The 55410-nt window shown below is 65.9% G+C and carries 55 protein-coding genes, 1 tRNA gene and 1 riboswitch (2 of these 57 cut by a window edge); of the genes, 27 read left to right on the top strand and 29 right to left on the bottom strand.

Annotation, left to right across the window (positions count from 1 at the left end):
- The 3 genes in view from lnt to AC07WS_RS02635 are tightly spaced (at most 20 nt apart) and all read right to left on the bottom strand, a layout consistent with a single transcriptional unit that may run on beyond the window.
- Positions 1 to 1897 carry the 5' portion of an apolipoprotein N-acyltransferase gene (gene lnt, locus AC07WS_RS02645; protein ID WP_494727585.1) on the bottom strand. It extends 560 nt beyond the left edge of the window, so 1897 of the gene's 2457 nt are visible here — the first part of the coding sequence; it begins with the start codon at positions 1895 to 1897; the stop codon falls past the left edge of the window.
- Positions 1898 to 1902: 5 nt separating this feature from the next.
- Positions 1903 to 2580, bottom strand: a complete 678-nt coding sequence (locus tag AC07WS_RS02640) for a hypothetical protein (protein WP_494727584.1) — start codon at positions 2578 to 2580, stop codon at positions 1903 to 1905.
- Positions 2581 to 2600: 20 nt separating this feature from the next.
- Positions 2601 to 3695 carry an SGNH/GDSL hydrolase family protein gene (locus tag AC07WS_RS02635; RefSeq protein ID WP_494727583.1) on the bottom strand — a complete coding sequence of 365 codons (1095 nt, stop codon included), beginning with the start codon at positions 3693 to 3695 and terminating at the stop codon, positions 2601 to 2603.
- 304 nt (positions 3696 to 3999) lie between these two features.
- Positions 4000 to 4209, top strand: a riboswitch (cobalamin riboswitch).
- A 116-nt stretch (positions 4210 to 4325) separates the two neighbouring features.
- Here AC07WS_RS02635 and AC07WS_RS02630 point away from each other — a divergent pair.
- Genes AC07WS_RS02630 through cobA form a run of 15 tightly spaced genes read left to right on the top strand, consistent with a single transcriptional unit; the run spans position 4326 to position 15811 of the window.
- Positions 4326 to 5009 (top strand): energy-coupling factor ABC transporter permease, encoded by a 684-nt coding sequence (locus AC07WS_RS02630; RefSeq protein ID WP_494727582.1) that lies wholly within the window; start codon positions 4326 to 4328, stop codon positions 5007 to 5009.
- The gene (locus AC07WS_RS02625) at positions 5006 to 5347 is read left to right on the top strand and encodes an energy-coupling factor ABC transporter substrate-binding protein (protein WP_494727581.1); all 342 of its coding nucleotides are present in this window, start codon (positions 5006 to 5008) and stop codon (positions 5345 to 5347) included. The genes AC07WS_RS02630 and AC07WS_RS02625 overlap by 4 nt, the downstream gene beginning before the upstream one ends.
- Positions 5337 to 6071: a cobalt ECF transporter T component CbiQ gene (gene cbiQ / locus AC07WS_RS02620; RefSeq protein ID WP_494727580.1), complete on the top strand. Its 735-nt coding sequence runs from the start codon at positions 5337 to 5339 to the stop codon at positions 6069 to 6071. The genes AC07WS_RS02625 and cbiQ overlap by 11 nt, the downstream gene beginning before the upstream one ends.
- Positions 6068 to 6925, top strand: a complete 858-nt coding sequence (locus AC07WS_RS02615; protein WP_494727579.1) for an energy-coupling factor ABC transporter ATP-binding protein — start codon at positions 6068 to 6070, stop codon at positions 6923 to 6925. The genes cbiQ and AC07WS_RS02615 overlap by 4 nt, the downstream gene beginning before the upstream one ends.
- Positions 6922 to 7707 (top strand): precorrin-4 C(11)-methyltransferase, encoded by a 786-nt coding sequence (gene cobM / locus AC07WS_RS02610; protein ID WP_494727578.1) that lies wholly within the window; start codon positions 6922 to 6924, stop codon positions 7705 to 7707. The genes AC07WS_RS02615 and cobM overlap by 4 nt, the downstream gene beginning before the upstream one ends.
- Positions 7704 to 8606 carry a sirohydrochlorin chelatase gene (locus AC07WS_RS02605; protein ID WP_494727577.1) on the top strand — a complete coding sequence of 301 codons (903 nt, stop codon included), beginning with the start codon at positions 7704 to 7706 and terminating at the stop codon, positions 8604 to 8606. The genes cobM and AC07WS_RS02605 overlap by 4 nt, the downstream gene beginning before the upstream one ends.
- The gene (locus tag AC07WS_RS02600; RefSeq protein WP_494727576.1) at positions 8603 to 9280 is read left to right on the top strand and encodes a precorrin-8X methylmutase; all 678 of its coding nucleotides are present in this window, start codon (positions 8603 to 8605) and stop codon (positions 9278 to 9280) included. Before AC07WS_RS02605 ends, AC07WS_RS02600 begins: the two co-directional genes overlap by 4 nt.
- On the top strand, positions 9277 to 10467 hold the full coding sequence (locus AC07WS_RS02595; RefSeq protein ID WP_494727575.1) for a cobalt-precorrin-5B (C(1))-methyltransferase: 1191 nt from the start codon (positions 9277 to 9279) through the stop codon (positions 10465 to 10467). The genes AC07WS_RS02600 and AC07WS_RS02595 overlap by 4 nt, the downstream gene beginning before the upstream one ends.
- A 2-nt stretch (positions 10468 to 10469) precedes the next feature.
- The gene (gene cbiE / locus AC07WS_RS02590) at positions 10470 to 11786 is read left to right on the top strand and encodes a precorrin-6y C5,15-methyltransferase (decarboxylating) subunit CbiE (protein WP_494727574.1); all 1317 of its coding nucleotides are present in this window, start codon (positions 10470 to 10472) and stop codon (positions 11784 to 11786) included.
- Positions 11779 to 12582: a precorrin-2 C(20)-methyltransferase gene (gene cobI, locus AC07WS_RS02585; protein WP_494727573.1), complete on the top strand. Its 804-nt coding sequence runs from the start codon at positions 11779 to 11781 to the stop codon at positions 12580 to 12582. The genes cbiE and cobI overlap by 8 nt, the downstream gene beginning before the upstream one ends.
- Positions 12579 to 13343, top strand: coding sequence for a cobalamin biosynthesis central domain-containing protein (locus tag AC07WS_RS02580; RefSeq protein WP_494727572.1), 765 nt, complete (start codon positions 12579 to 12581; stop codon positions 13341 to 13343). The genes cobI and AC07WS_RS02580 overlap by 4 nt, the downstream gene beginning before the upstream one ends.
- Positions 13340 to 13744, top strand: a complete 405-nt coding sequence (locus AC07WS_RS02575) for a cobalamin biosynthesis protein (RefSeq protein WP_494727571.1) — start codon at positions 13340 to 13342, stop codon at positions 13742 to 13744. The genes AC07WS_RS02580 and AC07WS_RS02575 overlap by 4 nt, the downstream gene beginning before the upstream one ends.
- The gene (cobJ, locus tag AC07WS_RS02570; protein WP_494727570.1) at positions 13741 to 14724 is read left to right on the top strand and encodes a precorrin-3B C(17)-methyltransferase; all 984 of its coding nucleotides are present in this window, start codon (positions 13741 to 13743) and stop codon (positions 14722 to 14724) included. Before AC07WS_RS02575 ends, cobJ begins: the two co-directional genes overlap by 4 nt.
- Positions 14721 to 15062 (top strand): (2Fe-2S) ferredoxin domain-containing protein, encoded by a 342-nt coding sequence (locus tag AC07WS_RS02565; protein ID WP_117012511.1) that lies wholly within the window; start codon positions 14721 to 14723, stop codon positions 15060 to 15062. Before cobJ ends, AC07WS_RS02565 begins: the two co-directional genes overlap by 4 nt.
- 26 nt (positions 15063 to 15088) lie before the next feature.
- Entirely contained in the window at positions 15089 to 15811 is a 723-nt protein-coding gene (cobA, locus tag AC07WS_RS02560) for a uroporphyrinogen-III C-methyltransferase (RefSeq protein WP_494727569.1), read from the top strand.
- Between the two features lies 1 nt (position 15812).
- Here cobA and AC07WS_RS02555 read toward each other — a convergent pair whose 3' ends face one another.
- The 4 genes from AC07WS_RS02555 to AC07WS_RS02540 form a co-directional block, all read right to left on the bottom strand.
- The gene (locus AC07WS_RS02555; protein WP_494727568.1) at positions 15813 to 16397 is read right to left on the bottom strand and encodes a TadE/TadG family type IV pilus assembly protein; all 585 of its coding nucleotides are present in this window, start codon (positions 16395 to 16397) and stop codon (positions 15813 to 15815) included.
- Positions 16398 to 16401: 4 nt separating this feature from the next.
- Complete coding sequence (locus tag AC07WS_RS02550; protein WP_494727567.1) at positions 16402 to 16860, bottom strand: TadE/TadG family type IV pilus assembly protein; 459 nt, start codon at positions 16858 to 16860, stop codon at positions 16402 to 16404.
- On the bottom strand, positions 16857 to 18269 hold the full coding sequence (locus tag AC07WS_RS02545) for a pilus assembly protein TadG-related protein (RefSeq protein ID WP_494728040.1): 1413 nt from the start codon (positions 18267 to 18269) through the stop codon (positions 16857 to 16859). Before AC07WS_RS02545 ends, AC07WS_RS02550 begins: the two co-directional genes overlap by 4 nt.
- 538 nt (positions 18270 to 18807) lie before the next feature.
- Positions 18808 to 18957 carry a hypothetical protein gene (locus tag AC07WS_RS02540; protein WP_494727566.1) on the bottom strand — a complete coding sequence of 50 codons (150 nt, stop codon included), beginning with the start codon at positions 18955 to 18957 and terminating at the stop codon, positions 18808 to 18810.
- Positions 18958 to 19035: 78 nt separating this feature from the next.
- On the opposite strand from AC07WS_RS02540, the gene AC07WS_RS02535 reads away from it, so the two are divergent.
- Together AC07WS_RS02535 and AC07WS_RS02530 are read left to right on the top strand one after the other, a co-directional pair.
- A complete protein-coding gene (locus AC07WS_RS02535) occupies positions 19036 to 20043 on the top strand; it encodes a porin (protein ID WP_494727565.1) in 1008 nt (335 codons plus the stop codon).
- A gap of 105 nt (positions 20044 to 20148) precedes the next feature.
- On the top strand, positions 20149 to 21210 hold the full coding sequence (locus tag AC07WS_RS02530; RefSeq protein ID WP_494728039.1) for a type II asparaginase: 1062 nt from the start codon (positions 20149 to 20151) through the stop codon (positions 21208 to 21210).
- Between the two features lie 88 nt (positions 21211 to 21298).
- Here AC07WS_RS02530 and AC07WS_RS02525 read toward each other — a convergent pair whose 3' ends face one another.
- From AC07WS_RS02525 to AC07WS_RS02515, 3 genes are all read right to left on the bottom strand, one after another.
- Complete coding sequence (locus tag AC07WS_RS02525; protein WP_494727564.1) at positions 21299 to 21688, bottom strand: type II toxin-antitoxin system death-on-curing family toxin; 390 nt, start codon at positions 21686 to 21688, stop codon at positions 21299 to 21301.
- Positions 21685 to 21912 (bottom strand): AbrB/MazE/SpoVT family DNA-binding domain-containing protein, encoded by a 228-nt coding sequence (locus AC07WS_RS02520; protein WP_494727563.1) that lies wholly within the window; start codon positions 21910 to 21912, stop codon positions 21685 to 21687. The genes AC07WS_RS02525 and AC07WS_RS02520 overlap by 4 nt, the downstream gene beginning before the upstream one ends.
- Before the next feature lie 143 nt (positions 21913 to 22055).
- A tRNA-Arg gene (locus tag AC07WS_RS02515) sits at positions 22056 to 22131 on the bottom strand.
- Between the two features lie 204 nt (positions 22132 to 22335).
- Between AC07WS_RS02515 and AC07WS_RS02510 the strand changes: the two genes are divergently transcribed.
- Positions 22336 to 22887 carry a c-type cytochrome gene (locus AC07WS_RS02510; RefSeq protein WP_494727562.1) on the top strand — a complete coding sequence of 184 codons (552 nt, stop codon included), beginning with the start codon at positions 22336 to 22338 and terminating at the stop codon, positions 22885 to 22887.
- A 55-nt stretch (positions 22888 to 22942) separates the two neighbouring features.
- Here the strand turns inward: AC07WS_RS02510 and AC07WS_RS02505 are convergent, their stop codons facing one another.
- The 6 genes from AC07WS_RS02505 to AC07WS_RS02480 all read right to left on the bottom strand — a co-directional run bounded on the left by AC07WS_RS02505 (position 22943) and on the right by AC07WS_RS02480 (position 29378).
- Positions 22943 to 24259, bottom strand: a complete 1317-nt coding sequence (locus tag AC07WS_RS02505) for a sigma-54-dependent transcriptional regulator (RefSeq protein ID WP_494727561.1) — start codon at positions 24257 to 24259, stop codon at positions 22943 to 22945.
- Position 24260: 1 nt separating this feature from the next.
- The gene (locus AC07WS_RS02500; RefSeq protein ID WP_494727560.1) at positions 24261 to 26033 is read right to left on the bottom strand and encodes a sensor histidine kinase; all 1773 of its coding nucleotides are present in this window, start codon (positions 26031 to 26033) and stop codon (positions 24261 to 24263) included.
- Between the two features lie 22 nt (positions 26034 to 26055).
- Positions 26056 to 26847 (bottom strand): ABC transporter ATP-binding protein, encoded by a 792-nt coding sequence (locus AC07WS_RS02495; protein WP_117012497.1) that lies wholly within the window; start codon positions 26845 to 26847, stop codon positions 26056 to 26058.
- A gap of 1 nt (position 26848) precedes the next feature.
- Entirely contained in the window at positions 26849 to 27670 is an 822-nt protein-coding gene (locus AC07WS_RS02490) for an ABC transporter permease (protein WP_494727559.1), read from the bottom strand.
- A 15-nt stretch (positions 27671 to 27685) separates the two neighbouring features.
- Positions 27686 to 28654, bottom strand: a complete 969-nt coding sequence (locus AC07WS_RS02485; RefSeq protein WP_494727558.1) for an ABC transporter substrate-binding protein — start codon at positions 28652 to 28654, stop codon at positions 27686 to 27688.
- Between the two features lie 166 nt (positions 28655 to 28820).
- Complete coding sequence (locus AC07WS_RS02480; protein ID WP_494727557.1) at positions 28821 to 29378, bottom strand: hypothetical protein; 558 nt, start codon at positions 29376 to 29378, stop codon at positions 28821 to 28823.
- Positions 29379 to 29504: 126 nt separating this feature from the next.
- Between AC07WS_RS02480 and AC07WS_RS02475 the strand changes: the two genes are divergently transcribed.
- Positions 29505 to 29720: a MerR family transcriptional regulator gene (locus AC07WS_RS02475; protein WP_494727556.1), complete on the top strand. Its 216-nt coding sequence runs from the start codon at positions 29505 to 29507 to the stop codon at positions 29718 to 29720.
- Positions 29720 to 30283, top strand: coding sequence for a PIN domain-containing protein (locus AC07WS_RS02470; protein WP_494727555.1), 564 nt, complete (start codon positions 29720 to 29722; stop codon positions 30281 to 30283). The genes AC07WS_RS02475 and AC07WS_RS02470 overlap by 1 nt, the downstream gene beginning before the upstream one ends.
- A gap of 51 nt (positions 30284 to 30334) precedes the next feature.
- On the opposite strand, the gene AC07WS_RS02465 is transcribed toward AC07WS_RS02470, so the two are convergent.
- The 5 genes from AC07WS_RS02465 to AC07WS_RS02445 form a co-directional block, all read right to left on the bottom strand.
- Positions 30335 to 32401 carry a M13 family metallopeptidase gene (locus AC07WS_RS02465; RefSeq protein ID WP_494727554.1) on the bottom strand — a complete coding sequence of 689 codons (2067 nt, stop codon included), beginning with the start codon at positions 32399 to 32401 and terminating at the stop codon, positions 30335 to 30337.
- A gap of 87 nt (positions 32402 to 32488) precedes the next feature.
- Entirely contained in the window at positions 32489 to 34489 is a 2001-nt protein-coding gene (locus AC07WS_RS02460; protein ID WP_494728038.1) for a M13 family metallopeptidase, read from the bottom strand.
- 207 nt (positions 34490 to 34696) lie between these two features.
- Entirely contained in the window at positions 34697 to 36688 is a 1992-nt protein-coding gene (locus AC07WS_RS02455; RefSeq protein WP_494728037.1) for a M13 family metallopeptidase, read from the bottom strand.
- 55 nt (positions 36689 to 36743) lie between these two features.
- Positions 36744 to 38957 carry a TonB-dependent receptor plug domain-containing protein gene (locus AC07WS_RS02450; RefSeq protein ID WP_494727553.1) on the bottom strand — a complete coding sequence of 738 codons (2214 nt, stop codon included), beginning with the start codon at positions 38955 to 38957 and terminating at the stop codon, positions 36744 to 36746.
- A gap of 98 nt (positions 38958 to 39055) precedes the next feature.
- Positions 39056 to 39637, bottom strand: coding sequence for a hypothetical protein (locus AC07WS_RS02445; RefSeq protein WP_494727552.1), 582 nt, complete (start codon positions 39635 to 39637; stop codon positions 39056 to 39058).
- 364 nt (positions 39638 to 40001) lie between these two features.
- On the opposite strand from AC07WS_RS02445, the gene AC07WS_RS02440 reads away from it, so the two are divergent.
- Together AC07WS_RS02440 and AC07WS_RS02435 are read left to right on the top strand one after the other, a co-directional pair.
- Positions 40002 to 41447, top strand: coding sequence for a S41 family peptidase (locus AC07WS_RS02440; protein ID WP_494727551.1), 1446 nt, complete (start codon positions 40002 to 40004; stop codon positions 41445 to 41447).
- 204 nt (positions 41448 to 41651) lie between these two features.
- The gene (locus AC07WS_RS02435; RefSeq protein WP_494727550.1) at positions 41652 to 42773 is read left to right on the top strand and encodes a beta-ketoacyl-ACP synthase III; all 1122 of its coding nucleotides are present in this window, start codon (positions 41652 to 41654) and stop codon (positions 42771 to 42773) included.
- On the opposite strand, the gene AC07WS_RS02430 is transcribed toward AC07WS_RS02435, so the two are convergent.
- Positions 42770 to 43384, bottom strand: a complete 615-nt coding sequence (locus AC07WS_RS02430; RefSeq protein WP_494727549.1) for an FMN-dependent NADH-azoreductase — start codon at positions 43382 to 43384, stop codon at positions 42770 to 42772. The genes AC07WS_RS02435 and AC07WS_RS02430 overlap by 4 nt on opposite strands.
- Complete coding sequence (locus tag AC07WS_RS02425) at positions 43381 to 43824, bottom strand: GNAT family N-acetyltransferase (protein ID WP_494727548.1); 444 nt, start codon at positions 43822 to 43824, stop codon at positions 43381 to 43383. The genes AC07WS_RS02430 and AC07WS_RS02425 overlap by 4 nt, the downstream gene beginning before the upstream one ends.
- A gap of 79 nt (positions 43825 to 43903) precedes the next feature.
- On the opposite strand from AC07WS_RS02425, the gene pdxR reads away from it, so the two are divergent.
- The 4 genes from pdxR (at position 43904) to AC07WS_RS02405 (ending at position 48633) form a co-directional block, all read left to right on the top strand.
- On the top strand, positions 43904 to 45343 hold the full coding sequence (gene pdxR, locus AC07WS_RS02420) for a MocR-like pyridoxine biosynthesis transcription factor PdxR (protein ID WP_494727547.1): 1440 nt from the start codon (positions 43904 to 43906) through the stop codon (positions 45341 to 45343).
- A gap of 93 nt (positions 45344 to 45436) precedes the next feature.
- A complete protein-coding gene (locus AC07WS_RS02415) occupies positions 45437 to 45889 on the top strand; it encodes a carboxymuconolactone decarboxylase family protein (protein WP_494727546.1) in 453 nt (150 codons plus the stop codon).
- A 61-nt stretch (positions 45890 to 45950) separates the two neighbouring features.
- Positions 45951 to 47678: a cation:proton antiporter domain-containing protein gene (locus tag AC07WS_RS02410; RefSeq protein WP_494727545.1), complete on the top strand. Its 1728-nt coding sequence runs from the start codon at positions 45951 to 45953 to the stop codon at positions 47676 to 47678.
- Positions 47668 to 48633, top strand: coding sequence for a hypothetical protein (locus tag AC07WS_RS02405; RefSeq protein ID WP_494727544.1), 966 nt, complete (start codon positions 47668 to 47670; stop codon positions 48631 to 48633). Before AC07WS_RS02410 ends, AC07WS_RS02405 begins: the two co-directional genes overlap by 11 nt.
- A 6-nt stretch (positions 48634 to 48639) precedes the next feature.
- Here AC07WS_RS02405 and AC07WS_RS02400 read toward each other — a convergent pair whose 3' ends face one another.
- Positions 48640 to 50685, bottom strand: a complete 2046-nt coding sequence (locus tag AC07WS_RS02400; protein WP_494727543.1) for an oxidoreductase — start codon at positions 50683 to 50685, stop codon at positions 48640 to 48642.
- A gap of 153 nt (positions 50686 to 50838) precedes the next feature.
- Between AC07WS_RS02400 and AC07WS_RS02395 the strand changes: the two genes are divergently transcribed.
- On the top strand, positions 50839 to 51411 hold the full coding sequence (locus AC07WS_RS02395) for an SRPBCC family protein (protein WP_494727542.1): 573 nt from the start codon (positions 50839 to 50841) through the stop codon (positions 51409 to 51411).
- On the opposite strand, the gene AC07WS_RS02390 is transcribed toward AC07WS_RS02395, so the two are convergent.
- From AC07WS_RS02390 to AC07WS_RS02370, 5 genes are all read right to left on the bottom strand, one after another.
- Positions 51412 to 51864, bottom strand: coding sequence for a hypothetical protein (locus AC07WS_RS02390; RefSeq protein ID WP_494727541.1), 453 nt, complete (start codon positions 51862 to 51864; stop codon positions 51412 to 51414).
- Between the two features lie 24 nt (positions 51865 to 51888).
- Positions 51889 to 52332, bottom strand: a complete 444-nt coding sequence (locus AC07WS_RS02385; protein ID WP_494727540.1) for a DUF2721 domain-containing protein — start codon at positions 52330 to 52332, stop codon at positions 51889 to 51891.
- Between the two features lie 70 nt (positions 52333 to 52402).
- Positions 52403 to 53359 carry a prolyl aminopeptidase gene (gene pip / locus AC07WS_RS02380; RefSeq protein ID WP_494727539.1) on the bottom strand — a complete coding sequence of 319 codons (957 nt, stop codon included), beginning with the start codon at positions 53357 to 53359 and terminating at the stop codon, positions 52403 to 52405.
- An 89-nt stretch (positions 53360 to 53448) separates the two neighbouring features.
- Positions 53449 to 54189 (bottom strand): acetoacetyl-CoA reductase, encoded by a 741-nt coding sequence (gene phbB, locus AC07WS_RS02375; RefSeq protein ID WP_008443632.1) that lies wholly within the window; start codon positions 54187 to 54189, stop codon positions 53449 to 53451.
- A gap of 100 nt (positions 54190 to 54289) precedes the next feature.
- Positions 54290 to 55410, bottom strand: partial view of an acetyl-CoA C-acetyltransferase gene (locus AC07WS_RS02370; protein ID WP_494727538.1) — the 3' portion only. The gene runs 58 nt beyond the window's last position; 1121 of the gene's 1179 nt are visible here — the last part of the coding sequence; the start codon falls outside the window, past its right edge; its stop codon occupies positions 54290 to 54292.

Raw genomic sequence — 55410 nt, 5'->3', positions numbered from 1 at the left:
TGTCGCCCAGCGCCAGTTCGATGCGCTGCGCGCCCCGCGTCAGCACCAGCGCCGTGCCGCTGAGCGACGCTTGCGCGGAAAACGCCAGCAGCACACACCACGAGGCGGCCTCCGGCGCGAGGAAGAGTCCGGCGAACAGGCGGATTTGCGCCAGCGTGTTGGTCCGCAACGGTTCGTTCAGCAGCAGCGCCACGCAGATGCCGAGCAGGCCGGCGCGCGCGATGACGCGCAACAGCGCCGCCGCGCCCCGTGCCGCCGGCGGCAGCACCGCTACCCGGATCGGAAAGCGCATGGCGGGCCGGGCCGGCGACGCCGCATCCTCCGTTTGCGGGCGCCACGATGGTATGGCCGCCCGTGCCGCCAGCAACAGCAGGAACACGCCGGCAGCCCGTCCGACCCAGTCGCCCCAGCGCACCATCAGGGTCGGCGCCGGCCGGCTCACGCGCAATTCCGCCACCACCAGCGCCGGTTCGCCCATGCGCGTGCCGGCCAGGATGTTGCCGGCCGCGTCGAACACCGCGCTGTAGCCGTTGGTGGTGACGCGAAATTGCGGCAGCCGCGTCTCGATGCTGCGGAACGCCGCCGCCGCCTGGTGCAGCCGCGCGCCCTCGGGATCGTCGCTGAACCAGGAATCGTTCGACATCGTCAGGATGGCTTGCGCGCCCAGCCTGGCACCGTTGATCGCCAGGCCGGCGTCGACATCGTCGAGGCAGATCAGCGGCAGCACGGGGATCTCGCGGCCGTCGGCCAGGCGCAGCGGAAAGACCCGCGCGCCATTGCCCGCCCGCCAGTTGCCGGTCCACGGCAGCAGGCGCCGCAGTTGCGGGCCGTCCAGCCACGACGGCACGTATTCGGTGAAGGGGAACAGCCGCGTCTTGCGATAGAAGCCCGTCAGGCCGGTGGGCTGCACGAAGGCGGCCGCGTTGTATTCGCCGTCGCTGTCGATATCGTAGGTGCCGAACACGAAGGGCACGCCGGCCGCGCGGACGTTGGCGAGAATCTCGCGGTCGAACTCGGCGCCGGCTGCGCTCTTGGGATGGCCGAAGGTGGTGGGATAGGCGGTCTCCGACCACAGCACCGCGTCGGCGTGGCGCCGCACCACGACGTCGTAGCTCATGGCGAAGTGGGTGTCGAGCACCTCGCGCACCACGGCGCGCGCGCCCTTCTGCTGGCGCAAGCCTTCGTAATCGACGAGGTTGGACTGCACCAGACCCATGCGCAAAGGCTTGCCGGCGGCGGCGCCGTCCGGCATCGACGCCAGGCCGTAGCCCGCCAGCAGCAGCGGTCCCAGCGCGGCCAGCGCGAGCGGCCGTGCGATGGCACGCCAGCCGTCGCGACGCCGCGCCAGCGCCGCCGCGACGCCTTCGTTGGCCAGCAACAGCAGCACGGTCAGGCCGGCGGCGCCGCCCACGGCCGCGCCCTGGCGCATCAGCTGCGACGGATACAGGCCGTAGCCCAGCGTGTCGCCGAGCAGCTTGGGCAGCAGCCATTCCGCCGCCACCCACGATGCGGCGGCCGCCAGCGCGCGCAGCAGCGGGCCATGCCAGCGTCCGCTCACATAGCGCACCAGCGCGAACACCAGGAACTGCGGCTGGAACAGCGGCGCGGCCAGCAGCAGCACGGCCAGGCCGGTGCCCGCGCCGGCGTGCGTGTAGCGTCCAAAGGCGGTGCCGAACCAGCCGAAGGCGGCCGCCGTGAAGGTCAGCGACATCAAATAGGCCGAGCCCAGCGACGCGGCCAGCGAGCGGCTCGCGTTCAGCGTGCACAGCCACGGCGCCAGCATCACGAAGCCCAGCAGCCAGCCGGGGCCGCCGCGCGCGTACAGGGCCGACAGGACGGCGCTCACACAAATACCGGCCGCCATGCGCGCCGGGGAGGAATTCAATAGTTGTCGCATGCGGTTCAGCGGCCGGGTGCGGCCGGTTCGATGGGCGGGGGAATCACGATGCGCCGGATCGGCAGTCCGGGCGGCGCCAGCTCGGGCGGCACCACGCGGTCCTTGGGCATGGCGATCGGATTGTGGGCGGCGTCGTACAGTTGGAAATCCGGCGCGAACATCAGGATCGCTTCGATGCGCTGGCCGTCGTCGGTGGCCTGGTGATGGCGCACGTAGCCGGGCGGCAGCTCGAAGTCCTCGGGCACCGCCAGCCCGACCTTGGGCGGACGCGTGCCCGGCGGCGAAAACGCGCCGAGGCCGCTGTACACGCCGCGTTCATGCAGGCGTTCGATCACTTCGGGCATGGTCGGGTTGGCGCCGCGTGGCACGTAGCTTTTCAGGTCGCGGGTCGGGTCGGCGTCGCCTTCCGGCGGGCGCTGCGGATTCTGCGCGGAGCCCTGCGGCGCGGCAGGCGCGGGCACGGGCGGCGGCCCGGCGGCCACCGGCGCGCTGGCCGGAGCCGGCGGCGGCGCGCCAGCGGCCGCGATGCCGGGATCGGGCGTGGTGACCAGGTAGATCAACACGCCGCAGCCGATCACCGCCAGCATCAGCGCCACGGCCAGCAGACCGGCGCGCGGACGCCAGGCGCGGCCGGCGCCCGGTGTCTCGCTGCCGGCCTCTGGCCGCTCGGGAGGCTTGTCCAAGGGATCAGCTCACCCACGCATCAAGGCGTTGCGACGTTGTAGGTCGACACCGCCCAGCCCATCCGCTCGTGGCCGTACTGGTTCCAGATCGGGTTTTTACCGGCCGAGAAGGACGTGTAGCGCGGCGCGCCCGAACCCGTGCTGCCGCCGAACAGGCCGGCCGTGACGGTGCTGCCGCTGTAGGTCGGATGGGTGTCGTCGGACTGGATGTAGTCGTAGCTGCTGCCGGACGAGACGAAGTGCGTATTGGCGTCGCGCAGCGTCGAGCGCAGCGTGGTGGTGATGCGCGTGACATAGCTGGACTGGCTCTCGCCGGCGACGTAGCGCAGCGCCTCGGAGTCGATCTTGCCGTCGTTGTTGCTGTCGTAGTCGGCGCCCATGTACTGCGCGAAGTTGTCCGCGCAGGCGAAGCCCTTCTGGCGCGCCAGATCGCACATGGCGAAGTTGATCCGCGCCAGCGACGGAAGGAACTTGTCCTGCATGTTCACGGTCTTGCCGGTGGAGGCGTCCTTGCACGAGCTCTGGACGTTGTCGGCATCGTAGCCGGGATAGTGCAGGTTGGACACCAGCTTGACCTTGACGCCGGAATAGGCGTTGGCGTTGATGTAGTCCATCGCCGCGCCGACGTAGGTCTTGCAGCTGCTTTCAGCGGCGGTCAGCACGCTGTCGTCGCAGGTGCCGGTCTGGCCCTTGAAGGCGGTGCGGGCCTGCAGGCCGTCGTTGCCGCACATCTCGAAGGCCACCACGCGGGTGTTACTCGCTTGCATATACGAACGCTCGGCCACGATCTTGTTGTTGTACACGTCCGAGGCCACCGCGCCGGACTTGGTGCGGCGCACGCTCTCGATGTCGGCGTTCCACAGCGCGGACAGGTATTCCGCGTCCACCGTCGGCGCCGAGTACTTGGCCGCGCTGGTGATGGAGCCGTTGTAGCCGGCGAAGATCGAATCGCCGTAGGCCACCACGCGGTAGACGGTGGAGGTGCCGGGCCGGTCTATGGTCCAGGAAACGTTTTGGTTCAGGGTGCTGGCCGCCGCGTGGTGCCCGACGGCGAGCAGGAAGAGTGAGGACAGCAGCGTAGGCAACGACTTCTTGTGAAAGCGGGTGTACGGCATGGGGTGTCTCCGATCAGAGTCTCTGCAAGATGGCGTATGGTGGGTTGTTCTCCTGTTACGACGAACAGCAACCTCGCCCGCGCGAGCCATCACGTCGCGGCGGCCTGGCTGCCCTCGTCCACTTCAACTGCGTGATATCGCTTGCCGACGCAATGTTAGCAAACAGTTCATATTACCCCGGAAGCGGCGCTGGCGTGCCGGCGTTGCGTGGCTGTCTCGCAAGAACTAGCGAATGTCTCCACAGGACCGGCCGCCTGTGGCACGGCGATCACAGCCTGCGATGTTGGCACATTGCGCAACGTTAGTGTAAGATCAATGCTTGGGTGCGAGCGTCTCCTTGGAGCGTTCGTTAAACGGGAAACCGGTGAAGCCGCTGAAACACGCGGCCATTCCGGTGCAGCCCCCGCTGCTGTAAGCCAGACGACTCCGTCATCACGTCACTGCCATAAACCGCGGGAAGACACGGAGAAGGACGAAGGTCAGCCAGAATACCGGCCCAAAAAAATCAGCATCATCTCCGCGGGGTGACGGGAATTCGCTATCGACCAGTTGCGCACGTTCCCGTGTCTCCGTCGACCGTCTTTCATCTCCCGCGTGGTGTCCGTATAACCATTCGACGGGAGGATTCGAATGCATATCATGGAAGGCTTTTTGCCTCCGGCGCACGCGCTCGGCTGGGCAGCCGTTTCCTTGCCTTTTCTGGCCTGGGGCTTGCGCTCCATCGGCCGCGACCTGCAATCGCATCCCGAGCGGCGCATGCTGCTCGGCGTGGCGGCCGCGTTCGCGTTCCTGCTGTCCGCCCTGAAGCTGCCGTCGGTGACGGGCAGTTGTTCGCATCCGACCGGCGTCGGTCTGGGGGCCGCCCTGTTCGGGCCAGCCGCGATGGTGCCGGTGGGCTTTGTGGTGCTGATGTTCCAGGCGCTGCTGATGGCCCACGGCGGCCTGACGACGCTGGGCGCGAACGTGTTTTCGATGGCGATCGTCGGGCCGTTCGTGTCGTACGGCGTGCTGCGCGCGGCGTCGGCGCTGGGCTTCACGCGGTCGCCGGCGGTGTTCCTGGCCGCCTGCCTGGGCGACCTGGCGACGTATGTGACCACCTCGATCCAACTGGCGCTGGCCTTCCCTGCCGCCGTGGGCGGCTTTAGCGTTTCGTTCTTCAAGTTCGCCGGCATCTTCGCGCTGACGCAGGTGCCGATCGCCATCAGCGAAGGCCTGCTCACGCTGCTGGTGGTGAACGCGATGGTCCGCTTCAACGCGCACGAGCTGCGCGCGCTGCCGGTGATGACGCTCGGCGCGCGCAAGGGTGGCGCATGAAGGCGCGCACCTGGTTGATCTGCCTGACGCTGGTGCTGTTGACGGTGCTGCCTTTGTGGCTGGCCACCGCGCCGCCGGCCACTTCCGGCGGCGAAGCGCCGGCCATCTTCACCGGCGCGGACAATCGCGCGCAGCAGGCCATCGGCGCCATCGCTCCCGGCTACAAGCCCTGGTTCACACCCGTGTTCGAGCCGGCCAGCGATGAAATCGCGTCGCTGCTGTTCGCGCTGCAGGCGGCCATCGGCGCCGGCGTGATCGGTTTTTGGCTCGGCACGTCCGTGGCCCGCGAACGCGCGCGCCGCGAGGCCGCCTCCCAGCAGGACCGCCGTGCTGATTGAGTCGACCGCGTACGCCAGCCGCTGGCGCGATGTTGCGCCGTCGGCCAAGGCACTGTTTGCGCTGGCCGGCGTGGTCGCCGCATGGGTGGCCCGCAGTCCGGCCGCGCTGGCGGCGCTGACTTCCGTGCTGGTGCTGACCGCCCTGGTGGGCGCGCGCGTCCCGCTGCGCGCCTACGCCGCCACCGTGCTGCCGCCGCTCGGCTTCCTGCTGCTCTCCTGCGTGGCCATGCTGTTCGGCCCCGACGCGCAGGGCGACTGGCGCTGGTCCGGCGCCATGCTGCCGGTCGTGGTCCACACCGCATTGCGGTCGCTGGCCATGCTGGCTGCGCTGTCAGGGCTGGTGCTCAGCACACCGATGCCCGGCCTGCTCGCGCTCATGCGCCGCCTGCGCATGCCGGAACTGCTGCTCGACATGATGGTGCTGTGCTACCGCATGCTGTTCGTGCTGCGCCAGGCGTGGGACGAAAGCATAACCGCGCAAAGCGCGCGCCTCGGCTATCGCGGCTGGCGCCAGGCATGGCGCTCGACCGGCCTGCTGGCGGGGCAGATGGCGGTGCAGGTGTGGCAGCGCGCCGCAGCGCTGCAAATAGCGGCGGACGCGCGCGTCTGCCAGGGCGCGCTGCGCTTCCTGCCGGTGGTCTATCCGCAGGCGCGCCGCCAGTTCGCGCTGGCCGCGCTGGCCGGCGCGTTGCTGGTGGCGCTGGCCGTGGGAGACCGCCTGTGAACGTCCCGATACTGGAACTGCAAACCGTCGCCCACGTCTACCCGGACGGCAGCAAGGGCCTGCACGATTGCAGCCTGACGCTGCAGCGTGGCCGCCGCTACGCGCTGCTGGGCGCGAACGGCGCGGGCAAGACCACCGTGCTGCAGCACCTGAACGGCCTGCTGCGCCCCACCGCCGGCCTGCTGCGCATCGACGGCCACCCCTTCGACTACAGCCGCGCAGGACTCACGGCGCTGCGCAGCCGCGTGGGACTGGTGTTCCAGAACCCGGATCGCCAGCTGTTTTCGGCGCTGGTCGAGGAGGACGTCTCTTTCGGCCCGCTCAACCTCGGCCTGGATGCGGACGAGGTGCGCGCCCGCGTGGCCGCCGCGCTGGATGCGGTGGGCTTGCGCAGTCACGCGCGCCGCGCCGTGCATCAACTGAGCTTCGGCCAGAAGAAGCGCGTCTGCATCGCCGGCGTGCTGGCGATGGAACCGGACGTGCTGCTGCTGGACGAACCCATGGCCGGCCTCGACGCGCCCATGCAAACCGAACTCGCCGCCCTGCTCGACGGCCTGGCCGCGCGCGGCGTCACCGTGCTGCTGTCCACGCACGACATCGATTTCGCCTTCCGCTGGGCGGACGACATCCACGTCATGGCGGCCGGCCGCTGCATCGCCTCCGGCCCGGCGCAGACGCTGTGCGCGCAGGCCGACGTGCTGCACGCCGCCGGCCAGCGTCCCCCGGCCGCGCTGGCGCTGCACGCGGAACTGGTCGATCTCGGCGTGCTGCCGGCCGGCCCCGCACCGCGCAGCGTCGACGCCTTGCTCGACACGCTGCGCGCACAAAAACATTCAGGAGTAATCACCGCATGACATCTCTCGGCAAAATCTGGTTCGTGGGCGCAGGCCCGGGCGACCCGGAACTGATCACCGTCAAAGGCCAGAAGCTGCTGTCGCAGGCTGGCGCCGTGCTGTTCGCCGGTTCGCTGGTGGACCGCGCCGTCACGCTGTACGCGCCGCCCGGCTGCGCCATCCGCGATTCCAAGGACATGACGCTGGAAGAAATGACCGCATGGCTGATCGAACAGGCGCGCAACCACGCCACCGTAGTGCGCCTGCAGACCGGCGATCCCGCGCTGTACGGCGCGCTGATCGAACTGGCGCGCCCCCTCGCCGACGCCGGCATCGAATGGTCCGTGGTGCCGGGCGTGTCGTCCGCGATGGCCTCGATGGCGGCGGCCGGCGAATCCATGACGCTGCCCGAGGTGACGCAGACCGTCATCCTCACCCGCGTCGAGGGCCGCACGCCGATGCCGGAAGGCGAAGACCTGGCCAGCCTGGCCGCGCACCGCACCACGCTTTGCATCTTCCTGTCGATCACGCTGATGCACAAGGTGGAAACCGCGCTGCGCGCCGCCGGCTGGGCCGAGGACGCGCCAATGCTGGTGGTGCACAAGGCCAGCTGGCCCGGTGAGCAGAAGATCGTGCGCGGCACGCTGGCCGACATCAAGCAACGCTGCCGGGAGGCCGGCATCGCCAGCCAGGCGATGATCGTCGCCAGCCCCACCCTGGGCGCGCTGCATTGGGAGACGCTGGCGCGCTCCAAGTTGTATGACCCCACATTTACCCATCGTTTCAGAAAGGCGAGCGCATGAACCCAGTAAGCAAGGACACAATCCTGATTGTCGGCCATGGTTCCCGCGAGGACTCCGGCAACCAGGAGATCCGTGAATTCACCAGCCAATGGCGCGCGCGCCGCCCGGATTGGCGCATCGAGTTGTGCTTCATCGAATTCGCCCCACCGGAAATGAACGCCGCGCTGCTGGACGCCGCGCGCAGCTCGCGCCGCGTGCTGGTGGTGCCGCTGATCCTGAACGCGGCCGGCCACGTCAAGATGGAGATCCCGGAAGCGATCGAGCACGCGCGGCTGGCCTGTCCGCAGACCGAGATACTGCTGGCGCCGCACCTCACCGCCTGCGATCCTATCCTGGCGATCCTCAAGCGCCGCCTGCGCAAGGCCATGAACGCGCTGGACATGCCCGATCCGACCAGCACCGGCGTGGTGGTGCTGGGACGCGGCTCGTCCGATCGTGGCGCCAACGGCGAGATGGCCAAGATGGCACGCTGGCTGCTGGAGGAAGGCGACCATGAGCTGGTCGACCTGGCCTTCACCGGCATCACCTGGCCGCGCCTTGAGAAAGTGGTGCAGCGCCAGGTCACGCTGGGCATGCGCCAGATCGTGGTGCTGCCCTACTACCTGTACACCGGCACCCTGATGCAGCGCATACACCGCCAGGTCGAGCATCTGCGCGGCCAGTATCCGCAGGTGCGCTTCGCCTGCTCCGAGCATTTCGGCTTCGAGAACGAAATCTTCGAACTGATGGACCAGCGCGTGGAAGACCTGCGCGCCGGCGTGCCGGACAGCCGCCTGCCCTGCGACGGCTGCAGCTACCGCGAGATCGCGCATGACCTGGGCCACGGCCACTCGCACGCGCACACGCACGAGGTTCACGTGCACCCGCATCACGACCACGCGGAGGCGCAGCCGGCATGAGCACCGTGAACACCGTTACCGAACAGCTGACCCGCGCCGGGCAGCTGATCGAGCATGACAGCTTCGCCATCATCGACGCCGAAGCCGGCCCACACAGTTACACCGAAAGCCAGTGGCCCATCGTGCGCCGCATGATCCACGCCAACGCGGACTTCGACTTCAACGGCCTCACCGCCTTCCACCCGGACGCGGTGGAAGCCGGCATCAACGCCATGCTGGCCGGCGGCGCGCCGGTGGTGGCCGACGTGGAGATGATCTGCTCCGGCCTGTCGCAGCCACGCCTTGCGCACTTTGGCATGAAGACCCACCAGTTCATCAGCGACGCCGACGTCATCGAAACCGCGCAAAAGGAAGACACCACCCGCGCCGTGCAGGCCATGCGCAAGGCGCATCGACTGGGCTTGCTGGACAAGGCCGTCATCGGCATCGGCAACGCGCCCACCGCGCTGATTGAGCTGGTGCGCCTGATCCGCGAGGAAGGCGTGCGCCCGGCGCTGGTAGTCGGCATGCCGGTGGGCTTCGTCTCCGCCGCCGAATCCAAGGACTTGATGGCCGAAGTCGGCGACGTGCCGTGGATCGTCATCCGTGGCCGCAAGGGCGGTTCCACGCTGGTTGTCGCCACGCTGCACGCGCTGCTGGCGTTGGCCGAAGCACGTCAAAAGGCCATGGCATGAAGGAGAAAGCGGCTGCCGAACGTGGCACCCGCACCGGTTTCACCACCGGCGCCTGCTCCGCGGCCGCAGCGCGCGCGGCGGTGCTGGGCCTCGTCCATGGACGGGTGCCGGAAGAAATCGAGAGCCTGCTGCCCAATGGCAGCCGCGTGGTGTTCGCCATCCACGACGGCCGCTGCGAGCCAGGCCGCGCGCACGCCATGGTCGTCAAATTCGCCGGCGACGATCCCGATTGCACCGACGGCGCCCACATGACGGTCGACCTGCGCCTGCTGCCCGGCCAGGCCGGCGAGGTGACCTACGTGGCGGGCGACGGCGTCGGCACGGTCACGATGAAAGGCCTGGGCCTGGAAGTGGGCGGCCCGGCGATCAACCCCGCCCCGCGCAAGAACATCGCCGACAACCTGCGCGAAGCCGCGCCGGAACTGCTGGCGCAACACGGCATCGAAGTGACCATCAGCGTGCCGGACGGCCAGGTGATGGCAAAGAAGACCACCAATGCCCGCCTGGGCATCCTGGGCGGCATCAGCATCCTCGGCACCACCGGCATCGTCAAGCCGTATTCGACCGCCGCCTGGCGCGCCAGCGTGGTGCAGGGCATACAGGTTGCCGCCACCGCAGGCCACGGCGTGGTGGCGCTGACCACCGGCGGCCGCACCGAAACCTTCGCCATGACCGCGCTGCGCGCGGAACGCCCGGAGCTGCCGTCGGCCTGCTTCGTGCAGATGGGCGACTTCCTGCGCTACGCGCTCGATGAAGTGGTCGCGCAGGGCATACAGCTGGTGGTGATGGCCGTCATGGTGGGCAAGCTGACCAAGATCGCGCAGGGCGAAACTATCACCCACGCCAACCGCAGCGAGGTCGATACCGACCTGGTGGCCGAGGTGGCGCGCCGCATCGGCGCATCGGAGGAAGACTGCGCCGCCATGGCCGCCGCCGAAACCGCGCGCTTCGGCGCGGAGCTGATGGTGGAGCGCGGCCTCGGCGACGCCTTCCACCACGCGCTGGCGCAAGCCGCCATCGACACCCTGACCGCGCCGGAGCGCTACGGCCGCGCGTTCCAGCTGCGCGTGCTGGTGTGCGATTTCAGCGGCGTGCAAGTGGCCGACGTGTGGTCGGCCCCAGCCGAGCCGCATGAGCGGCCCGCCAGCGCCGGCCGCATCGGCATCGATCATCTACCGGAAGCATAAGCATGCATACACAAGACCCCAACCCCTGCCGCGTTATCGGCGTGCTCGATGACGGCATCGCCAGCCTGAGTCCCACCGCGCTGGCCCTGCTGCGCAGCGCCGACGTGTTGATCGGCGGCGCCCGCACGCTGGCCCTGCTGGAGCGCGAGTTCAAGCCCGGCGCCATGCGCCACGACCTCACCGGCAAACTGAAGGAAGTACCCGAATGGGTGCGCGCCGCGCGGGCCGACAACCTGTCCTGCGTGGTGCTGGCGACCGGCGATCCGCTGTGCCACGGCATCGCGCCCTATCTGGCGCAGCACCTGTGCGTGGAGGCGCTGGACATCCTGCCCAACCTGTCGACGCTGCAGCTGGCGTGCGCGCGCATCGGGCTGGCGTGGCAGGATGCGCGCATCGTCTCCGTGCACGCACGCGACGCCGGCGAATGGCAGCGCGGCAGCGTGCCAAGCCACGGCCTGTACGCGCTGGCCCAGGCGACGCGCCAGCATGCGCGCCTGCTGGTGCTGACCAGTCCCGACAACAGCCCCGACCGCATCGCGCGCTTGCTGCTGGCCGAAGGCCTGGGCGACGATTTCCTGATGGCGGTGGCGGAGAACCTGCTGCAACCAGAGGAGCGCGTGCTGGCCGAGCTCACGCCGCAGCAAGCGGCCGGCATGCGCTTCGCCGCGCTGAACGTGGTGCTGCTGTGGCGCGTAACGCCGGCGGCGCAGCCGGTGCGCTTCGGCCTTGCCGACGCGGAGTTCGTGCAGCGGCAACCGGAGAAAGGACTGATCACCAAGCAGGAGGTGCGCGCCGTGAGCCTGGCGCGCCTGCAGCTGCGCGCCGACAGCGTGGTGTGGGACATCGGCGCCGGCTCGGGATCGGTGGGCCTGGAGGCGGCGCGGCTTTGCCCGCAAGGCCACGTCTACGCGACCGAAAAGAACGAAGCCGATTTCGCCATCGCGGGACAGAACCACGCGGCCTTCGGCGTCAGCAACTACAGCCTGTACCTCGGCAAAGCGCCGGAAGGGCTGGATGCGTGGCCCGATCCGGACGCGGTGTTCATCGGCGGCTCGGGCGGCGAACTGGCCGGCCTGATCGCCGGCGTGGCCGCGCGCCTGCGCCCGCGCGGCACGCTGGTGATGAACTTCGTCACGCTGGAAAATCTCGCCACCGCCACCGCCACGCTGCAAGCGCTGGCAGGCGTGGAGTGGGACGTGCTGCAGCTGCAGGCTGCGCGCAGCAAGCCGATTTTGCACATGCATCGCATGGCCGCCGAAAATCCCGTGTGGATCGTCTGCGCCCGCCGCGCCGACGCGAAGGTGGCCGCCGATGAGTGAGATGACCAAACCCGGCACCCTGTGGGGCATCTCGCTCGGCCCCGGCGATCCCGGCCTGATCACACGCGCCGCGTGGGATGCGCTGCAGCGGCGCGACACCATCTGGGTCTACCCTGCCCGCAGCGGCAAGACGCCAAGCTACGCGTTCGACATCGTGCAGCGCGCCGGCCTGCCGCCGCCGGAGCAGCACACGCAGCTGCTGTTCCCCATGACGCACGACGGCGAAAAGCTGGGCCGCGCATGGCTCAAGGCCGCCGACACCGTGCTGCCCTGGCTGCGCGCCGGCCGCGACGTGCTGTTCCTGGTGGAGGGCGACGCCAGTACCTACGCCACCTTCGGCCACCTCGCCCGCACCGTGCGCGCGATCGATGAGGAAGTGCCGGTGAAGATCATCGCCGGCGTCAACGCCTTCACCGCCGCCTGCGCGCAGGTGCCGGTGCCGTTCGCGGAGCAGGACGACACGGTCGCCATCGTGCCCGCCGCCTACGGCGTGAGCGCGGTGGACCGCCTGCTGCCCGACTTCGACACGCTGGTGCTGATGAAGGTGAAGCCGTTGATGGATGAGCTGATCGACTGGCTGGAACGGCGCGAGCTGCTGGACGGCGCGCACTTCATCGAACGCGTCGGCGCGCCGGACGAGCGCCGCTTCAGCGGCAACGACATCCTGTCTCTGCGTGGCACCAAGGTCAGCTACCTGTCGCTGCTGATCGTCAAACACACGCACCGCATACGCGGTGAACGCATCAAGGGCTGCCTGAAAAAGGACGGCCCTCAACCTCTGACGGAGACCGCATGACCACAACGACCACCACCAACCAGGCCGCCCCGCGCGTATGCCTGGTCGCCATCACCAAACACGGCGCCGCGCAGGCTGCGCGCCTGGCCGCCGACCTGCCGGAAGCGGACATCTGCACCTCGTCCAAATTTGCCGCCACGTTCGCGGAGGCGTCCAACACCGTGCGAGCCTACGACGGCGCGCTGCGCGACGAAATCGGCCCGCTGTTCGCCGGCTATGACCAGATCATCTTCTTCGTCTCGCTGGGCGCCGTGGTGCGGCTGATCGCACCGCACCTGCGCAGCAAGGACGAAGACCCCGGCATCATCGTGGTCGACGACGCCGGCCAGTATGTGATCCCGGTGCTGTCCGGCCACGTCGGCGGCGCCAACGAATGGAGCGAGCGCGTGGCCGACCTGCTGGGCGCCGCGCCCGTGCTGACCACCGCCTCCGACGTCGGCCGCACCATCCCGGTCGACATCCTCGGACGTCACCTGGGCTGGAAGGTGGAGGCGCCGAAGATCAACATCACGCGCGTGTCCGCGCACGTGGTCAACGGCGAGCCGATCGCCTTCGTGCAGGAAGCCGGCAGCGCGGACTGGTGGACCCGCCCCACGCCGCTGCCGGAGAACATCCACCGCTTTGCGCGCTTCGACGAGGTGCCGCTGGACCGCTACGCGGCGCTGCTGTGGGTCACGCACGCAGAGGTGACGGCCGAACGCTGGGATGCGCTCAACGAACGGCTGGTGGTCTACCGCCCGCCGCAGGACGACGCGGCATGACGCGATACGCCATGGGCCTGGGCTGCGACCGCGGCGTGGCGCTCGACACCGTGCGCGATGCGGTGCGCGACGCACTGGCTGCTGCGGGCGCACAGCCAGCGCAGGTGGTGGCCGCCGCCAGCATCACGCTCAAGAAGGACGAAGCGGCCCTGCTGGCGCTGGCGCGGGAACACGGCTGGCCGCTGCATTTTTATGAAGCGCACGAACTGGCAGCGGTGGAAGTGCCGCATCCGTCGGAAACCGTGCGGCGCTACACCGGCACGCCGTCGGTGAGCGAGGCGGCGGCGTTGCTGGCCGCTGGACCCGATACGCCGATGACCGCGCTGGTCGTCGAAAAACACAAACACAAAGGCGCAGATGGCCGCAACGCCACCGTCTCCATCGCAAGGATACAACCATGAATGAAACAAGCGCAGGCAAGATCATGCTGGTCGGCATAGGCCCCGGCAGCGTGGAGCACATGACCCAACGCGCGCGCGACGCCATCGCCGAAGCCGACGTGGTGATCGGCTACGTCACCTACATCAAGCTGGTGGCCGATCTGATCGAGGGCAAGGAGATCATCCGCAAGTCCATGACCGAGGAGCTGGACCGCGCCGTCAGCGCGCTGGAGGCGGCGCGCGCCGGCAAGAAGGTGGCGCTGATCTCGTCGGGCGACGCCGGCGTGTACGGCATGGCCGGGCCGACCTACGAGGTGCTGTTCCAATCCGGCTGGACGCCGGACGATGCGGTGCAGGTCGAGATCATCCCCGGCGCCTCGGCGCTCAACAGCTGCGCGGCGCTGGTCGGCGCGCCGCTCACGCACGATTTCTGCGCCATCTCGCTGTCGGACCTGCTGACGCCATGGCCGACCATCGCGCGCCGGCTGGACGCGGTGGCCATGGCCGATTTCGTGGTCGCGCTGTACAACCCGAAGAGCGGCCGACGCACGCGCCAGATCGTCGAGGCGCAGCGGCTGTTCCTGCGCCATCGCCGCGCCGATACGCCGGTGGCCATCGTCAAGAGCGGCTACCGCCGCCGGCAGAACATCGTCTTCACCACGCTGGACCACATGGCCGACGCCGACATCGGCATGCTCAGCACCGTCTTGATCGGCAACAGCAACACCTTCGTGCGCCATGGCCTGATGGTCACGCCGCGCGGCTACGCCAACAAGTACGACATGGAGGAAGGCGGCGCCACCCGCGACGGCGAACGCGCTGGCCGTTCGCTGTCCACCGGCTTATTGGGCTGGCTGGACACGCTGCAGGCCGAACACGCCGCCGGCGACAGCATCGAGCTGCTGGCCGCGCGCCACCGCCTGCCGGCCGACTACATCCGCTCCACGCTGGAGGAACCGTGGGAAGCCGAGGCGCCCGCCGCCGAGGAGAGCGAAGCATGACCGACGCCGTCGTCAAGCCGAAGATCGGCAACTACCACCGCCACCTGCTGGTGTGCACCGGCCCGCGCTGCAGCGAGGACGGCGCGTCGCAGGCCTTGTTCGACAGCCTGGGCGGAAAGCTCAAGGAGGCCGGGCTCAATGAGGGCGAGTTGCGCGTCAAGCGCAGCCGCGTGAGCTGCTTCGCCGCCTGCAAGGGCGGGCCTATCGTCTGCGTGCAGCCGGATGGAACCTGGTACTACAACGTCACTTCCGATAATATGGACCGCATCGTGAACGACCACCTGCGCGACGGCAAGCGGGTGGAGGACTTGATTTTCCACCAGGCCGGCGAGAGCTGAGCGCAAGCAGTCAACGAAAGAAGCAAATGGCAGGGAAAGTGTATTTGATCGGCGCCGGTCCCGGCGCCCAGGACCTGATCACCGTGCGCGGCGCGCGGCTGCTGGCGCAGGCCGACATCGTGCTGCACGACGCGCTGGTCACGCCGGAGATGCTGGCGCTGTGCCCGCAGGCCGAGAAGATCGCGGTCGGTAAGCGCAGCGGCCAGCGCTCGGTGGCGCAGCAGATCATCAACCAGCACCTGGTCGAATGCGCCGGGCGCGCCGCGCTGGTGGTGCGCTTGAAGGGCGGCGATCCGATGCTGTTCGGCCGCGCCGACGAGGAGTTGCGCGCGCTGGAGCAAGCCGGCATCGAGGTCGAGATCGTGCCGGGCGTGACCACGGCCGTCGCGGCGGCGGCGGCGGCCAAGCAGCCGCTGACCAAGCGCGGCGTGGCGCGCAGCGTGGCATTCTTCACCTCGTCCACCGCGCCGGAGCACGCGGAGCTCGACGCGATCCCCAACACGGACACGCTGGTGCAGTACATGGGAGGCCGGGAGGCCATCGCCACGGCGGAACGCCTGCTGGCGCATGGCCGCAGTCCCGATACGCCGGTGGTGGTGATCGAGAACGTGAGCCGCGCCGACCAGCGCATCCACCGCATGGACATCGCAGCCTTGTCGCAGGGCCTGGGCATGCCCGCCGGCCCGGTGCTGGTGATGATCGGCGAGGCGATGCGCGCCCGCGCGCATCAGCCGGTGGATGGAGTCTAGTTCAGGGACATGGCGCGCCGCCGAGCGTGGCGCCCAGCGTTTCCACACTGGCGATGGCGGTTGCCTTGGGCAGGCTCATCGGCAGGCTCACCAGGGAAAACAGCGTCTTGTACTGCACGTTGTTGCAGGTATCCGTCACTGCCGGATCGCATATCCGCGCGCGCACAAAGCGGATACAGCTGGCATCGTAGGGATCTTTCATGCAGGTGATCCGGTTATTGACGGGGCACGCCGGCAATGCCGCCGTGGCGATCTCGGTCATCGCCGGCGTGCCCGCGTAGGTCAAGGCCAGGTAGTCGATGCGGACATGCGCGTCCGTGACCGGGTCTCCCAGCATCAGCGTGCCGGCGCTGTCGCGGAAGATGGCTTTCTGGCGCACCGCGCTCATGGCGGCCGCATCATGGTAGTCCACGTTGGCGGCCAGGCTGATCGCGCGCTGTGTCACCAGCTCCAGGGTGTTGTAGATGTACATGGCCCGCGCAAATTCGATCACGGCCACGGCGATGGTCAGAAACAGCATCAGCGCCAGGCTGAACTCCACAGCCACCACCCCGCCCTGTTCATGGTTTTTTTGTTGTCCGGACATGGGCCTATTTTCCAAGGTAGGGATAGCTGACGTTGACCGTCAACGGCACGACCAGCGACGTCACGTTTGAAAAGAAGATGTCCGTCATCTGCAACTGGATCGCCACGTTGACGTTGGTGGGCGCAGCGAAGCCCGCGCACTGCACCGTATCGCACCCTATCGTCACGAGAATCGGATCCGGGCCTGGTGCAAGCTCGGCCAGTTCGGCGTCCACGATCGAGCGGGCGACTGCGGCCAGGGCGGGCGCCCGCGTCGAATTCTTCATCTCGCTCAGCGGTATCGTGGAAAGATAGCGGGCGGCATCCTGTGCCGCCCTATCCATGACGCTGTAGTGCCAGAACAGCCGGCCGAAGAACAGTGGAAATGTCAGCAGTATGAGAAAGACCGGCAACACCAGCGCCAGCTCGAGCGCGGCGATCCCGCGCTGGCGGCGTTTGACGGAGGCGCTTGGCATCGGGCTCATGGATACAGCTCCACCGCGCCGCCCAGCGATTGCTCGGTGGCCAGGCCGCCGAATTCGGCGAACAGCGTGGTCGCCGTGGCGGGGACGGTCATCAGGAATTTGCCTATGCCGAGCACGGTCGCCGTGGTGGTCGTGCCCGCGCTCACCGGGCAGGACAGCAAGGCCACATTCAGCACGCGGCGGTTGGCGACTCCCTTGTGTGCGGCGGAAGGCCCCGTGAAGTAGCTGCCATTGCTTGCCATATACGGCGTCGAGACGCCGGAAGGATAGGACGCGGTGGCGGCCGGCGTGCCGGGCTTGTACAGCGAGCTCCAGACGCTGGTGTTAAACGGCGTGTAGCCGCTGGCCGGTTCCGGCGATCCCGGCACATAGGAGCTGTAAGGGACGGCCCGCGCATAGGCCCACAGCGGCCCGTACATCGCGGCGGTGGTGCCCGGGGGTGCCGGCAGAGGATCGGCGACCGTCCACAATTTCCCGCCGCTAGTCGTCGAGGCGGCGCCTTGCACGCCGGGCGTCGTGCTCATCCATGAGATCGCGCTGCTGTAGACAAAGGACTTGATATTCGTATCCGGCGGCGCGGTGGCAAAGGAACAAAGCGAACTGCCGAACTGGTCGAAGCGCGAATTGAGCTGGTTGTAGAGCGACGCCAGCGGAAACGGCCGGCTGACCGTGATCGGCGCGCCGGTAATCCTGGGTATCGCCAGTTTGCCGGTGCAAACGTAGGGACCGACGACGCCAACGGCCGTGTTGCTTGCCGCACCGGTTGTGCCGGGCGGATCGAATGGATCGACAACGAAATTCTCGGCCGTCATGCCGTTGGGATTGAGCTGCATGAGGTCGTAAGCGACGCCGCGCCGGAAACCGTATTCGCTCAATTCGCTGTAGGCGGGCGGCCCGGCGTTGAGGCGCGCGGCGGCGGCGGTGTTGGACAGCGCGCACACCGCCAGCGGCGCGACATTAATCGTCGAGCGGCCGGCCACCGCCGTCACGCCGACGCTGGCCGACGCCAGCGCGTCCGACAGCACACGCATGAAAACCAGGCTGATGGTGGAGAGCGAGGCATCCAGCTTGCTGGTGTCCACCTTGGCGAACAGCAGGCCATCGGACGCGGCCTGAGCGGAGCCGGCATCGACCCAGGCGCCGGTCGATGAACTGCTGAACGACAGCGCGGCGCTGTTCCAGCTGACCGATTGCTGGTTGTACTGGTATTTCAGCGAGCTCACCGCACTGGCGGCCTGGGCAAGCGCATTCGTCACGCCGGCAGGCGTGCCGTTGAGTTGGCGGGCCGCCGCAAGCGCCGCGGTGTTTGCCACGGCCTGCAGATCCAGCTTGCGGTTATAAACCCGGCTCAGATCGAGCGACATGCCAATAAAGCCCACGAGGATCACCAGCATCAGCGCGAACACGATGGCGATGGCGCCCCGCTGCGGATGGCTGCAGGGCCGGTTCCGGAGCGATGACCCCGCAACAGTGCGGCATGCATCCCCTACCTTTCCAAGCGATCCAGCCTTGCCGCTCATGCCGCCTCCAAAAGCCTTAACCGTCGAATCAAATTTCCGCCGCGAAATATGCGTGCTCAAGCGCCGATTCTAGACAGTCTGCGGCTCAGGAAATTGATAAAAGGCAAGAGGATCTTTGTGGTCTTGTGGGGGGATGCGTCAGCGTCTTTTGTACCGCTGCATCTGCTCTTCCCCTCGATCGCGGCGGCGATAACGAAATTGATAATCAGCTCAAGATCCGAGTATGAAAATTCATACCCAGGCACCGATCCCTGGCTCCACCCATCTCAAAAAATCCTCATTCAATCAATGGCTTAGTTCGATAGTCCAGCTTGCCATTCCCATGGCATGGATAGTGCTATCTCTGTTGTGAAAAGTTCATTCGATGACGGTCGTCCGCTTCGAAGCGCTTTTTACTACAAATAAAACGGAGACCAAATGAACAAAGTTATTCCCGCACGAACGCGCAGGCCACCTTCCTGACGTAGGCGCCGGCGCCGCCCATCCGGCGGCGCCGCTTGCGCGCCACTCCATCGCTCATTTCACGGCTGACCGAGCCCGGACCTTGCTCCCGCAGGTCCGGCGGGTATCGCTGCACCCTCGATTTTCCGGATGCGGCGTTCCAGTGTGCCCGGTCGCGTGGTCGTACCTATCGCACAAACTTATTGGATCGTTTATGAAAGCATCATTAGTAGCTGGTCTCTTGCTCGCCTCCGCAGCCGACGCCGCCTCGGCACAATCCGGCGTCACCGTCTACGGCATACTGGACGCGGGCATCGCCCGCGAAACCGGGGGCGCCGAGGGCGCGGTCACCAAGCTGGCCTCTGGCGTGCAGTCCGGAAGCCGGCTGGGCTTCAAGGGACAGGAGGACCTGGGCAATGGCATGAACGCCCACTTCGTGCTGGAGAACGGGCTCGATCTCGACACCGGCAAGGCACGCCAGAACGGCGCCTTGTTCGGCCGCCACGCCTATGTCGGCCTGACCACCAGCGCCGGTACCGTCAACCTGGGCCGTCAATGCAACCCGATCTTCATCGCGCTGGACGGCATCGACCCGTTTGAAACCGGCTTTACCGGCTCCGCCACCAATCTGATGAGCATCGGCACGGCACGTACCAACAACACCGTCAGCTACGCGACGCCCCAGCTGAATGGCCTGTCGGCCACCGTGATGTATGGTTTCGGCGAACATGCCGGCGACAGCACGCTGGGCCGTACCATCGCCTTTTCCATCGACTACGCCGCGGGCCCGCTGGTGGGAACCCTGGCATATGACAGCCTGAAGGTCACTTCGTTCAACACGATGAAGGAGGTCCTGCTGGGCGCCAGCTACAACTTCGGCCCCGCCACCGTGCACGCCGCGTTTGAAACCGAAAAGGACGACCTCGGCGGCGATTTCCGCGACTTCCTGCTGGGCGCCTCGGTGCCGTTCGGGCAGGGCAAGCTGCTGGCCTCGTATGTGAAAAAGCAGGACCGTTCCGCGACCGAGCGGGGCGGAAGACAGTTTGCGGTGGGCTATACCTACGCGCTGTCCAAACGCACCAACCTCTACAGTTCATTCGGCACCATCCGCAACGAGCTGGCCGCCACCAATGTGGTGGGCGATGCCTCCAGCGGCGGCAGCGCGCCGGCTGCTGGAAATGGATCGCGAGCGCTGGCGGTCGGCATCCGGCATAAGTTCTAACCCACAAAGCACCACCGGGGTTTGCCCCCTTTCGGGATCGGCCCCCATCCCAACCCACTTATTTATTTTGGAGACTCTATGTTCGTTCCTATTTCCTCCCGTCTGATGTCCGCGCTGTGCGCCCTGGCGCTGCTGGCAGGGGCCGTTCCAGCGGTCCATGCCGCCGACGCCGCGCCATCGGCCCATGTGACCATCCTGGCCACCGGCGGCACCATTGCCGGCAGCGGCGCCACCAGCACCACCACGGTCGGCTACACCGCCGCCACGGTCGGCGTCGACCGCCTGATCCAGGCCGTGCCGGAACTGGCCAAGGTGGCCCAGGTCAAGGGTGAGCAGGTGTTCCAGATCGCCAGCGAAAACATGAGCAACGAACACTGGCTGGTGCTGGCCAAGCGCGTCAACACGCTGCTGGCCCAACCTGACGTGGACGGCATCGTCATCACCCACGGCACCGACACGCTCGAAGAGACCGCCTTCTTCCTCGACATGGTGGTGAAGAGCCACAAGCCGGTGGTGCTGGTCGGCGCCATGCGTCCGGGCACGGCGCTGTCGGCCGACGGCCCGATCAACCTGTACAACGCGGTGCTGCTGGCGGCCAGCAAGGAAGCCATCGGCAAGGGCGTGCTGGTGGCTTTGAACGACCAGATCCAGGGCGCGCGCGACGTCACCAAGACCAACACCTCGACCCTGGACAGCTTCAAGACGCCAGAGCTGGGCATGCTGGGCTACATCCAGGGCAACAAGCCTTACTTCTACCATGCGTCGACCCGCAAGCACACGGTGGATACGGAGTTCGACATCAGCAAGCTCGACGCGCTGCCGCAGGTTGACATCGTCTACGGCTACGCCAACGTCGGCCCTGTGGCGCTGAACGCACTGGTGGCCGCCGGCGCCAAGGGCATCATCCACGCCGGCGTCGGCGACGGCAGCCTGGCGACCAAGGTCGCGCCATCGTTGACCGCGGCCCGCAAGCAAGGCGTGCTGATCGTGCGCTCGGCCCGCGTCGGCCAGGGCATCGTGGCGCGCAACGGCGAGGCCAACGACGACGCGCTGGACTTCGTCGTGTCCGATACGCTGAACCCGCAAAAGGCGCGCATCCTGCTGATGCTGGCCTTGACCAAGACCAGCGACAGCAAGGAAATCCAGCGCATGTTCTACACCTACTAAAACTTGGGGGGCTCCGGGGCAGGTCGAACCTACCCCGCGAGCTTTAGCAACGACGCCTGCTGCATCGCTTAGGAGCCGTGCGGGAGCATTAAGCCGTGACAAGGCGCTGCCGTATCCAGTCCGCAGCCTGTATCTCGGTCATGTTCCCAGCGGCGATGGCCAGCATGAATTTGATGGCGTCGACCTCACTAAACGCAAGCGTCTCACCATTGATCGCCAGGAACAAACGGCCGATCACCCAGGCGGTACGCTTATTGCCATCACTAAATCCTTGGCTAGTGGCGATGCCGTAGATGTAGGCTGCAGCAAGGTCGGCGACATCCGGCGGCGGATCGCCATAGGCGTCAAGATTCGCTGCCCGATTGAGCGCCGACTCCACGGTATTGAGGTCGCGTATGCCCGCTAGTCCACCGTGAACTGCAAGCTGTTTGTCGTGGACCGCAAAAAGGGTATCTCGCAGCACCCATTTCCAGCTCATTTAGCGAGCACCCGCAGGATCTCTCGATCGTCGTGCATGATTGACTCAGCCAAGGCCATCTGACGCTCAAACTCAGGGTTATATGGAGTGATGCGCATCGCACCGTCCGGGGCCTCGGTCAAATATAGGGTATCGCCTTTCTGCACGTTTAGGATGCGCCTGACCTCCTTGTTCAAGATCAGGCCCTCGGATGCACCTACGGTGGTTACTTTGATTGCGTGCATAACACCCTCCGTCGTATATAAGCTTTATTATATACCTAGTCTAAGGTGGGTCAAGCAGCTTGAACGGCGTTCAACATGCGCAAATAAACGCATCACATTGCGAACCAATGCAACGGTTAAGTATTTGATTGTATAGGGAATTTTGGTGCGGCTGGCGGGGATCGAACCCACGACCCTTGGCTTCGGAGGCCAATACTCTATCCACTGAGCTACAGCCGCGCTGGGGGAATTTCTGAGGTGTGCCGTAGGATACCGGTTTTATCGAGGGACGTCCATGGAAAGTGTCGTTTTGAGCATCTTTGCGTTTCCATGCAGGCATTTTTGAGTCTATAATCGCCCGTTTGGTGAAGGTTTTGCAAGGCAGCTGGTTGATACATTTCTTCTCTCGCCACCCGGCTTCGAAATTAGTCTGTTAAGGAAATCATGAGCGACGCACACAACGAACACGAATCCCCCATCAGAACGCCTAAGCAGCTGGTTGCTGCCGTCGTCGGCTTCTTTGGTGTTGTAGTCATCGGTATCATCCTGCTGGTGCAGTACGTGACCGCGGACAAGTTGACCGGCGCCGGCTCCAACAGCCAGACCGCGGAAGAAGTCGCCACCCGCATCGCGCCCGTCGCCGACACCGGCTTCACGCTGAAAGACTCCAACGCACCGAAAGTGCTGCAGACCGGCGAAGCCATCTACACCTCGACCTGCGCGGCCTGCCACGGCAGCGGCGCGGCAGGCGCACCCAAGTTCGGCGACGCCGGCGCCTGGGGCCCACGTATCGCCCAGGGCTACGATACCGTGCTCAAGCACGCGATCGAAGGCTTGCGCGCCATGCCGGCCAAAGGCGGCAACCCGGATCTGGACAACGTGGAAGTGGCCCGCGCCGTGGTCTACATGGCCAACAAGGGCGGCGCCAAGTTCAAGGAACCTGAAGCGCCAGCCCCTGCGGCCGCCGCGCCAGAGGCTTCGGCGCCAGCCAAGTAAGCGCCCGCCTTTCCTGAAGAACCGGCCCCAAGCGGCCGGTTTTTTTACGCCTGCGCTATTTGCGGCCGGCGGCGATCTGGTATTTCTTCAGCTTGTCGTACAGGGTTTTGCGCGGCACCATCAGGTTGTCCGCCGCCAGCGCGACGTTGCCGTCCACCGCCGACAGCGCCTGCACGATCAGCTCGCGCTCGTGCTGGTCGACCTGCTGCGGCAGCGACAGCGCTGCGGCCTGCGCCGGCGGCGCGGTGGCGACGGCGGCCACGCCCAGCACCAGCCGCTCGGCGAAGTTGCGCAGTTCGCGCACGTTGCCTGGCCACTCGGCCGCCTGCCATTGCGCCATCTGCTGCGCGCTCCACTGCGGCAGCGGGCGGCGGTAGCGGGCGGCCGCGTCGGCGGTGAAATGGGCCAGCAGCAGCGGAATGTCGTCGGGCCGGTCGCGCAGGCGCGGCAGCTCGATGCTGACCACGCTGAGCCGGTAGTACAGGTCTTCGCGGAACTGGCCCTGCGCGCTCAACTGTAATAGATCAAGTTTGGTCGCGGCGACGATGGTGCAGTCCAGCGCGACGGTGTCGTTGGCGCCCAATCGTTCCAGCCGCCGTTCCTGCAATACGCGCAGCAATTTGACCTGCAAGGCCATCGGCATGCTCTCGATCTCGTCGAGGAAGACGGTGCCGCCCTGCGCGTACTCCAGCTTGCCGATGCGGCGCTTTTGCGCGCCGGTGAACGCGCCCGCCTCGTGGCCGAAGATTTCGCTCTCGAACACCGATTCCGGCAGCGCGCCGCAGTTGATGGCGACGAAGTTGCCCTTGCGTCCGCTGGCGGCGTGCAGCAGGCGCGCCGCCACTTCCTTGCCGGTGCCGGTCTGGCCGTTGATCAGCACGTCCACGCCGGCCGGCGCGATGTTGCGGATCAGGACTTTCAACTGTTCGATGGCGGCCGAGCGGCCGACCAGGTCCGGCACGTCGGGATGCTGGGCGCGGTCGCTGCGCAGCTGGCGGTTTTCCAGCACCAGCCGGCGGCGTTCCTGGGCGCGCCGCACCGCGTCCAGCAGGCGCCCGGCGGCGAACGGCTTTTCGATGAAGTCGTAGGCGCCGCTGCGCATCGCGGCCACCGCCATCTCGACGTCGCCGTGGCCGGTGACGACGATGACCGGCAGTTCCGCGTCCAGCGCGGCGGCCTGCGCCAGCAGCTCCAGGCCGGAGCGGCCCGGCAGGCGCACGTCGGTGACGATCACGCCAGGATAGTCGGCGCGCAGCAGCGCCAGCGCTTCCTCGGCGCTGGCGCAGGCCTGCACGCTGAAGCCGCCCAGTTCCAGCGTCTGGCTGGTGGCCAGGCGCAGCGCGGCTTCGTCTTCGATCAGGATAGCCTGCACTTCAAGTCCCCTCGGTTTGCAGCGGCAGGCGCAGCTCGAAGCGCGCGCCGCCGCCGGGTTGATTATGCGCCGTCAGCTGGCCGTTCATGGCCTGCACGATGGACGACGAGATCGCCAGCCCCAGGCCCAGTCCCTTGCCGGACGGCTTGGTGGTGAAGAACGGTTCGAACAGGTGCGCCACCACCTGCTCGGGTATGCCGGCGCCGCTGTCGCTGATGCTCACCAGCGCGCAGGCGCCGTCGCGTTCCAGCCGGATGGCCACTTCGCGCCGCTCGGCCGTCTCCACCGCGTCGAGCGCGTTGCGCAGCAGGTTGATCAGCACCTGCTCGATGCGCACGCTGTTGCCGGTCACTTGCAGGCCGTCGGCCACGGCGATGTCCAGCGCGACGGCGTGGCGCCGGAACTCGCTCTCCAGCAGGAACGCCGAGGCCCGCACCGAGGCCGCCAGCTCGACCACGGCCACCGTCTCGTCCTTGCGCGCGAAGCCCTTGAGCTGGCCGATGATGGCGCCCATGCGCGCGCTGGCCTCGCTGATGTGGCCGAGGTTGCCCTCGACCTGCGCGCCCTGCCCGCGCGCCAGGAACACCAGCGCGTTGTCGGCGAAGGCGCGGATCGCGGCCAGCGGCTGGTTCAGTTCGTGGGTGATGCCGGCCGCCATCTGGCCCAGCATCGCCAGCTTGCCCGCCTGGACCAGCTCGTTCTGCGTGGAGCGCAGCAGGTGTTCGGTCTCCTGCAATTTGGCGTACTTGCTTTCCAGATGCTGGTTGGTGGTGCGCAGCTGCTGCGTGCGTTCGACGATCTTGTCGTCCAGCTCAGCGGCGGCCTGGCGCAGCGCGGCGGCCGAGGCCATGCGTTCCTCCACGCGGCGGCGGCGCTGGTGCAGCGCCCAGCTGGACACGGCCGCGCAGGCCACCAGCAGCACCGCCGCCGCCGCCCACTGCATGCCGGCGCGCAGCACCCGCTGCTGGGACGGGAACAGCATCAGCTGCCAGCCCAGCTGGCCGACCGGCTGCGTGGCGTACAGGTCGGAACGTCCGACCAGCGGCGTGATCCTCTGACCGGTGTATTGCTGGGTGTGCGCCAGGTGGCGCTCGGTGGCCGCGTCCAGCGCTTGCAGGCTGCGGTAGATCCAGTCCGGGCGGTTGCTCAGGAAGATGACGCCGCTGCTGTCGGCCAGCACGATGGCGTCGTCGCTGCTGCGCCAGGTGCGTTCGAAGTCGGCCAGGCTGATCTTCACCGCCACCACGCCGGCGACCGGGCCGCCGGCCGTGCCGTCGCGGTACACGGGCTGGGCGATGAAGTAGCCGGCCTCGTTGGTGCTGGTGCCGATGCCGTAGAAGCGCCCCGCCCTGCCCTGCAGCGCGGCGTCGAAGTAGGGGCGGTAGGAAAAGTTCTTGCCGACGAAGCCCAGCGGCTGGTCCCAGTTGCTGGCGCCTATGGTCAGGCCGTCGCGGTTCATCACGTAGATGGCGCCGACCTTGGCTTGCTGCTGGATGGTTTGCAACGTGCTGTTGAGGCGGGTGATGGCCGGCGCATCGGACGGATGCGCCAGCGCTTCGATCAGGTCGGGCTGGAAGCCCAGCACGAACGGCAGGGTTTCATATTTTTGCAGCAGCGATTGCAGGTCCGGCGCCATCAGTTGCAGCTGGCGCTGGCCCTGCTGCCGCAGCTCTTCCCGCGCGCGCCAGGTGCCGGCCAGGTAGGAGCCGGCGATCACGCCCAGCGCACACGCGAAGGTGAAGGCGAACAGCAGCAGGTTTTTTTTGGCGCGCATGGGCAGATTCTACTGCACCCGCTCAGTCCACCGCCGCCATGCGCATCTCGTCGTTGTGGTGGCGCTGCTGTTCCTCCATCACCAGCTGGCCCAGCTCGCGCTTGAGGGCGTTGAACTCGGCGGCGGACGGGTCGCGCAGGCGCGGCAGGTCCACCATCATGTCGCGCTTGACGGTGCCGGGACGGTAGGTCATCACGACGATGCGGTCGGCCAGGTAGATCGCTTCCTCGATGCTGTGGGTGACGAAGATAATGGTCTTCTTCAGCTCGGCCCAGATGCGCAGCAGTTCGTCCTGCAGGTTGCGGCGCGTGAGCGCGTCCAGCGCGCCGAAGGGTTCGTCCATCAGCATGATCGGCGAATCGAGCGCCAGCACGCGGGCGATGGCCACCCGCTGGCGCATGCCGCCGGACAGGTCTTTCGGGAAGCGGTGCTTGAAGTCGCCCAGCGACAGCATGCCCAGCAGCTGGTCGACCTTGGCCGCGATCTCCGCCTGCGGCATGCCCTTGATTTCCAGGCCGAAGGCGATGTTTTTTTCCACCGTCATCCAGGGGAACAGCGCGTACTCTTGGAACACCATGCCGCGCTCCGGGCCGGGGCCGGTGACCAGCTTGTTGTCGGCGGTGATGGTGCCGGACGACGGCAGCGAGAAGCCGGCGATGGCGTTGAGCAGCGTGGACTTGCCGCAGCCGGAAGGCCCCAGCAGGCAGACGAACTGGCCCTGCGGGATCTCCAGGTTGATGTCCTTGAGGGCGATCACTTCGCGGCTGTCGGTCTTGAAGACCTTGTTGACGGCTTTGACTTCGATATGGGTCATGTCAGTTCTCCAGGCCGCGGTGCCAGCGCAGCAAATGATTGTTCAGTTTGTTCATGCCGACGTCGATGATCAGGCCCAGCAGGCCGATGCTGATCATGCCGGCGATGATTTTGTCGGACCAGAAGTATTCGCGCGCTTCGAGGATGCGGAAGCCCAGGCCGTTGTTCACGGCGATCATCTCGGACACGATGACCACGATGAAGGCGGTGCCGATGCCGATCCGCACGCCCGACAGGATGTAGGGCACGGCGGCCGGCAGCATCACGCGGACGAACATGGTGCGCTGGCTCACGCCCAGGTTGCGGGCGGCGCGGATGTAGATGCCGTCCACCTGGCGCACGCCGGCGATGGTGTTGACCAGCACCGGGAAGAAGGCGCCGAGCGCGATCAGGAACACGGCCGGCGCGTTGCCCAGGCCGAACCACAGTATGGCCAGCGGAATGTAGGCGATCGGCGGAATCGGGCGCAGCACCTGCATCAGCGGATTGAACCACGCGTACATGCGCTGGCTCGATCCCATCAGCAGGCCCAGCGGCAGCGCCAGGCCGGCGCCGATGGCGAAGCCGACGATCACGCGGTACATGCTGCTGAAGGTGTCGCCCAGCAGTTCGCCGGACAGCGCCCAGGCCAGCCACGATTGCGCGGCTGGATCGTAGGCGGTCAGCGGCAGCAGGTATTCGATCCACTTGTGCACCACCGCGAACGGCGACGGCAGCACCTGCGGATTGACCCAGCCCAGCATGGCGCTGGCCTGCCACAGGGCGACGATAACGATGGGCACAACCGCGCCCGAGGCGGCGTGCCGCCAGTCTTGCTTGCTCATGGTGGGTCTCCGCAGTTATTGAATGTTGAGGCTTTTCTTGGCCGCTTCCAGCAGGTCGGTCTTGACCCAGTCCTTGGCCACCGGCGCGGCGCGCATCTTGCCGGTGCCGTGCTTGGCCATCACGTCGGTGGTGATCTGGATGTGCTCGGGCGTGACGTCGTAGCTGTACGGCGAATTGCTGATGGCGTCGTCGAAGTCGTCCTTGCTGATCTGGTTCTTGAAGATCACCTCGCGCACATATTTCTCGGCCACCGGCTTGTTGTCGATGAACAGCTTGGTGGCCTGCACGAAGCAGGTCATGAACTTGGCGGCGGTGGCGCGGTGCTCCTTGTAGAACTTCTCGCTCATGACCATGGTGCGCACCGGCGCGCCGATCGGCGTGTCGTACGGCTTCATCACTTCCACGCCGTAGCCTTTGTTGATGGCCTGCGAGGATTGCGGCTCGCTCTGCATGATGGCGTCGAGGTTTTTGCCCATCAGCGCCTGGTTCAGGTCGGCGAACGCGAGGAAGATCAGCTGCACGTCCTTGCCCGGCTGGTCGGAGGCGGTCAGGCCGGCCTGGGCCAGTTCGGCGATCAGCAGCACCTCGTGGATGCCGCCGCGCGTGACGCCGACCTTCTTGCCCTTCAAATCCTTGATCGACTTGATGTTGCTGTCGGGACGGGCGACCAGGCGCGCGCCGCCCTTGGCGAAGCCGGCCACGACGTAGATCGGCGCGCCGTTGGCACGGCCGGAGATGGCGGCCTCGGAGGCGGTGGCGCCGACGTCGAGCTCGCCGGCCAGGATGGCTTGCATCACGTCCGGGCCCTTGGCGAAGACGTGCTCCTCGACCTTGATGCCGCACTTGGGCGCGATTTCCTTGATGTAGGAGACGGCGCCGTAGTGGGCGAACTTGAGGTTGCCGAGGCGGACCACCTCCTGCGCTTGCGCGCCCGAGGCGGCGGCCAGCGCGAGGGCCAGCGATAACAGACGGAACTTGGACATGCGTGTCTCCTTTACGGTTGTAGTTACCGGGAGACATTGCAGCTTCCGTGCCAAGCACGGGCTGCGGTTCAAGTCCTTGATTCTTAAGGGATGGCGTGGGCGGCGGGCCGCGCCTCAGGCGGAAAACCGCATGGACCGGGCACCGCTTATGCGGAAATCCGCCAGGCTAGCTGCACAGGCCGAAGGCTTTGCGGTCGGCGAAGTAGCGGTAGGTGAAGGTGCGCATCGGGTACTTGGTCAGCGCGATCTCGAAGGCGGGCGGGACCACGTCGAAGCGTTCCGGCAGCTTGTCCTTCACGCGCAGGCGCACGCGCCAGATCGTATCGTCGCTGGTGGCGCCGGCCACCAGCATGTCGGGCACCTTGGGGATCACGTCGACGATCTCGGGCCGCGAGTTGGTGGCGCGCTGGTAAAAGCTGACCAGTTCCGCCTTGGCCAACAGCGGGCCCTTGGGCGCGGTGACGTGATATTCGCGGGTGAGGAACATGGCGCGCTCTCCGCGCGGCACCAGGTAGACGAAGGTGAACTCGGCGCCGCCGTCCAGCAGCGTGACCGGCGGCGTGGTCGACACGCTGATCCCGCGCGGCAGCTCGTAGCGCGAGCCTTCCTGCCAGTTCTTGCACTCCGGCGTCTTGGCCATGTAGAGATCGACCGGCGTGAACGAATCGCCGCAAGCGGCCAGCAGCAGGGGCAAAACGAGGAGTGCGGAATAACGCAAGCGCATGGGGTACCGGTGACTTGTAATTGGAAGCCCGTAGTTTACTCTGAAACGGAAAAGGGCCGCATTGCTGATCGATGCCAAAGTCCTTGGAGGTATCTGATATAAATTCTATGAACACAGGAGGGCATCATGTCTAGCATTCCAATCGCACAAAATATGACGCCCATCGAGGCAGCAGAGTTCTTAAACGTGTCGCGCCCTTATCTTATGAGGCTGCTATCGGAAGGCAAAGTCACACTGGCAACCTCGGACTTGGCGAAGTACAAAGACGAACAGACGAGAATTTCTCAGGACGCGCTCCAGCAACTGGTAGATCAAGCTCAGGAGCTCAACATGGGGTATTGATGGCAATTCATCGATATACGGCAGTCTTGGATGCGTGCGTGCTCTACCCCGCCCCTCTGCGCGATTTGCTGCTCAGCTTGGCCGCCGCAGGCATCTATCAAGCACGCTGGACACGAGTCATTCAAGATGAGTGGGTAAGAAAGCTATCTGCAAATCGTCCGGATCTGCGCCGTGAAGCCCTGATGAGAACTGCTGAATTAATGAATACCGCCATCAAGGATAGCGTCATTGAAAATTTCGAGCACCTGATCGATACGCTAAACCTACCAGACCAAAATGATCGGCATGTACTAGCGGCAGCAATTGCAAGCCAAGCTACCGTCATTGTCACCTTCAATACCAAGGACTTCCCCGGAGCATGCGGCGTTCCTGCGATGCATCCGGACGATTTCATCGCGACGCAGTACTCACTTGATCCGCAGGCGACGATAACCGCCATAGGAACGCTTCGGCAGCGTCTTCAAAATCTCCCGAAGAGCGCTCACCAGCTGATCGCAACCTATGAACGTCAAGGGTTGCCGAAAGTGTGCGATATCCTGCGCAAATCAATCGGTCAATTCTGACATGAAAAAAGGGCCGCATCGCTGCGGCCCTTTGTTGCGTCTATGCGGGTGTTACCACATGATCACGCGGTCTTTTGGTTCCAGGTACATCTTGTCGCCCGGCTTGACGTTGAAGGCGTCGTAGAAGCCCGGCTGGTTGCGCATCGGGCCGTTGGCGCGGAACTGGCCTGGCGAGTGCGGATCGGTCTTGATCTGCACGATCTGCTGCGCTTCGCGCATCTTCAGGCGCCATACCTGCGCAAAGCCCATGTAGAAGCGCTGGTCGCCGGTCAGGCCGTCGATCACCGGGGCTTCCTTGCCGCCCAGCGACAGCTTGTAAGCCTTGTACGCGATCGCCACGCCGCTGTTGTCGGCGATGTTCTCACCCAGGGTCAGCTCGCCGTTGACGTGGTAGCCAGGCAGCGGGCTGAACTGGTTGTACTGTTCCACCAGCATCTTGGTCTTGGCCGCGAAGTTCTTGTGATCCGCAGCGGTCCACCAGTCGCGCAGGTTGCCGTCGCCGTCGTACTGCGCGCCCTGGTCGTCGAAGCCGTGGCTGATTTCGTGGCCGATCACGCCGCCGATGGCGCCGTAGTTGACCGCGTCGTCCGCGTCAGCATTGAAGAACGGCGCCTGCAGGATCGAAGCCGGGAACACGATCTCGTTCATTTCCGGGTTGTAGTAGGCGTTGACGGTTTGCGGCGTCATGCCCCACTCTTCGCGGTCGATCGGCTTGCCCAGCTTGGCCAGTTCCTTGTTGTACTCGAACTCGCGCGAACGCAGCACGTTGCCGATCAGGTCGTCCTTGGACACCTCCAGCTTGCTGTAGTCGCGCCAGTGGTTCGGGTACGCGATCTTGGTGGTGAACTTGGCCAGCTTTTCCTGCGCCTGTTTCTTGGTGACCGGGCTCATCCAGTCCAGCTGATCGATGCTGGTCTTGTAGGCGGCCAGCAGGTTGTTCACCAGCGCCTGCATGCGCGCCTTGCGCTCGGCCGGGAAGTTCTGCTCGACGTAGATCTTACCCACGGCTTCGCCCAGCGCGCCTTCGGTCACGGAGACGCCGCGCTTCCAGCGTGGACGCTGTTCGGTCACGCCGCTCAGCACGGTGCCGTAGAAGGCGAAGTTCTCGTCGACGTAGGCCTTGCTCAGGTAAGGCGCGCTCGATTGCAGCAGGTGCCAGCGGAAGTAGGACTTCAGCGTGTCGAGCGAGGTCTTGGCCAGCAGCGCGGTCATGCCCTTCAGGTAGCTGGGCTGGCCGACGATCACGTAGTTGACCTTGCCCGCCACGCCGGCGTCCGCCAGGTAGGCGTTCCAGTCGTAACCCGGCGCGACCTTGCCCAGCTTAGCGATGTCGACCTTGTTGTAGGCCTTGACCGGGTCGCGCAGTTCGACCTTGGTCCACTGGATCTTGGCCAGCTCTTTTTCGAATTCCACGATGGCGTGGGCGGTGATGGCGCCGTGGGCGTCGCCGGCCATGGTCAGCATCTTGGCCACGTGCAGTTCATACTTGGCCAATGCGTCGGCCAGTTTCTTGTCGTCCGCTTTCAGGTAGTAATCGCGGTCTGGCAGGCCCAGGCCGTCCTGGCCCAGGTCGACCACGTATTTGGTCGAATCCTTGTTGTCCTGGTGGATGCCGTAGCCATAGGGCGCGGTCACGCCGATCTTGTTCAGGTGCGCGATCAGTGCCGGCAGCTGCTTCTTGTTGTTCACGGCGTCGATCTTGGCCAGTTCCGCGTTCAGCGGGGTCAGGCCCAGCTGTTCCAGCTTGGCTTCGTCCATGAAGCTGGCGTAGAAATCGCCGATGCGCTGGGCTTCGGGGCCGCCGGCCTTGTTGGCGGCGGCGCCTTCGATGATGGCGCGCAGCTGCGGCTGGATGTCGTCGCGCAGCTTGGCGAAGCTGCCCCAGCTGGCTTTGTCGGCCGGGATTTCAGTCGTGGCCAGCCATTTGCCGTTCATGTGGGTGAACAGATCGTCCTGCGCGCGTACCGCTGGATCGATGTATTCCACCGCAATGCCGGAGGCCGGCTTGGCGTTTGCTACTTGGGCGCTGGCCGGGGCGACACTTGTGGTGTTGTCGGCGGCACCCGCCAGGCCTGCGATCAGGCTCAGGGTCAATGCACTTACGAGATGACGTTTCACGAAAATATCCTCTTGGTTTAAAAAGGCCAACCCACGATGTTTGGCCCTGTTGCGCTTTATATCACAGTGCCGCAGCGGCATAAAGGGCTACCACATGATCACCCTGTGTTTTGGCGCCAGATACATTTTATCGCCGGGTTTTACGCCAAAAGCGTTGTAAAAACCCGGCTGATTGCGCACCGTGCCGTTGGCGCGGAACTGGTCCGGCGAGTGCGGATCGGATTTGAGGTAAACGATTTGCTGGGCGTCGCGGATCTTGCTGCGCCACACCTGGCCAAAGCCCATGTAGAAGCGCTGCTCGCCGGTCAGGCCGTCGATCACCGGCGACGGCTGGCCGTTGAGCGCGATCTGGTAAGCCTTGAGCGCGATCGCCGCGCCGGAGTTGTCGGCGATGTTCTCGCCCAGCGTCAGCTCGCCGTTGACGTGGTAGCCCTTGAGCGGGCTGAAGGCGTTGTACTGCTTGACCAGCATCTTGCTCTTGGCCGCGAAGTTCTTGTGGTCGGCCTTGGTCCACCAGTCGCGCAGGTTGCCGTCGCCGTCGTACTGGGCGCCCTGGTCGTCGAAGCCGTGGCTGATCTCGTGGCCGATCACCGCGCCGATGGCGCCGTAGTTGACCGCGTCGTCGGCGTCGGCGTTGAAGAACGGCGGCTGCAGGATGGCGGCCGGGAACACGATCTCGTTGAGCTCGGGGTTGTAGTAGGCGTTGATGGTCTGCGGCGTCATGCCCCATTCGTCGCGGTCGACCGGCTTGCCGAGCTTGTTCACTTCCTTGTTGTAGTCGAACTCGCGCGAGCGCTGGACATTGCCCACCAGGTCATCCCTGACCACCACCAGCGGCGAGTAGTCGCGCCACTTGTTCGGATAGCCGATCTTGACCATGAACTTGGCCAGCTTGGCTTGGGCCTGCTCCTTGGTGGCCGGGCCCATCCAATCGAGCGTGTTGATGCTCTGCTTGAAGGCCGCCAGCAGGTTCTGCACCAGCGCCTCCATGCGCGCCTTGCGCTCGGCCGGGAAGTGCTGCTCCACGTACAGCTTGCCCAGGCTCTCGCCCAGCGCGCCGTCGGTGGCGTTGACCGCGCGCTTCCAGCGCGGCTCCTGTTCCTTGGTGTCGCTCAGCACGGTGCCGTAGAAGGCGAAGTTCTCCAGCGCGAAATCCTTGGACAGGTAGGACGCATAGGCGTGGATCACCTGCCAGCGGAAATACGCCTGCCAGGTGGCCAGCGGGGTCTGGTCCAGCACCTTGTTGAAGCCGGTGATGAAGCTCGGTTGGCTGACGATGACGTAGTCGACCTTGCCGGCGATGCCGGTGTCGTTGAGCCAGGTGGTCCAGTCGTAGCCGGGCGCCAGCTTGGCCAGCTGGGCCAGCGGCACCTTGTTGTAGGCCTTGACCGGGTCGCGCAGCTCGACCTTGGTCCACTGGATTTTCGCCAGCTCGGTCTCCAGCGCCACGATGGCCTTGGCGTCGGCGGCCGGATTGGCGTTGCCGGCCAGGGTCAGCATCTTGCTCACGTGCTGCTGGTACTTGGCCAGCGTGTCGGCCATCTTCTTGTCCGACTTTTTCAGGTAATAGTCGCGGTCGGGCAGGCTCAGGCCGTCCTGCACGAGATCGGCCACGTACTTGGTCGAATCCTTGTTGTCCTGGTGGATGGCGAAGCCGTAGGGCGCGGTCATGCCGTGGCGGTTGAAATGGGCGATCAGAGCCGCGATGTCCTTCTTGTCCTTGAGCGCGGCCACGCGGTCCAGGTCGGCGCGCAGCGGGGACAGGCCCAGCTGCTCCAGCTTGGCCTCGTCCATATAGCTGGCGAAGAAATCGCCGATGCGCTGGGCGTCCGAGCCGGGCGTCTGGTTCGGATCGGCGGCGGCGGCCTCGATGATGGCGCGCAGTTGCGGCTTGGTGTCGTCGTCCAGCTTTTCAAACGAACCCCAGCTCGACTTATCGGCCGGGATGTCCGTCTTGGCCAGCCACTTGCCGTTCAGGTTGAGGAAGAAATCGTCCTGCGGGCGAACCGCGGCGTTGATCCCGTCCAGTTCGATGCCCGATTTTTTTTGTTGCGCCTGGACGCCGGCCGAAGCCAGCAGCGCCAGCATCAGCGCGCTTAACAGATGTGCTTTCAAGACTTACTCTCCAAATATAGGGGTGGGGTCAAGTCTGACATTCGGACACGGCCTCGTCTGTAGCAGGGCGTATATGGCTGTGCTCGTGTCCGAATGTCAGACTTGACCCCAATGTTGCAACGATAGCAAAAAGGCCACACCTGGTGGCCTTTTTGTGCGATTTTCCTGGCGGTTAAGCGCTTACCAGATGATCACGCGCTGTTCCGGCGCAACATACATCTGGTCGCCCGGCTTGACGCCGAACGCTTCGTAGAAGCCCGGCTGGTTGACCATGGTGCCGTTGGCGCGGAACTGGCCCGGCGAGTGCGGGTCCGTCTTGATCAGCATGATCTGCTGTTCGTCGCGCGTCTTGCTGCGCCATACCTGCGCGAAGCCCATGTAGAAGCGCTGGTCGCCCGTCAGGCCGTCGATCACCGGCGCTTCCTTGCCGCCCAGCGACAGCTTGTACGCCTTGTAGGCGATCGCCACGCCGCTGTTGTCGGCGATGTTCTCGCCCAGGGTCAGCGAGCCGTTGACGTGGTAGCCCGGCAGCGGGCTGTAGCCGTCGTACTGCTTGACCAGGGCGTCGGCCTTGGCCTTGAAGTTGGCGCGGTCTTCCTTGGTCCACCAGTCGCGCAGGTTGCCGTCGCCGTCCGACTGGCTGCCCTTGTCGTCGAAGCCGTGGCTGATCTCGTGCCCGATCACCGCGCCGATGGCGCCGTAGTTGACGGCGTCGTCGGCCTTGGCGTCGAAGAACGGCGGCTGCAGGATGGCGGCCGGGAACACGATCTCGTTCATCGTCGGGTTGTAGTAGGCGTTGATGGTCTGCGGCGTCATGCCCCATTCCTCGCGGTCGATCGGCTTGCCCAGCTTGTTGATCATGCGCTGGTGGCTGTACACCGCCGCGCGCATGGCGTTGCCCACCAGGTCGGCCTTGACGATGGCCAGCGACGAGTAGTCGCGCCATTTGTTCGGGTAGCCGATCTTGGGCGTGAACTTGGCCAGCTTGGCTTGCGCCTGCTGCTTGGTTTCAGGGCTCATCCAGTCGAGCGTGTCGACGCTGCTCTTGTACGAGGCCAGCAGGTTCTTGACCAGCTCTTCCATGCGCGCCTTGCGCTCGGGCGGGAAGTGCTGGCTCACGTACAGCTTGCCCAGCACTTCGCCCAGGCTGTTCTCCACCAGGCCCACCGCCGACTTCCAGCGCGGCGGCTTGACGGCCACGCCGGTCAGCACGGTGCTGTAGAAATCGAAGTTGGCGTCGGCGAAGTCTTTCGACAAATACGGCGAGGCGCGGCGCAGCAGCTGCCATTCGAAGTAGGATTTCCAGGTGGCCAGGTCGGTCTTGTCCAGCACGGCATTGAAGCCGCTCAGGTAGCTCGGCTGGTTGACGATGACGTAGTCGACCTTGTTGGCCACGCCGGCCGCCGACAGCGCGTGCTGCCAGTCGTAGCCCGGCGCCAGCTCGGACAGCCTGGCGATCGGCATCTTGTTGTAGCGCTTGACCGGGTCGCGGTTCTCGACCTTGGTCCATTGCGCCTCGGCCAGCGCGGTCTCCAGCGCGACCACCGCCTTGGCGCTGGCGGCCGCGTGCTTGTCGCCGCCCAGCGCCAGGATCCTGGCCACGTGCGCCTCGTATTTGACCAGCGTGCCGGCCAGCTTGGCGTCGTCCTTCTTCAGGTAGTAGTCGCGATCCGGCAAGCCCAGGCCGCTTTGCGAGATGCCGACCGCGTACTTGGTCGATTCGCGCGCGTCCTGGCTCACGTACACGCCGTACGGCGTGCTCACGCCGATCTCGCTCAGGTGGGCGACCAGCATCGGGAAGGCTTTCTTGTCCTTGATGGCGCGGATGCGGTTGAGCTCACCCGCCAGCGGCTTCACGCCCAGCGCCTCCAGCTTTTTTTCGTCCATGAAGCTGGCGTACAGGTCGCCGATCTTCTGGGCGTCACTGCCGGCCTTGCGGGCCTTGTCGGCCTCGGCCGCCTCGATGATGGCGCGCAGCTGCGGCAGCACGTCGTCGCGCAGCTTGGCGAAGGTGCCCCAGCTGGATTTGTCTTCCGGGATCTGCGTGGTCTTCAGCCAGCCGCCGTTCAGGTAGCGGTAAAAGTCGTCTTGCGGACGCACGCCGGCGTCGATGTATTGGGTGTCGATGCCGGACAGCGGGGCGCTGTCGGCGGCGCCGGCAAGGGCGGTCATCAGGCTCAGGGTCAGCGCGCTCAGCAGGTGTCGTTTCACTGCGTTTCCTTCTTGGTCAGAATTTCATTTCGTATTTGACGCTCCAGACTACGTAAGTCTGGTTGGTCGTGTTGGCCAGTTGTGCCAGGCCGTTGGCGGTCACGATATTACTACCGAGCGCGTCTTCCGCCATCAAATTATTGGCGGAAACGCGAATTTGATGGCGCGGATTGAATTTCCACAGCGCGTAGGCGTCGAACGAGCGCTTGCGGCCGGTCGTCACCACCTGCTCGACGCTGCTCTGGATGACGGTGGCCGGCGTCCAGTTCAGGCTGGCGCCCAGGGTCAGCGGCACCGGCTTCAGGCGCCAGTCCAGGCCGGCGTTGGCGGTCTGCTTCGGTTGCGCGTCGAGCCGGTTGTCGGGGCCGGGGATGCCGTCCACGCTGGACCAGAAGCGGCTGTAGTTGGAGCGCAGGTCGAGCGCCGGGCCGCCCGCGATCAGCTCCTGCAGCTGCAGCTTGGCCTCCAGCTCGATGCCCTTGGTGCGCGCGTGGCCAATGTTGGCCGGAGTCGACACCCAGCGCGGGCCGGTCGGCGTGTTTTGCAGGGTCAGCTCGCGGCGGATCAGGTCCTTGATGTCGCGCACGAAGCCGCCCATCGTCACGATGCCGCTGCGGCCCAGGTAGTGCTCGTACGCGAAGTCCAGGCCGGTCGCCAGCTCGGGCTTCAGGTCGGGATTGCCGGTGCGGTCGGGACGGGTGGCGCTGTTCAGGCGCGACAGCGACGGCAAGGCGATCAGGTCCTGGATGTTGGCGGCCTTGTAGCTCTTGGTCAGGCTGGCGCGCAGCTGGTCCTTGTCGTGGCCGGGGATGCGGTAGACGCCGTGCAGCAAGGGGCTGAGCACGCTGCTGGTGTTGACGATGTCCTGGCCGGTGCGCGTGCTGGTGGTGCGTATGCCTTCCCAGCGCAGGCCGGCGTAGCCCGACCATTGCTTGCCGATGTCCCACTCGTCCTGCGCGAACACGGCCAGGCGGCGGGTGTCGGCGCTCAGGTCGTTGCCGGAATCGCCGAACTGCGACACGCCGTTCCTGTCGAGCGAGGTCTTGGTCTCGACGCGGTGGCCCAGCTCGATATCCCAGCCGGCCGCCAGCGCGTGCTCCCGGCCGACCGGCGTGGTGTACTTGCCGCCGGTGCTGGCGCTGCGGTCGCGCACGGTGGCGTCGTCGCTGTAGCGCTGCAGCAGGTTGCCGGCGTTGTCGTACTGGTAGCGCAGCGAGTCGCTGTCGCTGTGGCCGGCGCCGAAGCCGAACTTGACGTCCAGCTTGGACGCGCCCGCCAGCTTGTGCACCCAGTTGCCGAAGCCGCGCAGGAAGGTCGATTCCGCATGGCTGCCGGTCAGCGCCAGCTTGTATTCGGGCGGCTGTTGCAGGGCCGGCGGCACCAGGCCGAAGTTCTGCGCCAGGTCGCTGCGCGCGTCGCTGTCGCTGCGGGCGACCATCAGGAAGGGCTGGAAGTTCAGCGTGTCGCCGTTGTCGAACTTGTAGGACAGGCGCGGCGTCAGGTGCAGGCCGCGCGTGCTGCGGCTGGTCTGGTCGAGCACGTTCTGGTCCTTGAGCACCACGCCGTCGTCGCGTGTGTCGCGGTTATAGGTTTCGGCCTGGTCGTGCTGGCGGTTTTCAAAGACCGAGCCGGTCAGCAGCCAGCTCAGGCTGCCCGTCTTGCCCGGCACCGTCAGCGAGACGTTGGGCGCGTGGCGGCCCTGCTCGATGGAGTCGGTGAACTTGAGCTGCTTGTCCTTCTGCTGGTAACCGTCGCGCAGGATGATGTTGATGGTGCCGGCGATGGCGCGCGTGCTGTGCTCGGCGACCGGGCCGCGCATCACCTCGACGCGCTCGACCTGGTCGGGCGACAGCGATTCCATCGAGAAGCCGGCCGGCGGCCGTTCGCCGTTCAGCAGCACCTGCGTGTAGCCGTTGCCCATGCCGCGCATGCGCACATCGCCGCCGCGGCCGGGGCGGCCGCCGAGGGTCACGCCGGGCAGGCGCTTGAGCACGTCGCCGAGGTTGCTGTCGCCGTTACGGTCGAGCTCCTCGCGGCCGTAGACCTGCTTGCCGGCCACCGAATTGCGGCGCTGGTCCATGTCGCTGGCGCGGCCGCCGCTGATGGTCACCTGCGGCACCGGCTTGCCGTCCGGCCCCAGCGCCGGCTTGGACGGCGCGGTGTCGCTTTGCGCGCGGGCGTCGGCGGCGCCCAGCAGGGCCAGGCAGGCGAGGGAAATCAGTTTGTTCATAGGGCGGGTATTCTACCGGCAGCCCTGCTTGTCAAAAGGGCCAGAGGCCGATTTTTACTTTACGATACACACCCGTCCGCCCAGCCTCAGCGCATCCCTTAACCGCCGCCGCCCGGCAGGCTGATGCTGGCGCCGCCGGGCCCGCCAATGCTGCCGCCCATGCCGCCCTTGCGGCCGCCGCGGTGCTGCTCGCCGCCCTCCTGCTTGTGCGGCATGGCGCCGTTGTGGACGCCCGAGTCCGGCACCCGCTGCAGCTGCTCGGCCACCAGTTGCACCACGGCCTGGCGCTGGGTTTCATTCAAGGCATCGTTGACGGTCAGCCACCATTCGCGCAGCAGCTTTTCTTCCAGCACGCTGGCGGTGGTTTCCTCGTCCACCGCCTTGGCCAGGTCGCGCAGCTCGACGTTGGCGCCCTGCGCGCCGGCCAGCGTGGCTGCCTGCAGGCGTTCGCGGCGCGTCTGGCGCTCGCGCAGCAGGTTGCGCGTCTTGGTTTCGGTCTGCTGCCAAAGGATCTGCTGGTTGGCGTTGAGGTTGAGCGATTTTTTCAGTTCGGCCGCCATCGGCAGCATGTCCTCGGCGCGCATGTCCATGACGGGCAGCGCGCGGGCCGGCAACAGGGCCGCACTCAGGGCCAGCGCGACAGTCAGGCGCTGCAACGTGGAAGAGAAGTTAAGACGCATGTCGGCTCCGTAGATAAAAAAAAGCCTGCGCTTGGGGCGCAGGCAAAAACCACTTCAGGGTAGAGAGAAATTACGAGTTCAGTGTAGGTCGCGGCCCCCGCCGTTACAGGACTTCTTACAATTGCTTACGGTCGTGAACGTGAGGGATACACTGCATACAAAACAGCAAAATTGACGCAACGCCAAGCGGGCTCTGGTGTGCTTCAAAAGTCAACGGCCGGCGTTGTAAATTCTCGTAAAGGTATAAATCATTTCGTGATGGCTACTACGTTTGCCGGAAATCAGGTTTATACTCGACTCAAGCGCGTTGAGGCGGGGTGGCCCGCCGGCGACGGCTGTCGGCAACAGCTTCGATAGGTGAAACATGGGCAAGAAATTAAAGAATTCGGGACTGGTCGGATTGGGCGTGGTGGCCGGCATCGCGATCTCGCTGCAGTTTTCCGCCATGGCGCAAAAGCCGGTGGACCCGCCGCTGCCGCTGGAGGAGCTGCGCCAGCTGGCCGACGTGTTCGGCCTGATCAAGTCCGACTATGTCGAGAAGGTCGAGGACAAGAAGCTGCTGACCGAAGCCATCTCCGGCATGGTGGCCTCGCTGGACCCGCATTCCGCCTACCTGGACAAGAAGGCCTACGCCGAACTGCGCGAAGGCTCGCAGGGCAAGTTCGTCGGCCTGGGCATCGAGATCGGCCAGAGCGAGGACGGCTACATCAAGATCGTCGCGCCGATCGAGGATTCGCCGGCCTGGCGCGCCGGCATCAAGGCGGGCGACCTGATCTCGCGGCTGGACAGCACGCCGGTCAAGGGCCTGAGCCTGGACGAGTCGGTCAAGAAGATGCGCGGCGAGCCGCACACCAAGGTCAGCATGACGATCCTGCGCAAGGGCGAGGCCGAGCCGCTGGTGTTCAACATCACGCGCGAGGAAATCCACCAGAAGAGCGTCAAGGGCAAAATGGTCGAGCCCGGCTATGCATGGCTGCGCATCTCGCAGTTCCAGGAGCCGACCGTGGACGACCTGGCCGCCAAGATACTCGAACTGTACAAGCAGGACCCGAACATCAAGGGCCTGGTGCTGGACCTGCGCAACGACCCGGGCGGCGTGCTGCAGGGCGCGATCGGCGTGGCGGCGGCCTTCCTGCCCAAGGACGCGGCCATCGTCTCGACCAACGGCCAGCTGCCGGACTCCAAGCAGATCTTCTACGGCCGTCCCGAATACTACGCGCTGCGCAACGACGGCGACGCGCTGGCCAAGCTGCCGGCCGCGGTCAAGCAGGTGCCGATGGCGGTGCTGGTCAACACCGGTTCGGCGTCGGCGTCGGAGATCGTCGCCGGCGCGCTGCAGGACTACAAGCGGGCCGACATCATCGGCACCCAGACCTTCGGCAAGGGCTCGGTGCAGACCATCCGCCAGCTGACGGCCGACACCGCCGTCAAGCTGACCACGGCGCGCTACTACACGCCGAACGGCCGCTCGATCCAGGCCAAGGGCATCGTGCCCGACCTGGCGGTGGACGAGAACGCCGACGGCGACGGCCTGAACGCCTTGCGCACCCGCGAGGCCGACCTCGACAAGCACCTGAGCAACGACCGCGACCAGGAAATCGCCAAGAGCAAGCGCGACGAGCTGGAGGAGCAGCTGCGCATCGTGGCGCTGGAGAAGAAACGCAAGCCGCTGGAATACGGCAGCGCCGACGACTTCCAGCTGGCGCAGGCGCTCAACCACCTGAAGGGGCTGCCGGTGCAGCTGGCCAAGCCCGAGACCGCCGTGGTGCAGGCGGAAGTGGGCGTGAAGAAGGATCTGGCCAAGAAATAACATTTGGGGTCAAGTCTGACATTCGGACACGGGCTCTGCCGTAGCGCCCGCCGCGGACGAGCCCGTGTCCGAATGTCAGACTTGACCCCACCAAACTCAGCGGCGCCTCAAGGGCGCCGCTTTTATTTTCGCCTAACATGCAGCCATTGTGTAGAATTTGCGTCATTACTGGCGCAAGCCATTGCCTAATTTGAAAGTTTAAACATGAAACAAGCGGTCATCAGCGGTACCGGTCTCTTTACGCCAGCCCAGTCGATCTCCAACGAAGAGCTGGTGGAATCCTTCAACGCCTACGCAGAACAGTTCAACGCCGACCACGCCGCCGCCATCGCGGACGGCTCCGTCACGGCGCTGGAAATGTCCAGCGTGGCCTTCATCGAAAAGGCGTCCGGCATCAAGTCGCGCTATGTGATGGAAAAGAGCGGCATCCTGGATCCGACCCGCATGGTCTCGCGCATCCCCGAGCGCGCGGACGAGGAATTGTCGCTGCAGGCGGAAATCTGCGTGGCGGCGGCGCGCCAGGCGCTGGACCGCGCCGGCCGCGTACCGGCCGATATCGACATGGTGCTGGTGGCCTGCTCCAATATGCAGCGCGGCTATCCGGCCATGGCGGTCGAGGTGCAGGGCGCGCTGGGCATCGAGGGCTACGGCTTCGACATGAACGTGGCCTGCTCGTCGGCCACCTTCGGCATCCAGCAGGCGGTGGCGGCGGTGCAGAGCGGCCAGGCGCGCGCGGTGCTGGTGCTCAATCCCGAAATCACCAGCGGCCACCTGAACTGGCGCGACCGCGACAGCCACTTCATCTTCGGCGACGCCTGCACCGCGATGGTGATCGAGGCGGCCGACACGGCCAAGGGCACGCACCGCTGGGAGATCGTCGAGACCAAGCTCAAGACCAGCTTCTCGAACAACATCCGCAACAACTTCGGCTTCCTGAACCGCTTCGACGAATCGGGCATCGGCCAGCCGGACAAGCTGTTCCGCCAGCAGGGCCGCAAGGTGTTCAAGGACGTGTGCCCGATGGCCGCCGAGATGATCAAGACCACCATCGCCGGCGCCGGCCTGGAAGTGCCGCAGGTGAGCCGCTACTGGCTGCACCAGGCCAACCTGAACATGAACCTGCTGATCAGCCGCATGGTGCTGGGCCGCGACGCCGAGCCGGGCGAGGCGCCGGTGATCCTGGACACCTACGCCAACACCTCGTCGGCCGGTTCCGTGATCGCCTTCCACAAGCACTCGGACGACATGGCGCCCGGCCAGCTGGGCGTGATCTGCTCCTTCGGCGCCGGCTACTCGATCGGCTGCGTGGTGGTGCGCCGGATCTAAGCGCCGGCGACGCAGTCGTCCAGTTCCCGCTCGACGGCCGCGAATGCGGCCGTTGTCGTTTCCGGGCCGGAGGCGGTGGCCTGCACGGAGAGGAAGCTCAGGTTCTTCAAGCCTATCGTCGGCAGCAGCGCGCTCAGATAAGGCTCGAGGAAATCGGGCTGGCGGGCGCGCTCGCCGGTGCGGTAGCCGCCGGAGCTCACCGCGATGTACACGGGGCGATCCGCCAGCGTGCCGACCTTGCCCTCCGGCGTGACGTTGAAGGTGACGCCGATCCGCACCACATGGTCCAGCCACGCCTTCAGCACCGACGGCACCGTGAAGTTGTGCATCGGGGTGGCGATGACCACGCAATCGGCGTCGCGCAGTTCGGCGATCAGCCGCTCGGACAGCGCCTGCGAGGACGTGGCGCGCCCGCTGGCCGCCTTCGCGCCGCCGCCCAGCGCCGCCGCGTACTCGCCGTCGATATGCGGCAGCGGCTCGGCACACAGGTCGCGCGTGACGATCTGCGCGGCGGGATGCTGCGCCAGCAGACGGTCCATCACGCGCTGGGACAGGCGGTAGCTCACCGATTGCGGCCCGCGCGGACTGCAGGTGATGTGCAGGATCTTCATGCCGCACCCGCTTTCAGGAATTTACCGAAGCGCAGCGCGCCGGTCAGCAAGCCCTCGCGGAAGTAGAAGCGCTGCGCCAGCGCGTTGGCCATCCCGGTGTCGAGCACCAGCTTGACGCACTCCGCGCGCTCGCCGTAGGCCGTCAAGCGCTCCAGCAGCCGCGCGCCCCAGCGTTGGCCGCGCATCTTCTCTCCAGCCACCAGATCGTCGACGTACAGGAAGCGGCCGTACACCAGATTCTCCTGCAGGCGATAGCCGGCCAGCGCCACCACTTCGCCCTCGTCCCACGCCGCCAGGATGCGGTAGCCATGCTCGCGCATGCGCGTGACGCGCGCGACGAATTCCTCTTCGGTCTCCAGGTGCGGGCGCAGTTGCTTCATCACCGGATAGCAGGCGCGCAGCTGCTCAACCGTTTCCACATCCTTCAGTTGGTCGTCCATGAATGCTCCTTTTAAAACACCATCTTATGGCGGTAATGGCATAATCCACAGAGCCATAAAACGACATATCGACTAGGCCATGAAAACCAAACCAGATTTCCTCCAGCTCGACGACGACGCCGCCGAACCGCTCTACCGCCAGATCTACACCCGCTTCCGCAACGCCATCGCCGACGGCCTGCTGCTGCCGGACGCCCGCATCCCGTCGGCGCGCGCGCTCGCGCTGGAGCTGGGCCTGGCGCGCGGAACGGTGGAAGCGGCCTACTCTCTGCTTGTGGCGGAAGGCTATGTGGAGGCACGCGGCCAGGCCGGCACCGTGGTCACGCCCGCGCTGGCGCGCCACGCGGCGACGGCGGCATCGACGACCACAGCGCCGACGGCCCGCGCCCGGCCGGCACCCGCCAGCGCGTCTTCCTCGTCGGCGCTGGCGTCGCTGAACCGTCCGTTCCAAATGGGTCTGCCGGCACTGGACGCCTTTCCGCGCAAAGTGTGGGCGCGGCTGGCGGCGCGCGCGATCCGCGCCACGCAGCCGGACGACATGGTCTGCCCGCCCTACAGAGGCCAACCGGCGCTGCGCGCGGCCATCGCCACGTATCTGAACCTGTCGCGCGGCATTTTGTGCTCGCCGTCGCAGGTGTTCATCACCTCCGGCTACCGCAACACGCTGGAGCTGATCACACGCGCCCTGCTGCAACCGGGCGATGGCGTGTGGGTTGAAGATCCGGGCTTCCCGCCGACCAGCGAACTGCTCAAGCACGCCGGCATGACGCTGGCCCCGGTGGCGGTCGATGCGGAGGGCCTGGTGGTGTCGCACGGCGTGGCCACGGCGCCGCGCGCCAGGGCTGCCGTGGTCACGCCGGCGCACCAATGCCCGCTGTGCGTATCGCTGTCGCTGCCGCGCCGCCTTGCGCTGCTGGATTGGGCGGCGCAAGCCGACGCCTGGATCGTCGAGGACGACTACGACGGCGAATACCGCTACGCCAGCCGCCCGCTGCCGGCGCTGCAAAGCCTGGACCGCGACGGCCGCGTGCTGTACGCCGGCACCTTCAGCAAGGTGCTGTTCCCGGCGGTGCGGCTGGCCTACCTGGTGGTGCCGCCGGCGCAGGTGCCCCGCTTCGAACAGGTCAGCCAGACCTTCGGCAGCGGAGGGCCGATCCTGACGCAGACCATCGTCAGCGACTTTATGAACGAGGGCCACTTCGCCCGCCACATCCAACGCATGCGCCGCCTGTACGCCGAACGCCGACAGATCGCCGCGCAAGGACTGGACGCGGTGCTGGGCAAGCACCTGCGCATCGATCCGCAGCCGGGCGGCATGCACCTGATCCTGCGCATGAAGGGCCGCCACACCGACCGCGCCCTGGCCGAGCGCATGCGGCAGGACGGCATGGCGGCGCTGGCGCTGTCCGAGCGCACGATGCTGCCGCATGCGGCGTCGGCGCTGCTGCTGGGCTTCACCAACATCGAGACGCCGCAGCGGGCGCGCGAACTGGGCAAGCGGATACTCAGGCTGCTGTAAACATGGACTAGCCGGATAGCCCATTCTTGGCCCTTCACGACTGATCCATGCGCCGTCAGAATAGCGCTATTCGCAACCCGTCAAGGAACAGTCATGAGCAAGCGCCTCGAAGTATTCAAGCACGCACCGGAGGCCTACAAGGGCTTCACCGCCGTCAAGCACTACGTGCAGACCTGCGGCCTGCCGGCCGAACTGGTGGAGCTGGTCTACCTGCGCGTATCGCAGATCAACAACTGCGCCTTCTGCATCGACATGCACACCCGCGACCTGCTGAACCAGGGCGTCAAGATCGACAAGGTGGCGCTGGTGCAGGTGTGGGAAGAAGCGGCCGCGCTGTTCAGCGACAAGGAACGCGCAGCGCTGGCCTGGGCCGAAAGCGTGACCCGCGTCGCCCAGACCAATGTGCCGGACAGCGACTATCAAAAAGCGATCGCTGTCCTCAGCGAAAAAGAACTGTCCGATGTGACGGTGGCCGTGTCGCTGATGAACGCCTTCAACCGCTTCGGCGTCGCCATGCGGATGACGCCTGCGGCACTGGTCATGTAATCGCCACGGGCATGATTGTGCTACGCTAGGGTTCATCCACCCTGGCAGGAGCCCCGCACGCATGCCCCACAATATCAGCCTGATCACCACCATCGCGGCCGCACTGGGTTTCGGCCTTTTGTTCGGCTACCTCGCAACGCGCCTCAAGCTTCCGGCGCTGGTGGGCTATCTGGCTGCGGGCATCATCATCGGCCCCGCCACGCCAGGCTTCGTGGCCGATACCGCGCTGGCCGGGCAGCTGGCCGAAATCGGCGTGATGCTGATGATGTTCGGCGTCGGCCTGCACTTTTCCCTCGACGATCTCTGGGCCGTGCGGCGCGTGGCGCTGCCGGGCGCCGTGCTGCAGATCGCGGTCGCCACCGCGCTGGGCATGGCGCTGGCGCACTTCTGGGGCTGGAGCCTGGGCGGCGGGCTGGTATTCGGCCTGGCGCTGTCGGTGGCCAGCACGGTGGTGCTGCTGCGGGCATTGGAGGAGCGCGGCATCCTCGATAGCTTCAACGGCCGCATCGCGGTCGGCTGGCTGGTGGTGGAGGACCTGGTGACGGTGCTGGTACTGGTGCTGCTGCCGGCGTTGGCCGGTTCGCTGGGCGGCACTGCGGTGGACAGCCACGGCGCCGCCGCCACGGGAGAGACCAGCCTGTGGACCACGCTGGCCATCACGCTGGGCCAGGTAGGCGCCTTCATCGCGCTGATGCTGGTGGTCGGCCGCAAGCTGTTCCCGTGGATCTTGTGGCAGGTGGCGCGCACCGGCTCGCGCGAGCTGTTCACGCTGTGCGTGATCGCCGCCGCTGTCGGCATCGCCTATGCGTCGACGTACTACTTCGGCGTCTCCTTCGCGCTTGGCGCTTTCTTCGCCGGCATGGTGCTGCGCGAATCCGAACTGGCGCACCGCGCCGCCGAGGAGTCTTTGCCGCTGCGCGACGCGTTCGCGGTGCTGTTCTTCGTTTCGGTCGGCATGCTGTTCGAGCCGTCGATATTGGTCGAGCAGCCGCTCAAGCTGCTGGCCGTGGTGACCATCATCGTGGTCGGTAAATCGGTGGCGGCCTTCCTGCTGGTGCTGCTGCTGCGCTACCCGGCCAAGACGGCGCTGATGGTGTCGGCCAGCCTGGCGCAGATCGGCGAGTTCTCCTTCATCCTTGCGGCGCTGGGCCTGTCCCTGGGCCTTATGCCGGCCGAAGGGCAAAGCCTGATCCTGGCCGGCGCCATCATCTCCATCGCGCTCAATCCGGTGGTGTTCCGCGCCACCAAGCCGTTGGAGCGCTGGCTGGGCAGGAACGTGGCGCTGGCGGCCAAGTTCGAGCGCCCCGCCGATCCGCTGGCCGAGCTGCCGGCGTCAGTGCCGCAAGAGCATCTGGCGGGACAGGTCGTGCTGGTCGGCTATGGCCGCGTGGGCCGGCGCATCGCCGCGGCGCTCGCCGAGCGGGGCATCCCCTTCGTGGTGGCCGAGCAGAATCGCGAACTGGTGGACCAGCTGCGCAAGGAAGGCGCGCATGCGGTGGCTGGCAACGCGGCCGAGCCGGCGGTGCTGATCCAGGCGCACATCGCGCGCGCCGCGATGCTGGTGATCGCCACGCCGGACACCTTCCACGTGCGGACCATGATCGAGACCGCGCGCGCGCTCAACCCCAACATCAAGACCGTGGTGCGCACGCACAGCGACGAAGTGGCGGAACTGCTGCGCGGCGAACGCGCGGGACAGATTTTCATCGGCGAACAGGAGCTGGCAAAGGGAATGACGGAATTCATACTGACCAATATGACCAAGAGCGGAGGCCACCATGCTCACTAGGCGCGCATTGATGCGCTGCGCTGCGGCGCTGCCGTTGTCCATCGTCATTGCCGGCGCCGATGCTTCGGCGGCGCGCGTGCGGCTGGAGTTCCACAGCGCGTTCCTGATGAACCTGCACCACTTCCTGTTCAACCTTGGCGTGCACCCGGAGCAGCTTGAAAAAGTCAGCTGGACGGCCGCGCCATCGGCCGACGAGATGGCGGCGCTGCGCAACGCGGTCGCCCACTATCGCGACAACTACGCCAAGCGCGACCTGCTATTCGATGAGCTGATGACCTCCATCAAAACCGCCTTGAGCGTGGCCGACACGCAGCGCGAGGCCAGCGGCCTGGCGCTACCGCCGCAACTGGCGGTCACGCTGGACGGCATCGCGCCGATGTACGCGCGCTGCATCTGGGCGCAGCAGGACGCCAGCAACCAGCAATGGATAACCGAAGCGAAGCGGCTCGATGCGCGTTACGGAGCCGAGGCCCAGGAAGGCATCGCCCGCTATCTGCAGGCGCCCTTCCCGCTCACGCCGATCCGCATCGACATCGTGGTGGAAACCGGCAAGCGCCAGGGCGCCTACACGGGCACGCAGGCGGTGATCCCCAGCGGACGCCCCAGCTATCAGGGCCTGGCGTCGTTGGAGATGGTGTATCACGAAATTTCGCACATCGCCTCGACAGATAAGCTGGAGGAGGCCATCGAAGCGCGCCTCAAGGCCACGCAGCGCAAGCCCGATTCGGACCTGTGGCACGGAGTGCAGTTCTACACCGTCGGCACCGTGGTGAGGGATGCCTACAAACGCGATGGCATCACCTACGAACATTACGCCGACAAGGGCGGCCTGTTCAAAGGCTATTGGTCGCCGTTGCTGCAGCCGATAGAGAACGAATGGCGCCCCTACATGAACGGCAAGCAGACCTTCGACCAGGCAGTGGCCCGCATGGTGGACCAACTGCCCGCCGGATAAGGCGCCTTACAGGCTGACCGCCAGCTCCGCGCCTTCCTTGATGGCGCGCTTGGCGTCCAGCTCCGCGGCCAGCGCGGCGCCGCCGATCTTGTGGAAGCGCGGCCATTGAGCATTGGCCTTGACTTCCTCTTCCGACGGCATCAACTCGGTCAGGCTGTCCTGCCCCGCGCAGACCACCACGTTATCCACCGACAGCAAGCGCTGTTCGCCGGCGATGGTCACGTGCAGGCCCTGGTCGTCGATGCGGTCATACTGCACGCCGGCCAGCATCACCACGCCGTTGCGCGCCAGGACGGCACGGTGCACCCAGCCCGAGGTCTTGCCCAGGCCCGCGCCCAGCTTGGACGTCTTGCGCTGCAGCAGATACAGCTGGCGTACCGGCTCCGGCGCGGAGACGGTCGTCAGGCCGCCCGGCGCGTCGCCCTTCATGTCCACGCCCCACTCCTTGGCCCAGACATCCAGCGCCAGCGGCAGCGGGTGTTTGGGATCGTGCAGCAGATACTCGCCCACGTCGAAACCGATGCCGCCCGCGCCGATGATGGCCACGCGCTTGCCAACCGGCGCCTTGTTCTGCAGGACGTCGATATACGACAGCACCTTCGGATGGTTGATACCCTCGATCGGCGGACGGCGCACCTTGATGCCGGTGGCAACCACCACGTCGTCGTAGCCGTCGGCGATCAGCTGCTCGCGCGTGACGCGCACGCCCAGCTTGACCTTCACGCCGGTCAGTTCCAGCTTGCGGCGGAAGTAGCGGATGGTCTCGGCGAATTCCTCCTTGCCCGGTATCTGCATGGCGATCTTGAACTGGCCGCCGACGCTGTCGCTGGAGTCGAACAGGGTCACGTCATGGCCGCATTCCGCCGCCACCGTGGCCGCCGACAAGCCGGCCGGCCCGGCGCCGACCACCGCCACGCGGCGCTTCTTGGCCGCCGGCGCGTAGACCAGCTCCGTCTCGTGGCAGGCGCGCGGGTTCACCAGGCAGCTGGCGCGCTTGTTGGAGAAGGTGTGGTCCAGGCATGCCTGGTTGCAGCCGATGCAGGTGTTGATTTCGTCGGTGCGGCCCTGCGCCGCCTTGACGACGAAGTGCGAATCGGCCAGGAAGGGACGCGCCATCGAGATCATGTCGGCGTCGCCGCGCTGCAGGATGCCCTCCGCCTCGGCCGGCATGTTGATGCGGTTGGACGCCACCACCGGTATCGTCACCTCGCGGCGCAGGCGACCCGCCAGACTGGCGAAGGCGGCGCGCGGCACCGAGGTCACGATGGTCGGCACGCGCGCCTCGTGCCAGCCGTAGCCGGAATTGAGGATGGTCACGCCGGCGTGCTGCAGGGCCTTGGCCACGGCCACCACGTCCTCCCAGGTGTTGCCGCCGTCGACCAGGTCGAGCAGCGAGTGGCGGTACATGATGATGAAATCATGGCCCACTTCCGCGCGGATGCGCTTGACGATTTCCACCGACAGCCGCATGCGGTTCTCGATGCTGCCGCCCCAACGGTCGGTGCGCAGGTTGGTGCGCGCGCACAGGAACTGGTTGAGCAGATAGCCTTCGCTGCCCATCACTTCGATGCCGTCGTAGCCGGCGTCGCGCGCCAGTTTGGCGCAGCGGGCGTAGTCGCGGATGGTCGATTCGATGCCGGCCTCGGTCAGCGCGCGCGGCTTGAACGGCGAGATCGGCGATTTCTTCTCCGACGCCGACACCACGAAGGGCTGGTAGCCGTAGCGGCCCGCGTGCAGGATCTGCATCAGGATCTTGCCGCCCTCCTCGTGCACCGCGCTGGTGACGCGGCGGTGGTTGATCACGTCGCCCTTGAAATTGAGCGTTCCGCCGAAGGGTAGCAGCCATCCGGAGCGGTTGGGCGAGATGCCGCCGGTGACGATCAGCCCCACGCCGCCGCGCGCACGCTCGCGGTAGAAGGCGGCCAGCTTGCCGTAGTTGTAGAAGCGGTCCTCAAGACCGGTGTGCATGGAGCCCATGACGACGCGGTTGCGCAGCGTCGTGAAGCCAAGATCGAGGGGGGCCAGCAGGTGTGGGTATGGTGAAGTTGTCATTATGGTTGTTAGAGTCTGACGTAACGATGCCCGCATTAAAACGCAATTCTCTAGACCTGGGCTTCTAAAGTCCCGGCATCCGCTCCCGAATTTGGCCGAGGGTGCGGTAGCGCTCTTGTATTCTGCCACCCTTTCCCTTACGCTGGAACGATGATGCGATTCCTTTTGTTTTTGTTGTTAGGTGTGGCCGCCCCGGTGATGGCGCAAGCACCTAGGCTTGAATTGCCCAAGCTGGAGGTGTCGGTCAACCGGGTGGAGCTCGATGCGCTGCACATGTACGAAGTGGACGCCACCGGCACGGTGGCGGCGCCACTGCCTAAGGTATGGCGCATCCTCACGGGTTACGAGCGCATGGCGGAATTCGTGCCGGACATGGAATCGTGCCGGGTTTTGTCCCGCAACGGCAATGAGGTGATCGTCGAACAGTTCGGCGTGGCGCGTTTCCTGTTCATGTCCAAGTCCATCCACCTGATCGTGCGCGCGACCGAGCAGCCGATGTCGTCGATCGACATCTCGCTGATCTCCGGCGACATGAAGCACTACGAATCGCATTGGGAATTGATACCGGTGCCCGAAACCGGCGGCACCAAGGTGGTCTACAGCGGCAAGCTGATACCGAACTTCTACGTGCCCGGCATCCTCGGCGCGAAGATGATACGCGGCGATATCGAGCGCATGATGAACGCCGTGCTGGCGCGCCTCGACCGCCGCGAGGACGTCAAATAATCACGCCAGATAGGTGTCGCGGTCGCGCAGCTCCGCGAAGTTTTCCAGGCTGCCGATCTTCACCAGCACCGGATTGAGGCTCAGCTTCGCCTGCATGGCGCGCCAGGCGAACTGCCATTCCTGCTCCTGCGCTTCGGCCGCGGTCTTGGTGAAGGCCGCGCCCAGGGCGGCGCGGGTGCCGTATTCGACGGCGCCGTCGATGCCCGCCCAGCTGGGCAAGGTGCGCTGCACCGCGCGGTGCAGGCGTTCGCCGAATTCCTCGGTGTTGTGGATGACCAGGCAGCTGTCCGACGAGAACAGCTCGAACAGCTTGCGGTCCCAGACTTTGGAGAAGCTCAGGGTCAGGCAGCTGGAGGCCGGGGTCAGGATGAACTGGCCCTGCGTCAGCGCCAGCTCCAGGTCTTCGCGCACGCCGTAGCGGTACAGGGTCGGAGGGCGTTGGTAGTCGTGCATATCGGTACTCTATTCTTTACAAAGTTATTTGATCGGGCGGCGCACATGGCGGTGCGAGCGCATCGCCGCCGATGCAATGAAGATCTCGCGCAGCAGGTAGTAGAAGCTGCCGATCAGGGCCAGCATCGCCACCACGAACATGCCCGCGATGTACTTATCGAGCGAGATGTTGGTGATATCGCCCCAAAACAGCATCGCGATCACCAGGCAAATCAACAGCCCGCAGGCGGTCGACAGCGTGATCGAGACGTTGATCAGGTGCGATCTTCGGTAGAGCACATCGAGTTCGTTCAGATAGACGTCGCTGTAGCCGATGTCGAGCCGGTCCTCCAGCACCCGCGAACGGTCGATGATGCGCGCCAGGCGGTTGGTCAGCACAACCAGGTTGGTGCAGACGCCCGTCAGCAGGAACACCGGCGCGATCGCCAGCTGGATGATGTGGCCGATATCGCCGACTTGTATATTCATGGATGCGTAGAAACTGGAATTAACGATAGTGTATCAGCCCGCGCCGGGTGCGGGCCGATTCCGCGCCGGCTCAGGCAAATCCCCGGCCCTGCTTGAACTGTTCCGTGGCGCCCACCAGCGCGCGCGAGATGCCCTTTTCCATGGCGCCGTGCCCGGCGTCCGGCACCATGTTGAGCACCGATCCGGGCCAGGCCTGGTGCAGCCGCCAGGCCGACACCGGCGGGCAGATCACGTCGTAACGGCCCTGCACGATCACCGCCGGCAGGTGGGCGATGCGGTCGACGTTGCGCAGCAGCTGGTCCTCGCTGAAGAAGCCCAGGTTGGCCATGTAGTGCGATTCGAGCCGGCCCACGCCCAGGTCCAGCGTGTCGGACGGCGGATCCTCGGCCTGCGGCAGCAGGAACACCCGCCGCCCTTCGAAGCGGCTCCAGGCGCGCACCGCTGGCCAGTGGACGGCCGGATCGTCGCTCATGATGCGGTCGACGTAGGCCTGCAGCAGGTTGCCGCGTTCGGCCGGCGGGATGGGCGCGACGAATTCGGCATGCACCTCGGGATGGAACCATTGGGCGCCGTGCAGGAACCAGTCGATTTCGGCCTGCGTGCACAGGAAGATGCCGCGCAGGATGAAGCCCAGGCAGCGCTCGGGATGCGCCTGGCCGTAGGCCAGCGCCAGCGTCGAGCCCCAGGAGCCGCCGAACACCAGCCACTGCTCGATGCCGCACATGACGCGCAGGCGCTCGATGTCCGCGACCAGCAGCTCGGTGGTGTTGTTGCGGCACTCGCCCAGCGGCAGCGACTTGCCGGCGCCGCGCTGGTCGAACAGGATCACGCGGTACTGGGCGGGATCGAAGAAGCGGCGGTGCTGCGGCGACAGCCCGGCGCCCGGCCCGCCATGCAGGAACACCACCGGTATGCCCTGCGGATTGCCGACTTCCTCCCAGTAGATGGTGTGCAGGTCGTCGACCGCCAGCATGCCGTGGCGCGACGGCAGGACGGGCGGAAACAGGGGCGAGGTCGGGTCGAACATGGCTATCCTTTAAGCATCGATAGCAGATTGTACGAAAAAAAAGCCAGGATCGCGAACGATCCTGGCCCGGGGCTAGAACAGCATGCCGCTCAGGACATGTGCTGGCCGCCGTTGATGGCGATATTGGCGCCGGTGACGAAGGCTGCTTCGTCCGACGACAGGTAGGCCACCAGGCCCGCCACTTCTTCCGGCTTGCCCAGGCGGGCCATCGGAATCTGCGGAATGATCTTGGTGTCGAGCACCTCCTGCGGGATCTCCATCACCATCTTGGTGCCGATGTAGCCCGGCGAGATGGTGTTGACGGTCACGCCCTTGCGCGCCACTTCCAGCGCCAGCGCCTTGGTGAAGCCGTGCATGCCGGCCTTGGCGGCCGAATAGTTGGTCTGGCCGAACGCGCCCTTCTGGCCGTTGACCGACGAAATATTGATGATGCGACCCCAGCCGCGTTCCACCATGCCGTCGCACACCGGCTTGGTCATGTTGAACACGGAATCGAGATTGGTGGCCATGACGGCGTCCCAGTTCGGTTTGTCCATCTTCTTGAAGGTCATGTCGCGGGTGATGCCGGCGTTGTTCACCAGCACGTCGATCGGACCGATATCTTTCTCGATCGCGGCGACGCACGCCTGGGCCGAATCGTAATCGGCCACGTCGCACGGGTATGCGCGGAAATTAAAGCCCTGGTCGCGGGTAGTTGCGAGCCATTGCTCGACCTTCGGATTGCCAGGGGAATACGTGGTGACTACGCAATAGCCCAGTGCCGACAGTTTGAAACACACTGCCTCGCCCAAGCCACCCATGCCGCCGGTTACTAATGCAACTCTTGCCATTTTCGTCCCCTCTTAAATTGACACCAAAAATCATCTGACACCGCGCCGGGACCCGCCCGGCGCGGCACTACTGCTGCGGATGCTACGGATACGGAATCGCTTACGCGCGCTCGATCGCCAGCGCCACGCCCATGCCGCCGCCGATGCACAGCGAGGCCAGGCCTTTCTTGGCGTCGCGGCGCACCATTTCGTGGATGAGCGTGACCAGGATGCGGGCGCCGGATGCACCGATCGGGTGACCGATGGCGATGGCGCCGCCGTTCACGTTGATCTTGCTGGTGTCCCAGCCCATTTCCTTGTTCACGGCCACGGCCTGGGCGGCGAAGGCTTCGTTGATTTCCATCAGGTCCAGGTCGTCCGGGGTCCAGCCGGCCTTTTTCAGGCACAGCCTGGTGGCCGAGACCGGGCCCATGCCCATGAAGGCAGGGTCCAGGCCGGACGAGGCGTAAGCCTTGACCTTGGCCAGCACGGTCAGGCCCAGTTCCTTGGCCTTGGAGGCGGACATCATGATGACGGCGGCGGCGCCGTCGTTCAGGCCGGAGGCGTTGCCGGCGGTTACCGTGCCGTCCTTGGCGAAGGCCGGACGCAGGCCGGACAGCGCTTCGATGGTCGAGCCGGGTTTGACGTATTCGTCGCTGTCGAACACGATGCTGCCCTTTTTCTGGACGATTTCCAGCGGCAAAATCTCATCCTTGAACTTGCCGGCCTTTTGCGCCGCTTCCGCCTTCAGCTGCGAGTTCAGCGCGAACTCGTCCTGCTCGGTGCGGGAAATCTCGTATTTCTTCGCGACGTTCTCGGCGGTGGTGCCCATGTGGTACTGGTTGTAGGCGTCCCACAGGCCGTCGACGATCATGGAATCGACCATCTTGAAGTCGCCCATGCGGAAGCCGTCGCGCGAACCGTTCATCACGTGCGGCGAGGCGCTCATGTTTTCCTGGCCGCCGGCAATGATGATCTCGGCGTCGCCCGCCTTGATGGCCTGGGCCGCCAGGTGGGTGGCCTTCAGGCCGCTGCCGCACACGTGGTTGATGGTGAAGCCGGGTATGGTGTTCGGCAGGCCGGACTTGATGACGGCCTGGCGCGCCGGATTCTGGCCGACGCCGGCGGTCAGCACCTGGCCGAGGATGGCTTCGCTGATCAGGTTGGGATCGATACCGGTCTTGGCCAGCAGGCCCTTGATCACGTGTGCGCCCAGTTCGGAAGCCGGCGTCTTCGCCAGGC

The organism is Duganella sp. GW821-FHT01E12, from assembly GCF_059422325.1.
Note: the sequence above shows the minus strand (reverse complement) of the source record. Positions and strands in the feature narration are given on the sequence as shown.

Coding starts and splice junctions, on each gene's coding strand:
- pip (WP_494727539.1), bottom strand. CDS start 53,359: ATGTTCGACCCGACCTCGCCCCTGTTTCCGCCCGTCCTGCCGTCGCGC.
- AC07WS_RS02470 (WP_494727555.1), top strand. CDS start 29,720: ATGGCAATTCATCGATATACGGCAGTCTTGGATGCGTGCGTGCTCTAC.
- AC07WS_RS02535 (WP_494727565.1), top strand. CDS start 19,036: ATGAAAGCATCATTAGTAGCTGGTCTCTTGCTCGCCTCCGCAGCCGAC.
- AC07WS_RS02390 (WP_494727541.1), bottom strand. CDS start 51,864: ATGCACGACTACCAACGCCCTCCGACCCTGTACCGCTACGGCGTGCGC.
- AC07WS_RS02395 (WP_494727542.1), top strand. CDS start 50,839: ATGCGATTCCTTTTGTTTTTGTTGTTAGGTGTGGCCGCCCCGGTGATG.
- AC07WS_RS02480 (WP_494727557.1), bottom strand. CDS start 29,378: ATGCGCTTGCGTTATTCCGCACTCCTCGTTTTGCCCCTGCTGCTGGCC.
- pdxR (WP_494727547.1), top strand. CDS start 43,904: ATGAAAACCAAACCAGATTTCCTCCAGCTCGACGACGACGCCGCCGAA.
- cobI (WP_494727573.1), top strand. CDS start 11,779: ATGAGTGAGATGACCAAACCCGGCACCCTGTGGGGCATCTCGCTCGGC.
- AC07WS_RS02435 (WP_494727550.1), top strand. CDS start 41,652: ATGAAACAAGCGGTCATCAGCGGTACCGGTCTCTTTACGCCAGCCCAG.
- AC07WS_RS02485 (WP_494727558.1), bottom strand. CDS start 28,654: ATGTCCAAGTTCCGTCTGTTATCGCTGGCCCTCGCGCTGGCCGCCGCC.
- AC07WS_RS02530 (WP_494728039.1), top strand. CDS start 20,149: ATGTCCGCGCTGTGCGCCCTGGCGCTGCTGGCAGGGGCCGTTCCAGCG.
- AC07WS_RS02605 (WP_494727577.1), top strand. CDS start 7,704: ATGAACCCAGTAAGCAAGGACACAATCCTGATTGTCGGCCATGGTTCC.
- AC07WS_RS02495 (WP_117012497.1), bottom strand. CDS start 26,847: ATGACCCATATCGAAGTCAAAGCCGTCAACAAGGTCTTCAAGACCGAC.
- AC07WS_RS02565 (WP_117012511.1), top strand. CDS start 14,721: ATGACCGACGCCGTCGTCAAGCCGAAGATCGGCAACTACCACCGCCAC.
- AC07WS_RS02490 (WP_494727559.1), bottom strand. CDS start 27,670: ATGAGCAAGCAAGACTGGCGGCACGCCGCCTCGGGCGCGGTTGTGCCC.
- cobM (WP_494727578.1), top strand. CDS start 6,922: ATGACATCTCTCGGCAAAATCTGGTTCGTGGGCGCAGGCCCGGGCGAC.
- AC07WS_RS02555 (WP_494727568.1), bottom strand. CDS start 16,397: ATGTCCGGACAACAAAAAAACCATGAACAGGGCGGGGTGGTGGCTGTG.
- AC07WS_RS02405 (WP_494727544.1), top strand. CDS start 47,668: ATGCTCACTAGGCGCGCATTGATGCGCTGCGCTGCGGCGCTGCCGTTG.
- AC07WS_RS02430 (WP_494727549.1), bottom strand. CDS start 43,384: ATGAAGATCCTGCACATCACCTGCAGTCCGCGCGGGCCGCAATCGGTG.
- AC07WS_RS02630 (WP_494727582.1), top strand. CDS start 4,326: ATGCATATCATGGAAGGCTTTTTGCCTCCGGCGCACGCGCTCGGCTGG.
- AC07WS_RS02475 (WP_494727556.1), top strand. CDS start 29,505: ATGTCTAGCATTCCAATCGCACAAAATATGACGCCCATCGAGGCAGCA.
- AC07WS_RS02580 (WP_494727572.1), top strand. CDS start 12,579: ATGACCACAACGACCACCACCAACCAGGCCGCCCCGCGCGTATGCCTG.
- AC07WS_RS02425 (WP_494727548.1), bottom strand. CDS start 43,824: ATGGACGACCAACTGAAGGATGTGGAAACGGTTGAGCAGCTGCGCGCC.
- AC07WS_RS02600 (WP_494727576.1), top strand. CDS start 8,603: ATGAGCACCGTGAACACCGTTACCGAACAGCTGACCCGCGCCGGGCAG.
- phbB (WP_008443632.1), bottom strand. CDS start 54,189: ATGGCAAGAGTTGCATTAGTAACCGGCGGCATGGGTGGCTTGGGCGAG.
- AC07WS_RS02450 (WP_494727553.1), bottom strand. CDS start 38,957: ATGAACAAACTGATTTCCCTCGCCTGCCTGGCCCTGCTGGGCGCCGCC.
- AC07WS_RS02415 (WP_494727546.1), top strand. CDS start 45,437: ATGAGCAAGCGCCTCGAAGTATTCAAGCACGCACCGGAGGCCTACAAG.
- AC07WS_RS02510 (WP_494727562.1), top strand. CDS start 22,336: ATGAGCGACGCACACAACGAACACGAATCCCCCATCAGAACGCCTAAG.
- cobA (WP_494727569.1), top strand. CDS start 15,089: ATGGCAGGGAAAGTGTATTTGATCGGCGCCGGTCCCGGCGCCCAGGAC.
- AC07WS_RS02400 (WP_494727543.1), bottom strand. CDS start 50,685: ATGACAACTTCACCATACCCACACCTGCTGGCCCCCCTCGATCTTGGC.
- AC07WS_RS02525 (WP_494727564.1), bottom strand. CDS start 21,688: ATGAGCTGGAAATGGGTGCTGCGAGATACCCTTTTTGCGGTCCACGAC.
- AC07WS_RS02445 (WP_494727552.1), bottom strand. CDS start 39,637: ATGCGTCTTAACTTCTCTTCCACGTTGCAGCGCCTGACTGTCGCGCTG.
- AC07WS_RS02440 (WP_494727551.1), top strand. CDS start 40,002: ATGGGCAAGAAATTAAAGAATTCGGGACTGGTCGGATTGGGCGTGGTG.
- AC07WS_RS02460 (WP_494728038.1), bottom strand. CDS start 34,489: ATGCTGGCGCTGCTGGCTTCGGCCGGCGTCCAGGCGCAACAAAAAAAA.
- AC07WS_RS02550 (WP_494727567.1), bottom strand. CDS start 16,860: ATGAGCCCGATGCCAAGCGCCTCCGTCAAACGCCGCCAGCGCGGGATC.
- AC07WS_RS02410 (WP_494727545.1), top strand. CDS start 45,951: ATGCCCCACAATATCAGCCTGATCACCACCATCGCGGCCGCACTGGGT.
- AC07WS_RS02575 (WP_494727571.1), top strand. CDS start 13,340: ATGACGCGATACGCCATGGGCCTGGGCTGCGACCGCGGCGTGGCGCTC.
- AC07WS_RS02500 (WP_494727560.1), bottom strand. CDS start 26,033: ATGCGCGCCAAAAAAAACCTGCTGCTGTTCGCCTTCACCTTCGCGTGT.
- AC07WS_RS02625 (WP_494727581.1), top strand. CDS start 5,006: ATGAAGGCGCGCACCTGGTTGATCTGCCTGACGCTGGTGCTGTTGACG.
- AC07WS_RS02455 (WP_494728037.1), bottom strand. CDS start 36,688: ATGACCGCCCTTGCCGGCGCCGCCGACAGCGCCCCGCTGTCCGGCATC.
- AC07WS_RS02385 (WP_494727540.1), bottom strand. CDS start 52,332: ATGAATATACAAGTCGGCGATATCGGCCACATCATCCAGCTGGCGATC.
- AC07WS_RS02520 (WP_494727563.1), bottom strand. CDS start 21,912: ATGCACGCAATCAAAGTAACCACCGTAGGTGCATCCGAGGGCCTGATC.
- AC07WS_RS02635 (WP_494727583.1), bottom strand. CDS start 3,695: ATGCCGTACACCCGCTTTCACAAGAAGTCGTTGCCTACGCTGCTGTCC.
- cbiE (WP_494727574.1), top strand. CDS start 10,470: ATGCATACACAAGACCCCAACCCCTGCCGCGTTATCGGCGTGCTCGAT.
- cobJ (WP_494727570.1), top strand. CDS start 13,741: ATGAATGAAACAAGCGCAGGCAAGATCATGCTGGTCGGCATAGGCCCC.
- AC07WS_RS02595 (WP_494727575.1), top strand. CDS start 9,277: ATGAAGGAGAAAGCGGCTGCCGAACGTGGCACCCGCACCGGTTTCACC.